This is a genomic window from Prolixibacter denitrificans, from assembly GCF_003014495.1.
GTDB classification, from domain to species: Bacteria; Bacteroidota; Bacteroidia; order Bacteroidales; family Prolixibacteraceae; genus Prolixibacter; species Prolixibacter denitrificans.
On sequence record NZ_PYGC01000001.1, the window covers coordinates 613,147 to 670,817 of the forward strand.

The window sequence follows — 57,671 nt, forward strand, 5'->3', positions numbered from 1 at the left end:
ATGAAGTTCTTCCATGTGCCCCGGAGCAAAGATTTTCGCATGCCCTATCGTTTCTACGATCCCCGTAAAGAGGAAATGGCAGAAAGGGAAGCTCGTATCAAGGCAGAATTAGGCATTAAGGAAGAAGGGGGTAAAGAGAAAGTTACACCGGAGAATTACAAAACGTCGATAAAGGGTTCATTCCGGCAAGGTCTTAGCCGAGGCCGGTTTGCCGAACAACAGCGACGGAAATCCAATATCCGGGTGATCGTTATTCTAGTCCTTCTGGCCTTATTGGCCTTTTATATGTTGAAATAACAAACTGATTATTTAGTGTCAGACATTATCCAGCTCTTACCCGACTCGGTTGCCAATCAAATTGCGGCCGGAGAGGTTATCCAGCGTCCTGCATCGGTTGTTAAGGAATTGGTAGAAAATGCAATTGATGCCGGAGCCAATCAAATAAAAATAAATCTGAAAGATGCCGGTCGTACCCTTATTCAGGTAACCGACAATGGGAAAGGTATGTCTCCGAGTGATGCCCGGCTTGCCTTCGAGCGTCATGCTACATCCAAAATAAAAGCGGCGGCCGACCTGTTTTCCATCCGGACGATGGGATTCCGCGGAGAAGCGCTGGCGTCGATTGCCGCTGTTGCTGATGTGGAGTTGCGTACCAAACAGGAAGGCGATGAGCTGGGAACGCGGTTGCACATTGTCGGGTCGGAGGTCAAATCGCAGGAACCGGACAATTGTCCCCAAGGTTCCAATTTCTCTATCAAAAACCTTTTCTTCAACGTGCCGGCCCGCCGGAAGTTTTTGAAGGCCAACAGCACGGAGTTAAAGCATATCATTACAGAGATACAGCGGGTAGCTTTGGCCAATCCGGAACTGAGTTTCTCGCTTATTCATAACGACTCGGTTATTTACGATTTACCTTCCGAAAATCAGCGCAAGCGAATTGTCAATATTTTCGGCAAAAATATCAATCAAAGTCTGGTTCCTGTTCAAACGGACACCACCATTATCCGGGTTTCCGGTTATATTGGGCAGCCCCGGTTTGCCCGGAAAACCATGGGTGAACAGTTCTTTTTCGTGAACGGACGATTTATGCGTCATCCCTATTTTCACAAAGCGGTGATGCAGGCGTATGAGAAAATTCTTCCGCCTGAAACGATTCCGGCCTATTTTCTCTATTTCGAAGTAGAACCAGGCACCATCGATATCAATATTCACCCGACCAAAACGGAAGTGAAATTTGAAGATGAACGCTCGGCCTGGCATATCATTCACGCCTGTATTCGGGAGGCTTTAGGAAAATTCAATGTGATGCCGTCCATCGAATTCGACCAGGCAGGTGCCATCGATATTCCCGTTGCACCGCAACCCGGCGCCGTCGTACCGGAACCGGAAATTCAGGTAAATCCCGCATATAATCCGTTCGAGGAAGAAAAGAAAACGCCGGTCAACCCGTTTCAGCAAAGTCCCAACTGGACCAAGGACCCAAATCTGAAAAGTTGGGATAAACTGTACCAGGGATTTGAACGCTCCAACGATTTCCCGGAAACGGATGAAGAAATATTTTCCGATGAAACGGACGAGGTCATTCAACAACCGTCACAGCAGAACCTGCATGACGAGGCGGAAAACGGGATGCGTAACCACAACTTCCTCCAGGTAAAAAACAAATACATCATTTCGCCTGTTAAGTCGGGACTGATGGTTATTGACCAGCGAAGAGCCCACGAACGGGTATTGTTTGAGCATTTCATGGCCGTTTTGGAGAAAAACCTGGGAACCAGTCAGCGTCAGCTTTTCCCGCCAAGGTTAGAACTTCACGCTGCCGATGCCGAGGTGCTCGACAGTATTCTGGATGAATTGAAAACACTGGGATTTGAAATTCGCAAAGCGGATGAGCAGGCTTTCTTCGTAGAAGGAGTTCCCAGTATGCTCAGTCACCTGGATGCAAGGGAGCTGGTTGAAAAATTGCTGGAAGATGTAAAGAACCGGCCAGTTGATGTGAAAGAAGAGATTAAAACAAATCTGGCACAATCGTTGGCACGCGCTTCAGCCATCAATTACGGCTCGGTATTGAAATACGAGGAAATCGGAGAGTTGTTTGACAGCCTGTTTGCCTGCAAAACGCCGAATTATTCCCCAACGGGAAAGAAGATCATTACCATCATTTCGCTTGAAGAATTTGAAAAATTGTTAAAATAGAATAACAGTTTGCCGCGAAGGAATGGTTATTTTTAATTTTAACATTTCAAAGCATAATTTATGACACAATTCAGACCGCCTTCATATAACGCAATTCCCCCGGTAGTGAAAAACCTCATCATGCTGAACGTGTTGATGTTGGTTGCCACCTGGGCATTGAAAAGCTTTGGTATTGATCTGACCCAGAAACTGGCTCTTTATTACCCGGCTTCAACGCATTTCAGGCCCTACCAGTTTGTAACGCATATGTTTATGCATGGTGGCTTTATGCACCTGTTCTTTAATATGTTCGCCTTATACATGTTCGGTCGGGTGCTGGAAATGGTTTGGGGACCCAAGCGTTTTCTTATTTTTTATTTCATCACCGGACTGGGCGCTGCTGCATTCTATACGCTGGTTAACTACATCGAAATTTCATCGCTGAGGGATTCTGTCGCAGCGTTTATCAATACGCCTTCGCCCGAACTTCTTGCCACATTTGTGAAAGAACATCTGAAACATGCGAGTCCCTGGGTATACGATCTGATCAACAATTGGATGGATAAACCCAATAATCCGGCGTATATTCAGCAAGGAACCGAACTGGTACAGCGCGTACTCGAAATGAAAATGAATATACCGGTGGTGGGTGCTTCGGGAGCCATTTTCGGGGTTTTGCTGGCCTTCGGAATGTTGTTCCCCAACACGCAGCTAATGTTACTATTTCCGCCGATTCCGATTAAAGCCAAGTATTTTGTGATTGGTTATGGCGTAATTGAGTTATTTTTAGGTGTACGGAATCCGGGAAGCGATGTGGCACATTTTGCACACTTGGGTGGTATGATTTTTGGTTTTATCCTGATTAAGTTCTGGAACCGGAACTCCAACAGTTTTTATTGATTTGAGATGGGAATTTTAGAGGAAATAAAATTATCGTTTAAGAATGGCTCATATCTGACGCGGTTGATTTACCTGAACATTGGTGTTTGGGTCATCATTCGGCTAATTTATGTGATCCTTTTTCTTTCCGGAGCACAAGATACGCCGGTGTTGAGTTGGCTTTCACTGCCATCTTCATTCGACGTCTTTTTGACCCGTCCGTGGACGATTATTACCTATATGTTCCTCCATTTCCAGTTTTTTCATATTCTGTTTAATATTCTCTGGCTCTACTGGTTCGGACGTATTTTTCTTGAGTACCACGATCAGCGAAAACTGCTTAGCCTCTATTTGATTGGTGGTGTTGCCGGCGGTTTGGTATATATGCTCGCTTACAATTTCCTTCCCCCTTTCCAGGGAAAACCGTCTGAATTACTGGGCGCATCGGCAGCCGTTATTGCTATCGTGATAGCCATCTCGGTGTATGTGCCCAATCATGTTATTCACTTGATGTTTATCGGGCCGGTAAAAATCAAATGGATTGCTGTCGTTTCCATCATCATGTACATTATCGGATTGGGCGGTAACAACGCCGGCGGCGATTTTGCCCACCTCGGCGGAGCACTGTGGGGCTGGCTTTATATGTCGCAACTGGTGAAAGGCCGTAATGTTTCCCGCGGATTCGAGCGGGTTTTGGATCGTTTCTTCACCTGGTTCAAACCACGAAAAAAGCTGCGGGTAGAACATCGCGGCGAAGCCGTCAATATCGACTACGATTACAACCACAAGAAGAAAGAGCAACAGGAGTACATCAACCAAATACTGGAAAAGATTGGCAAATCGGGATACGACAGTCTGACCAAAGAAGAAAAGGAAACACTGTTCCGAATGGGAAATAAAAAATAACCAAAAGCTACCTTGAAGAGCTTTATCCTCAAAATAGCATTCTTTGTCAACATCTTTTTTGCCCTGGCATTAGGCATATCTTATCTATCGGTGCATATACCACCTGACAGATTCTGGTATCCAGCTTTCCTGGGAATGGCTTATCCGTACCTGCTCCTTGCCAACATCATTTTCATTTTTTTCTGGCTTTGGTTCAAACCACGCCGCATCTGGCTTTCCCTTCTTGTCTTCATTCTCGGAATCAACCATTTCAACGATTATTACCAGCTTCTTCCTACAAAGGATTTTAAAGGGAACGGTTATAAGATACTCAGCTACAATGTTCATCACTTCACTTACGACCTGAATAAAAAGAAGAGTAACTCACCTGAATTGCTGGAGTTTTTAAAAAAAGAAGCACCGGATATTATTTGTTTACAGGAAACCCGCCTGCTGAAAAAAGGGAAATTAAGTCCTTCCTCTATCCGCGATCTTATTCCGTCCATTCATTATTACCAGTTGGCGCATACCACCACGTATGCCGGACCGCTGACCTTTTCACGCTACCCGATTGCCAACCTGGGAGAAATCCGTTTCAAGAAATCGTATAATATGGTGCTTTTCTCGGATATTGTCCTACCGGGAAATGACACGGTACGAGTGTATAATTGCCACTTGCAATCCAACCGTATTCTTCCGAATGAATATGGAGTCGTAGATTCGTTGACCACGGGGAACGATCCAAAACTGCAAGAAACACGGCTGGTGTTAGCAAAACTAAAGAGAGCATTTGTTATCCGGGCTAACCAGGCACGGATTTTATCAGCTCACATTGCAAAATCTCCTTACCCGGTTATTGTTTGCGGGGATTTTAACGATACGCCTGTGTCTTACGCTTACCGAAAAGTGAGAGGCGACTTAAAAGATGCTTTTGTCGAGTCGGGATTTGGAACCGGGAATTCATATAACGGTCAACTACCTTCGTTCCGGATTGATTACATTCTTCACAGCAGCCTGTTTGAAGCGCATAACTTTAAACGCATAAAAGTCGGATATTCCGATCACTATCCCGTAACTACCACTTTGACGATCCGGGATAATAATTCTGAATCAGAATAGCTTTTTTCGCTTGACCAGGTACGACCACAAAACATCGTGAAAGTCTTCGCGAATATCCGCCTCAACTAAATCGATATTAAATTGTCCGCACCTTAGTTTTAGCTCGGTGAAAGTTTTCTCCTGCTCTTCCTGGTACATTTTCCGGTACTCAGCCGGATTCATGTGAATACGCTCACCCGTTTCAATGTCAATAAAGCGATGAGGACGATTGCTATACCCCAACTCTTTCTCCAGCTGGTGATCGGTCACATGAAAAAGAATGACCTCGTGCTTGTTGTAGCGCAAATGCTGCAACGCCTGAAAAAGCTCATCGGGTGCAGAACCCGAAATCATATCACTGAAAATAACGACCAGCGAACGTTTGGGCATGCTCTCAGCCAACCGGTGCAACACATCGGCCGCCTGTGTTCCACGATTTATTTCCGGGGAACCGGTATGGATTAACTCCGCCAGCTTACCGTAAATCATATCGGAATGGACGGATGATAAACGGGCTTCGCTGTGAAAGTGCAAATCTTCGTCGAACATCGACAAGCCCACTGCGTCGCGCTGTCTTCGCATGAGGTAAGTCAGGGCCGCCGCACTGTACACCGAAAAAGCCAACTTGCTTTTCAGTACTTCTCTTCCTCTTCTCCGGTAGGGAAACAACATCGACGAACTGGTATCGACCACCAACTGGCAACGCAGGTTCGTCTCTTCTTCGTATTGCTTAACGAATAAACGCTCCGTCCGCGCATATAACTTCCAATCGATGTGTTTGGTCGATTCGCCCGTATTGTATAACCGGTGCTCGGCAAACTCTACCGAGAAACCATGAAACGGACTCCGGTGCAAACCGGTAATGAATCCCTCCACAACTTCGCGGGCAATCAGTTCCAGATTATCGAACTGCTGAAAGGCTTCTATGTCGAACAGATTTTTCAACGGAAGTGCAATAAAAAAAGGCATAAGAGAAAATCTTATGCCTTGTAAGTATACTCAATATTTTCTTACAAGAGAGCATCTAATTTCGAAGAAAGAATCGTTTTCGGTACTGCTCCAACCTGTTTGTCTGCAACATCACCACCTTTAAAGAAAAGGATGGTAGGAATATTGCGAATGCCAAATTTAGCCGCCGTTCCAGGATTGCTATCCACATCCATTTTGGTAACTACCACTTTCCCTTCATAATCATGGGCCAGCTCTTCCACCAGTGGACCAACCATACGGCACGGGCCACACCATTCAGCCCAGAAATCGACTAATACAGGTTTGTCTGATTGCAATACAATCTCCTCGAAATTAGCATCAGTAACTTCAATTGCCATGTCAATATTTTTTATAGTTATTAGAATTTTCTTTGGAAAGCCCAAAGTTACAAATTAATTAATTGTAAACGCAATATCCGGATTATTTTGAAAATACTCCACCAACTCATCAGTCAGTTCGATGCGTTTGTTCCGGGAAAACATCTGAACCCGAAGATTGTTCTTGGCATCAAAAACGGCAAACTTCAACAGAGTGCTGCCGTTATTTCCATTCAAACGCTCACCCAAATCCTTAAGGAATTCATTGGTTACCGTTTCGACGGGAATTTCGAGCATGACACTTTTTACCTGACCACGCAATTCACTCAGCAAATCAATTTTATTTACCTTGAATTCCCAGTCGTTGCTATCGCGCCACCTTGGCTGAACCTTCCCTTTCACCAACAGGAACAATCCCTGCCGGCAGTATTTCCCGAAATTGACGTAATCGTTGCCGAAGAAATATATCTTATGCGACTCGCTGTAATCCGTCAGCGTTAGTGTTGAGAACGGCTTTCCGTTTTTCGAAATACCTTCATGCGCTTCGGTCACCATTCCGGCAAACGTTATATCGCGGTTGCGGAAAGCGTCGATGTTCTCTTTTAACTGGGCCAGGTTGACACCTTTCGTACAGAAACTTTCGATCTCCAGTTTATAATCGTCGAGCGGATGGGCCGAGAGATAAATTCCGATTAAGTTTTTCTCCTTGTCAAGCAAAACAATCCGCGGCCATTCAGGAACATTCGGAATGTCCGGCTTTTTGACCTCAACAGCGTTTGCGCCGCCGAATAACGAAGCCATCGCGTTCTGTTTTTCACTTTGCATGCGCCCACCATAGCGAACAAGCGACTCGATAAATGAAACGCCCTCGTTGTTTTCGGCAAAAAACTGGGCCCGCTTCATGTCACCGAAACTATCAAAAGCACCGGCCATCGCCAACGACTCAATGTTCTTCTTATTGACCGTTTGCAAGTTAACACGTTCCACGAAATCGAAAAGATCTTTGAACTCTCCGTTTTCTTCGCGTTCGCGGATAATTTCATCCACGGCAGCATTTCCTACGCCTTTTATAGCAGCCATTCCGAAACGCAGGTCACCTTTCTTATTCACGAAGAATTTGGCCCGTGACTCGTTCACATCGGGTCCGAGAACCGGCAGCCCCATGTGGTTCGACTCGTCCATGAAAATGGAAATCTTGTCGGAATTGGAAAGGTTCCGACTCAACACTGCGGCCATAAACTCAGCCGGGTAATGTGCTTTGAGATAACCCGTTTGGTAAGCAATATAAGCGTAGCAAACCGAGTGCGATTTATTAAAAGCGTAAGACGCAAAAGCTTCCCAGTCCTTCCAGATTTTATCAATCAACTTTTCCGGCTTCTGCCCTACTTCTTTGCATCCCTCAACAAACTTTTCGTTGCTCAAACAGCCATCATGGAACTTCACCTTCAGTTTCGCCATCAGGTCGAACTTCTTCTTACCCATGGCTTTCCGCAAGGTATCGGATTCTCCCCGGGTAAACTGTCCCAACGCTCGCGATTGCAACATCACCTGCTCCTGGAAGACCGTAATTCCGTACGTGTCGTTCAGGAAGGGTTCCATCATCGGATGATCGTATACAATTTCTTCATAACCGTGTTTCCGGTTAACGAAATTGGGAATGTATTCCATTGGTCCCGGACGGTACAGGGCATTCATTGCCACCAGGTCTTCAAACCGGTTGGGCTTCAGTTTGCGCAACCATTTTTTCATTCCCGGCGACTCGAACTGGAAGATAGCTGTTGTATCACCCCGACCGAACAATTCAAAAGTTTCCTGGTCATCCGGCGGCAGCGCGTCGATATCGATATCAATTCCTCGCGAAAGCTTGATGTTGTCGAGACACTCTTTTATAATCGACAATGTTTTCAGCCCGAGGAAGTCCATCTTCAGCAAACCGATATCTTCCACGAACCGTCCGTCATACTGGGTGGTCAGCAACTCCTCTTCCTTGGTGGGCATTACCGGAAGGTGTTCATCCAACGGATTTTTCCCGATAAGGACACCACAGGCGTGTACCCCCGTTTGCCGGACCGAACCTTCCAGCGTTTCAGCCAACCGGAGTGTTTTGGCAACCAACAAGTTTTCTGATTGCTTTTCCATCTCCAGCTGCGGATTTTCCTTGTAGGCCTTCTGCAATGTCATTTTCGGCGCTTCAGGCACCATCTTCGCTAACCGATCGGCTTCGGGCAACGGTAACTTCAACACTCGGGCCACATCCCGCAAGGCCAGCTTGGCAGCCATGGTTCCGAATGTACAGATGTGCGCCACCTTATCGTGACCATATTTATCTGTTACCCAATCCAAAACGAGCTGACGTCCGTCATCATCGAAGTCGATATCGATATCGGGCATCGATACACGGTCAGGATTCAGGAAACGCTCGAACAGCAAATCGTACTTAATCGGGTCGACATTGGTAATTCCGGTGCAGTAAGCAACGGCAGAACCCGCTGCCGAACCACGTCCCGGGCCAACAATCACGCCCATTTCGCGGGCAGCGTTGATGAAGTCCTGAACAATCAGGAAGTATCCGGGGAAACCCATGGTTTTAATGGTCTCCAGCTCGAAGTCGATACGTTCCTTATTATCGCCGGAGAACGCTTCGCCATAACGCCATTCGGCTCCTTTGTAAACGAGGTGCTTGAGATAATCGGCTTCGAACTTCACTCGTATTACTTTGTCGTAGCCTCCCATCCGGTCATACGCTTCGCCAAATTCTTCTTTCAGTTCATCTTCACTGAACTTGTTCCTGAACTCTTCGAGCGTACCGAATGATTCAGGTATGGGGAATTCCGGCATAATCGGACTGGAGTCAAGCTCGAAAAATTCAACCTTATCGACAATTTCCTGCGTGTTAGCTAAGGCTTCCGGAACATCGGAAAACAATTCGTTCATCTCAGCAGTGGTCTTAAACCACTCTTGTCGGGTGTAACGCATCCGGTTCGGATCATCAATGTCTTTTCCGGTATTCAGGCAAATCAACAAGTCGTGTGCTTCGGCATCTTCCTCGTTCGTAAAGTGCACATCATTGGCAGCGATGATTTTTACATTGTACTTTTTCGCCAACCCCACCAGCACTTCATTCACCATTACCTGCTTGTCGTACACATCCATTTTCATCCTTGGATCGTCGGTACGATGCCGCTGAAGCTCCAGGTAATAGTCATCGCCGAATACACTTTTGTACCACTCGATGGCTTTTTCGGCTCCGGGAATATCACCACGCATAACCAGCTGTGGTATCTCTCCACCCAAACAAGCCGAAGAAACAATAATCCCTTCGTGGTACTTTTCCAGCATCGTCTTGTCGATACGTGGCTTATAGTACATTCCCCGTGTATTAGCTATCGATACCAGCTTCAGCAGGTTTCGGTAGCCTTTCTCATTCTTGGCTAACAAGATCAGGTGGTTTCCCGAGCGGTCCACCTTATCCGATTTGTCATCCAGGCTTCGGGCTGCTACATAGGTCTCACAACCTAAAATCGGCTTCATCCCATTTGCTTTACACGTGGCATGAAATTCTTTCATTCCGAACATCGAACCATGGTCAGTCAGCGCGACTGCCTTCATACCATCGTTCTTTGCTTTTGTAACTAAATCGGGAACACTCGCAGCTCCATCCAATATGGAATACTGACTGTGGACGTGCAAATGGGTAAATGGGATCATACGGTAATTTTTATTATTCCTCTGCTCAATACGTTCTCCTTCCGGAAGAGGTTTCCGGCTTCTTGTTTTTTCACGACTAAAGATAGAAAATTGCTACCCGCCGATGAATTTTACTTTTCAACACCTTGTCAAAAACATGGTTTAACCGGGCCGCAAAATTATATCAACAATTCTACTTTGGAAAAAGCAACGCATAAAAAAAGGGAGAACCCACCGGCCTCCCTTCATATATCCTGTTAAACAATTATTAGTTAATCGTAATTTCCCTGTCGGTGGTCGAAATGGTTTGAATACTCGTATAGGCCGATGTTTCAAATTTCAGGGCAATGACTTCGAACTTCAGTGTACCTGGTACATAGTTCGATACATAAGACGTCGGGATACTTAACTCAACGGTATCCTTTCCTGTTCCTCCGGCAAAAGGTGCAATATTATACACCTGCGTATCACCGCTAAAAACCTTCACCTGGTAACCATCGGCATTGGCCACTTTATCCCACTTCAGATGCACACTGCTTGCGTCTGCCTGGTATTCGGCTGCGGTAATATGCGGAGGATAGAGGAACTCACTTGTCAAATCATTGGTTTCCGTGGCCGTCATCCCATCGCTGAAATTAACCGAAAAAGTGTAAGTTCCCGGGACCGGAACGGTTGAAGTCATTTCCGAATCAGGAGTTTGCAGGTAGTAAGAATAACCACTGCCATCATAACTGTCAAGCGGAACCGTCTGCCCATCGGGTGTCTGTACCTCAACACTGGCTGCCGATGCCAGGGTTATCGCAGAATAGACAATCCCGTGGACGGTATCGTTATTGTATACTTTTGTCTGTGAGAATACATCTACTGTAGTTGTATAATCCGGCTTGGACTTTTTATTACACGATGCTAATCCCATCAGTATCAATCCAACACTTAATAACACATGCAATCTTTTCATAAATATGTATTTGATTTTACTATTGTACTATTGAATAAGATGATGTTCGGGAGAAAACGTTGCAATAAAATTACGTTTTTTATCAGAAATTCTCTCAAAACAGTCGTCGAACCTCGATTGATATTTGTTCTCTCCTAATCATTTGAAAACCACAGAACGGGTATTTCAGAATTAAAATATTGTTGTAACTTTGCCGAGCATTTAAAATTTTCAAATACTAATTGTAATTTCTTATGCCAGTAAAGATTCGTTTAGCAAGGCATGGTCGTAAGAGACATGCTTACTACCACATTGTGGTAGCAAATAGCAGGGCGCCACGGGATGGTCGATACATCGAAAGGATTGGTTCTTACAATCCGAACACAAATCCTGCTACAGTAGAGCTTGATTTTGACAAAGCTCTTGACTGGCTACAAAAAGGCGCCCAACCAACCGATACTGCTCGTGCGATTCTTTCGTACCGCGGTGTGCTGATGAAGAAACACCTGTTGGATGGTGTGAAAAAGGGTGCTTTCGACGAAGCAGAAGCTGAAAAACGTTTTGAAGCATGGATGAAGGAAAAAGAAGCCAAAATCCAGGCTAAAGTTGATCGGTTAGCTGCTGAATCTGACGAAGCATACAAAACAAGGCTGGAAGCCGAAGCTAAAGTTAGCGAAGCCCGCGCTGCAGAGATTGCCAAGCGCAACGCAGAAATGGCTGCCGAAGCTGAAGCCGCCAACGCTGAAGAAGCTGCAGAGGAAGCATCGGAAGAAGCAGAAGCTGCTCCGGAAGAGCCTGCTGCTGATGACAGCGCCGAAGAGAAAACCGAAGAATAAGGTTTTCATTTCTTTGCTCCGACTTCGACGTTGGGAAAAAGAAATACAAAGCGATGGTCTTTTAGGCCGTCGCTTTTTTTATGTAACTTATCCGAACATCTAACGACTTTTAATAAATGATGAGAGCTATCGTTAAAGAAGATTGCACATCCATTGGTTATTTGCAGAAAACACACGGATTGGATGGTAGCTTTACTATGCATTTCGAAGAACAATTCGACCTGACACTGGAAGAAGCGAAATATCTTTTCCTGGAAATCGATGGAGGATTGGTTCCTTTCTTTATCAGTGAAGACGGCTTTCGCTATCGAGGTAACGACAGCGCCATCATCCATTTCGACGAAATTACTTCGCAGGAACAGGCACGTGAATTTACCGGATGTGCTGTTTTTGTATTTACCGATGAAATTATTGAACCCGAAGAGGAAGCCTCCCCTTCGATGCTGATGGGTTACGAAGTAATCGATCAGAAGCATGGCTTGTTGGGAAAAGTTGTACACGTCGACGATTATTCCGGAAACCTGGTTATTACGGTTATTTTCCGTGAAAACGAAGTATTAATTCCGCTCTCTGATGATGTGCTGACCGAAATGGATGAAGCCAACCGTCAGCTCAAATTGATTTGCCCGGAAGGTTTGATTGAGCTTTACCTGGAATAATTTTTTCGAAAGAAGTGCAACTTTAGGCCAACTTACGCGTCAATACTTATATAACCAAAAAAGAAAGATCCAATGACAGCAAAGATTTTTTCGCTTATGGTTGTTCTGGCTTTCGCCTGGAACATAAGCGCCAAAGCCCAGGAAACTGATAAACGCACACTCCCGCCATTTACAGAAATTTCCCTAAGAGTGAGCGGCGATGTTCATCTCATGCAGGGTGATAACCAGTCGGTGGAAATAAAAGCCAAGGCTTCCACCATCAATAAACTCATTACCGAAGTAAAAGATCGCAAACTGGTGATTCGATTCAGTACCACTGACTCGTGGTTCAAAAGCTGGAATCCCGGTAAAATAGATATTTACATTACGATTCCCCAAATCGATGCACTCTCGGTTTCCGGTTCTGGTTCAATTCTATCGGATGATGAAATTACTTCACGAATACTCGATTTGGCAGTAAGTGGAAGCGGCGACATCAAGCTAACTGATTTAAGCGCTGAAAAAGTATCTGCCGCCGTTTCCGGTTCAGGAGACATTTACCTGGAAGGCAGCGATACATCTGATTCATTCGAAGCAGCTATCTCCGGATCGGGCGATATCAAAGCGTCCGAACTGAAGGCAAAGAATGTGGATGTGAAAATTTCCGGCTCGGGCGATTGCGACGTTTATGCCGTTGACCAACTCAAGGTGAGAGTGATTGGTTCCGGAACTGTCCGTTACGATGGAAATCCGCAGATTGATTCAAATGTCAGCGGTTCCGGTGGATTCAAGAAAGGACGTTAATCAGCGAAAAGGATATAAAAAAAGAGCGGGAAGAAATCTTTCCGCTCTTTTTTTGTGCTCAATATTTTTATTTCCGCAGTATCTGAACTTCACCACTAACTCCCAGGCGAATAACACTGGATGGAGAAGTTGGCATTCGTTCTTCCTGCCGGTATTGTACAACGTAATCAACGCCTTCAACAATTTCCGGACTCACTTCATCAAAGAATGCCGGCGACGGCTCGCCACTGATATTTGCCGAGGTTGAGACAAGCGGCTTGTGGAAGCGCTGAATCAGTTGCTGTGTAAATGGCTCCTCTGTTATTCGGATGCCAATGCTTCCATCTTCGGCAATCAGATTCGTCGCCAGATTTTTGGCTCCCGGATACACAATCGTCAACGGCTTGTCCGCGACGTCAATCAAATCCCAGGCAACTTCCGGCACTTCCTCAATGTATGAATTTAGCAGATTGGGATTTTCCATCAGCACCAACATGCTTCTGGAGCTTTCCCGTTTTTTTAATTCACTAACCCGGGCAACCGAGTCAGCGTTTGTCGCGTCGCAACCAATGCCCCAAATAGTATCGGTGGGGTAAAGAATAATACCACCTTTCTTCAATACCTCCAAGGCCTGTCGGATATCTTCCCGAAAATCAGATTCCATGAAAATGTTTAATTCAATATTCTACATTAAACCGATACACCGTACTCACGAAGTGCATCGTTGAGCGAAGTTTTTAAATCAGTAGAAGGCTTGCGCTTTCCAATGATCAACGCACAGGGAACGCCATATTCCCCGGCAGGGAATTTTTTCATCCGGGTACCCGGAATAACCACTGAATTGGCCGGAATATGTCCTTTGTATTCCACTTCCTCGTCACCGGTTACGTCGTATATTTTAGTCGATTTGGTGAGCACTACATTGGCTCCAAGCACAGCTCCTTCTCCCACATGAACGCCTTCCACTACAATACAACGCGAACCAACGAAGCAATTGTCCTCGATGATAACAGGAGTAGCACCTACCGGCTCCAACACGCCGCCGATGCCTACACCTCCGGAAAGATGGACATTCGAACCAATCTGCGCGCAACTACCTACCGTAGCCCAGGTATCCACCATCGTGTTCTCGCCTACCCACGCGCCAATATTCACGTAGGACGGCATCAGAATCGCTCCCTTCGACAGGAATGAACCATAACGGGCTACCGCATGAGGAACCACGCGAACGCCGAGTTCCTTGTAATTTTTCTTGGTGGCAATTTTATCGTGAAACTCCAGCGAGCCCACTTCGATGGTTTCCATCCCCTGAATCGGGAAATAGAGAATCACCGCTTTTTTCACCCACTGGTTGACAACCCACTCGTCACCATTTTTCTCGGCAACCCGCACCTTGCCCTTATCGAGCATCTCAATTACCTCACGGATGCAGCTTTGCGTATCTTCTTTCTGCAGCAAAGAGCGATCTTCCCACGCTGCTTCAATCGTTTCGATGTATTTATCCCACATAATATTCGTTTTAAATCACAAAAATACATATTCCGGTTCCGTAAAAAAACCAACCTCCCGGCCGATTTGATTTCAGCAACTTTCAAATCGTAACCAACGTTTTGTATCTTGCCTGCATCTATTGGTTAATGTCCAATTTGAAATAACATGTTCCCATTGCAGTAAAAAGCAGGATTGGGAAGCTATCAGGAAGCAATTATGCACAAGGCAAGATTTATATATCATACTGAAAATCCATACATCCGAACGTTGCAACGACTTGTTTTGTTCTTTGCATTATTACTCATTTCGGTATCACAAGCCAAAGCACAAGTCTACTTTCCGGAAGACATGAAACAGGTGTCCGGAAAACTGGTTGATTCTGAATCTGGAGACATTGTTCCTTATGCCCATATTATCAATCAGCGCGTACATGGAGGAACGATTTCCGATAAGAACGGTATTTTCTCCCTTCAGGCCGATCCGTCCGATACCCTTACGGTGAACGCCATGGGTTTTAAAACCATGAAAATCATCGTGGCCGATTATCTCAAGAAAAACAAACAGTTGGTCGTTTATAAAATGAATCCCATCAGGTACCTGGTCGGCGAAGTGGAAGTAACCGGTAAAAACCAGAAGCTGGACTTGTACGGTGTTCCCCAGGGAAACAAATCGAAAGTGCCAATAGAGTTGCGTAGCGATGATTTTAACAAGAAACCCCATTGGACTTCCGCGATTTTTTCGCCATTATCCTTCCTTCACTACAAGCTGAATAAACGTGAAAAGAATAAGCGAAAAGCCATGGCGGCCATTATTACCGAGCAGCAGTGGGATAAATTCAAGCTGGTTTACAACCGCGACATCGTGCACAACATTACAGGTCTCGAGGGCGATACGCTTGACGATTTCATGGTTTACTGCAATGTTAACATGAACTTGTATTACAGTGCCACCAGCCTGGAAGTGGACCAACGTGTCCGGGAATTATTCAAGCAATTCAAGGCCGAAAAAATGTCCAACGATTCCATTAGCAATTAATTTGAAAGAGTAGCGGTAAAGTCGTTTTGAGAACCGGAATGGATTCCTATTTTTATTGTAAAATCCGTTCAGCTATGATTCTTCCAACTTTTGAGGACATAAAAGAAGCGCACGAGCGCATTCAGCCATACATTCACCGCACGCCAGTTCTCACTAGCGAGAGTGTTAATCGCTTGCTGGGCGCAGAACTGTTTTTCAAATGTGAAAACTTCCAGAAAGTAGGTGCCTTCAAATTTCGCGGTGCCTGCAATGCTGTTTTTTCCCTTACGGAAGAAGAAGCATCAAAGGGCGTTGGAACGCATTCATCAGGGAACCACGCGGCAGCGGTAGCTTTGGCTTCCCGCCTGCGCGGAATCAAAGCGCGGATTGTTATGCCGGTCACTGCTCCCGACATCAAGAAAAAAGCGGTGGCGGGTTACGGAGCGGAAATTACTTACTGCGCTCCCACCCTTGAAGCACGGGAAACAACACTCCAGAAGCTCATTGACGAACATCGCATTACTGAAATTCATCCGTACAATAACTTCCGGGTGATTTCAGGACAGGGAACAGCTGCCAAAGAGTTAATTGAAGATGTAGAGGAGTTGGATATCATTATGACGCCGGTGGGTGGTGGCGGATTGTTATCCGGAACTGCACTTTCCGCGAAAGCTTTATTGCCCGGTTGCCGTGTTGTTGCAGCTGAGCCGGCCGGTGCCGACGATGCTTACCGCTCATTTCGTGCGGGACACATCATTCCCTCGACCAATCCGAACACCATTGCTGATGGACTTCTGACGTCACTGGGCGAGATGAATTTCGCTATTATTCAGCAATCCGTCGACGACATTGTCACGGTCTCGGAAGAAGCCATCGTGGAAGCCATGCGCATGATTTGGGAACGGATGAAGATTATTATCGAACCCTCTTCTGCCGTTCCGGTGGCCGCATTGCTGGAAAAGAAAATTCAGCCAAACGGACAAAAGATTGGTATCATCCTTTCGGGAGGAAATGTCGATCTAAGTAAACTCCCTTTCTAATAATAAATCTTCAGGTTACGGGGTTGCTCCTTGTTGAAATGCAGACCGGCACGTTTGGTAAAGCAATCGAGGTATTTGGCTCCACAGCCGAAAATATCGCCAAACTCGATGATGATGGAGATTTCATGGGCTCCACCACCAAAACCCGCTAAATCGGATGTTTGGATGTCGTAGCTATAGCCAAATCGGAATGAGCCGGTCACCAGTGCTGCACTTAACACAATGGCATCGTTATCGAGATAGTGTGTTCCCAGATTTTCATTCTTAAAAACCGGAATTCCCCGCCACCAGGCACCGAACTCCAATGAACGACTATACCAATAAGCACCAAAATCAAGCTGATTAAAGTTGTGCTGACGCTCGTAGCGATAGCAAAATGCCGCCCGCCTGGGTTCTTCAATACGGCTGACTCGCTCCCTCCAGACATTCATCCCTCCAAATACCACCATCTTCATCGGCGTCCTGGCTTGATCATCCAGGAAGGAATAGCTGGGTTGCATCATATGCTCCACCGTTGTTCCTATCCAGTACTTTCTGGAATAAAGGAAAAGTGAAGTATTAAAGTCGAGGTAATTTGCCTTGGTCGCAGCTAAATAAGCATCGCCACTCGACTGTCCTCCATTTACCAATCCATCAGGAAAAATCAGTTTATTCCTGTTCAAACTCATCTGTCCTAACGTGAATTGGAGTCCCGGAATGAACTGTAGATTCTCTCCTAACTGAATCCGATATGAATATTGTAAGCCAAGGTAGGTCGTATTATAATCAGCAGAACCGGCCTGATCGGTTACCATAATAGCTCCAAAGCCACTCCGGTACTTATTTACATACATGTCGGCTGAAACGGCATACGAGTGGTATGCCTGTTTGATACCCGGCCATTGGTTACGATAATTGCTGACTAAACGCACTCCACCTGTCGAGCCCGCCAGTGACGGACTCATAAAAGTAGGCGCTGCATAGAATTGGGAAAAGTGCGGATCCTGTGCATAAGACTTTGTTCCAAGCAGAAACACCTGCAGTAGCAATATGAATACAATGCGTTTTATCATCCCTGGCATACCATATACTACTGCAATAACGTAACATCCCCCGCTTTAATTATTTGCGATCCATCTTTAAATGTACATTTTATACGCCAGATGTAAACTCCGGGAGAAGCAAGCTCTCCGTTGTAGTATCCATCCCAGCCAATATCGATATCATTAGACAGGAACATCAGGTTACCCCAGCGATTAAAAATCTGCATCTGGTACTGTTCTATATCTCCCTTTGCAACAACAGGATAGAACACATGATTATATCGATCACCCGGAGTGTATTTTCCTCCGTTGGGACCATCTTTGCTTGGCATAAAGGCATTGGGTACCGAAACCTTTGCGTCACTATAAGTCTCAACTCCCTGTGATACCGTAAATGTGTCGACACAACCGAATTTAGAAGTAGCAATCAAGGTAACCGGGAATACTCCCTCTTTCTGATATTCATGCTCTGGTTCGTACACCGTCGATGTATCACCATCACCAAAATCCCATAAATAGTTGTCGGCATTCTCCGAGAAGTTGGAAAAACTTACTTTCTCTCCCGGGATTTTCACCCTGCTTGGATACAAGTTAAAATAGGCTCTTACTGCAGGATAAACAACAATCTGCTTCTCTGATTCGGCAACATCGCCAACCTGATTAAATACCTGAAGGTGCACATTATAAGTACCTTCAGCAAAGAATGTATGATCGGGAGTTTTTTGCGTCGAGTAGTTTCCATCTCCGAAGTCCCAGACATACCGGAAGCCATTTTCCGATTGGTTTCTGAATTGCACCCTTAACGGCGGACAACCAGCTGTATCAGGTTCAAATACTGCTGATGGTGGTCCAGCCAAAACAGTTACGCGCTGAACAACTTTTTGCGAACAGAAATCACTGCTGGCGGTAAGCGTAATATCATAGTTTCCTGGCTCTTCAAAATCGTGAGATGTTACATCACCTTCAACTTCTTCGGTCATATCCCCAAAGTTCCAGACATAATCCCAGGGGCCGCCCGGCGTTTCGTTTGTTATTTGAACGGTTTTATCCGGGAAGGTCTGCACCTGCGGATCGACAGAGAAAGCTGTTTGCGGAGTGGGGTGTACAAGTATCGATTTACTAATGGTATCTGTACAACCATTCACCGAAGTTGCCACCAACTGCACCATGAATACGGAATCTTTCGATGTCGTATTCACGAAAGTATGCCTTGGCTGGAATTCACTTGAAAAACTAGCATCTGCGAAATCCCAGTAATACGTTGCACCACCCGTCGACAAATTAGAGAAACTAACAGTTAACGGACTACAACCTTCATTCTTGTCCGGCTGAAAGTCGGCTGCAACCATTGGATGTACCTCTATGTCGGCGGTATATGAAGATTTACAACCAATCTCATTTTCCACCTGAAGTGTCAACGGATACGATACGGTTGTCTGTCCGCTATTAAGATAGTCGTGTGTGAAGTTTTCTTCATCATCTGTCGAAGTTGTACCATCACCGAATTTCCAGAGGTAATTTTCAGCACCAACTGACTGATCGGTTATTTCCAACGTATAAGGGGCGCAACCTCCCAATGAATTGACGCTAAAACTTGCTACTGGTGTCGGATATACCCGGATATCCATCCTGGCGGTATCAGAACAGCCATACCTCGACATAGAAATCAGCATCACATGGAAGATGGTATCTTTCTGCGAACTATTAACAAACGTGTGACTCGGATTGGTCGAACGATATACGCCCGAACCATCTCCGAAGTACCATTCGTAAGAGTAAGCGCCTTCCGACAAGTTCTTAAAATCTAGTGTCAATGGCGAACAACCGACAGTATCGGCAGAGAAAGCTGCCTTCACAAATGGATTTACCTGAACGCTTTCATACGCATCATCCGAACAACCAAAGTTATTGGAAGCTTTTACCCAGATGTGGTAGCTCTGAACCATCGGATTCGCATTCACATAGGTGTGGTTAACCAATGTATCTGAAGTAGTGGAGGTTGTTCCATCACCAAAGTCCCATGCGTAACTGTCTGCTCCGGTGGTATGGTTCGAGAACATGGCATCAAACGGCGTACAACCTTCAACATCAATCGCCGAAATATCAGCGTTAGGTGTTGGATGCACCGTAATGTCTTTCATGGTCGAATCAACACATCCGTATGGTGAATAAGCCAGAAGTTTTACATTGTAAATCGTATCTGCAAAAGACGAATTATCAAACAGGTGATACGGGCTGGTAAAGTTTTCTACTGCGGAACCATCGTCAAAATCCCATTGATAAGCAGTAGCACCACTGGACTCATTGTTAAACCGGATTCCCAAAGGTGCACAACCAATCGAGTCACTGCTAAAAGCTGCGTTGAGCTCGGGCAACACCTCGATGCGCGTTGTCATCGAGTCCACACATCCGGTGGCACTTTCAACAAGCACCCGCAAAGAGTAACTTACCGCCTGACTGGTTGTATTGTGATAGGTATGATTTACGATGGCGCCCTCTGCTATGTTTTCCTCTGTGCCATCACCGTACTTAACAGTGTAAGTAACGCCACCAACCGATTGGTTTTCCAATTGAATATCCAACGGTCCGCAACCTGTCGTCTTGTCAACAGTGAAATCGGCGTGCGGCGAAGCAAGAACCGTAACATCCTGGTAAGTAGAATCCTCACATCCGTAGAATGATTTGGCCACCAGTTTTACCGTATAGATGGTATCATTGGTCGTCGACATATTCACAAATGTATGTGATGGATTATATGCCGTTGAAGTTGGTGTGCCATCACCATAATCCCAAACGAACTGTTGTGCACCGGTTGTCAGGTTCTGAAGCGTTGTAAACAGTGGTGAACATCCAATTGTATCGAGTACCATTGCAGTCTTCACTTCCGGAAGAACAGTAATTTTTCGAATAACCGAGTCGCGGCAACCATTCAGTGTTTCCACTACAAGTTTCAGGTCGTAATAAACCGGCGTAACACCTGTATTCTCATAGGTATGCGATACCGACTGTCCAGCCGCCGTGTATTCATCGGTACCGTCACCATAAACCCAGTGGAATGTATACCCCAAATACGAATTATTAGTCACATTTACAGTAAACGGAGCACATCCTTCAGCTGAGGAGACCGCGATATCCGCAATTGGTGCCGGTGATACAGTAATGGTTTGCGAAGTCGTATCCGAACAGCCATAATTATTATAAGCCACTAATTGAACTGTATTGATCGAATCATTCGGCGTATTGTTTTCAAACACTCTGACCGGATTCTCTGTAAAATCAGTAGTCCCATCATCAAATTTCCACTCGTAGCTGAATGCTCCCTGAGAAGTGTTCTGGAAACGAACCGGAAGCGGTGAACATCCTTGCGTATCACTAACGAAATCAGCTGTAACCGTAGGGTAGAGATGAATATTTTTAACGATGGAATCAGTACATCCGAAAGGATTATCTCCCTGAATAACCATTTTATAGAACTGCTCAGCCGAATGCGAAGCGGTATAGGTATGAGTGGCGTAGCCTCCACTATTAATAGTCTCAGTAACTCCGTCACCATATTTCACGGTATATGCCTGACCGGACAATGACAGGTTATCTACACGCACAGTCAATGGTGCACAGCCCACGGTATCACTCACACTTACTTTAATTTCCGGAGCAGGATGAACCGTTACAGCCTGTTGCAACGTGTCCGCGCAACCATTCACCGACGTAGCAATCTGTCTTACATTGAAAACCTGATCGATCAGATTGCTGGTATTCACAAATACATGCTGCGGATTGGCAGAAGTAGCATTACTCCCGTCGCCAAAGTCCCAATCGAGATACGATTCAGCCAAAGCAGTATTGGTAAACTGAACGCGCAACGGTGAACATCCGGCAGTAGGATTCATATTAAAGCCGGCCGTCACTTGTGGATAAACGACAAACACATGCTCACTGGTCGATTCGCAACCGTATGGCGAAGTGGCTGTCACCTTCATCCGGCGACTTATTGTCTGTAAGCTAGTATTTTTATATTCATGTGTAATATTCTTAGGAGCAGTCGTTACCTGTTTTGGAGTACCGTCTCCCCAATCATAAGTCATAGTGGTTCCCGGAGTTGAATTATCGGTAATCTCGACATTAAAAGGAGCACATCCGTTCGTTGCCGAATAAGTCAGATCGATATTCGGAGTTCCGTAAACAGTGATATTTTCCGTAAGACTATCTTTACAACCGTCTGAGGTGTAGGCCACCATCTTGACAGTGTAAACCGTATCCCTGTCAGTCAGATTGTAGAAGGTATGACTTGGATCCATCTGTGAAGATGGTGAACTGCCATCACCAAAATCCCACAAATAATAATATGCTCCTACAGAATTATTCTCAAACTGAACATTCAACGGGGCACAACCATCTGTCGCTGATGTAAAAGCAGCTTGCACTCCAGGCGTTGCCAGTACATTGTCATTCGCGGTACTCGTACAGCCATTTGCGCTGGTAGCAGTCAATGTTACCTGGTAACTTTGTGGATATGGTGTTGCGTTTACGTAAGTATGTGACAACGTTGCTGGACTAACGTATGTCGTATCCTTCGCACTGTCTCCAAAATCCCAGGTGTATGTCGTCGCGCCTGTCGAATTATTCTCAAATATGGCATCGAATGGAGAACAACCCGAAACAATCGGTATATTGAAACTGGCTTGTGGATTTGCGTAAACAGTAACTGTATGTGACACCGAATCCGTTTTTCCGTAAGGCGTAGTTCCTATTAACCACACAGTATATGTTTGGTCGGTTGTTCCGTTATTTTCAAACGTATGCTTCGGATTGGTCAGATGCACATCGGGTGTGCCGTCTCCAAACTTCCATGTATAGGAAGTTGCAAATGTTGAACTATTTCTAAACTGAACCACGACCGGACTACAACCAACCGTATCTGGGTCAAATACAATTTGAGGCAGATTGTCTGTTGCGAGTACTTGGGTGACAGCATCTGTACAACCAGAAGCAGATGTGGCCGTCAGGGTTATACTATAACTTGTTGTGGCTGTCGGTGAAACAAACTTATGAGTTTCAGTTCCCCAGCTTCCAAGACTAACGGTGTTCCCATCCCCGTAATCCAGAACATAACTTACTGCTCCATTAGACAAATTGGTAAATTCCACCGTAGTAGTATCTGCGGTAACATTTGTTACCCACATAGAGAAGTTGGCCTGCGGACTTCCCCATACATGTACATTCCTGGTAATTGAATCAACACAGCCATAATAGGATTTGGAGATTAATTTCACCGTATTGTCAGCATCAACACCTGGTGCGGTTTCATAACGATGCGATGGATCCGCTGTGTAGTTTATCCCGGAACCATCTCCGAAATCCCATTCGAACTGCTGCGCATTTGTTGACAAGTTTCGGAACTGTACGTCAAGAATGGAACATCCGGTTGTATCCGGTGCAAAATCTGCAGTCACTTTGGGAAGTACCCTAATCGATACTGTAAGAGAATCACTACAGCCCAGCGAATTAACGGCCTTCAATTTCAAATTGTAAGTGACTGGTGTCGTTGTATTGTTCGTATATAAATGAGTTATATTACCCAGACTGTTAGTTGTTTGCGTTGCACCATCACCAAAATCCCAATAATAAGTGGTTGCTCCTGTCGAAACGTTTGTGCCTTCGAAGGTAAACGGAGAGCATCCCGTATAATTTGGGGCATTCAAATCGGCAACCGGTGCAGGCGCTACCAGAAATGCCTGATGTGCCGTGTCCGAACAACCATACAACGAAGTAGCTGCTAACGAAACATTGTATATTGTATCGCTAAGACCATAGTTATTAAATATCCTAACGGGATCTTTCACATATTCTTTTGAGCCTCCGTCACCGAAATCCCATTCATACGAGAATGCACCAGTTGATGTGTTGGTAAAGTCCACCACAAACGGAGCGCACCCAGCTGTATCCGCAGTAAACGAAGCAGTAACATTCGGATACACAACAATACTCTTCACCACAGAATCCTGGCAACCAAATGAGTTGGTTGATTTCACCACCAGGTTATAGGTCTGAGGAGATGTTCCCGTGTTGAGATATTGGTGCGTCAAATCGGTGGCTGTCGTCAATGTCTCTGTCGTTCCATCTCCGTAGTCTACTTCATACGAAACACCATCCGGAGAAGTATTGTGCAATGTGGTATTCAATGGTGTACAGCCAGTTGTATCGCTAATATTAAAATACACTTTGTCAACCGGATAAACATGCATGGTAGCGTAAGCAGTATCGAGACAACCACCCGATGAACGGGCAACCTGCATGACGGTAAACTGACTTTCTGCATTTCCCGTTGCATTGTATATATGCTGTGGATTGAAATTGGTGTCATCAACTGTTCCATCTCCAAAGTCCCAGTGCATGGTATATGCGCCTGTTGCTGTATTGACGAAGTCAGCGACCAATGGAGAACAACCAACGGTATCGACAGAAAAACCTGCGGTCACGCCAGGCAATACCTGAATCGGGTAACTCACTGAATCACGGCATCCTTCTGCTGACTCAACTACAAGTTTCAGGTTATATACTACCGGAGTTAAATTCGGATTCGTATACGTGACACTGTAGTTGGCTGCATAACCCGTTGTATCTTTTCTGCCATCACCATAGTCCCAATAGAAATAGTCACCATTCAGTGAATTGTTCTGAATATTAACAACTAACGGATCGCATCCATAGTTGTCTGACAATGTGATATCCGCTTTCACCTCCGGCTTCACGAGCATCTGATGAGTTGTCGAGTCCTTACAACCGTAGAAGGAAGAGCTGTTCAATTTAACAGTATAAACTGCGTCTGTTCCTGTTGAATTGGTATAGGTATGGGATGCCAGGTATTTATTGCTTGGATTCACCCTTCCATCACCGAAGTCCCAGGTATAGGTATAGGCTCCCGGATCGGCCACCATAATTACATTGGCCGGAGAACATGCCGTATCAGGCATTATGCTAAAATCGAAATGCTGAGTTGGATAAACCGTTACTTCCCTCATCAAACTGTTGATACAACCATAAGTATTGGTCGCAGTTAATCGTACCCGGAAATACCGGATGTAGGTGGAATCATTAATAAAATCATGTGTTGTATTGAAATCTGAACTCGACTGCCCATCATCAAAATCCCATAAATACTTGATGGCTCCGGTAGTTTTATTCGTAAAGGTTGCCGGAACCGGACTACATCCCGGAAGGTAATCCATATCAAAGCTGGTCACCGGAATCGGGTGTACCAAAATGTTCTGAAAAGCTGTATCCGAACAACTACTACTGTTCGTTGCGATCAACCGAACTCTAAAAGACGCATTAGTATCTGTTCCGTTTGAAAAAGTATGGGGTGGATCCGTGTCCAAACTACTCATACCATCGTCAAAAGTCCACAGATACTGATCGGCATGTTGAGACTGGTTTGTAAAATCAACGGCCAGCGGGTTACAACCCACTGTATCGGAAGCAGAGAAAGCTGCAACTGCCCGCTGATACACGGTTACCGTATTGTCAACGGTATCGATACAACCAAATGAAGATTCTCCGGTAAGCCGAACCACAAATGTCGTGTCATTTCCGGTAGGACTGGTAAAAGTATGGGACGGACTTTGCTGACTGCTGTTGGCAGAGCCATCACCGAAATCCCAATTCCACCAGGTTGCTCCCGGATTTGCATTTACGAATCCGAAGGTTGATGGGTTACACCCTTCAAAGTGGACAGGCGAACCAACAAGGAAATCAGGTTTCACTGTAATTTCCTGCTGTGTTGAAGTTTCACAAGTACCGTTCTGAATAGTCAGGGTAATAACAAAATTCATCAATCCCGACGAGGTGTTATGGTAGGTATGTGAAACTGGATCAGCTGTGTATACTGTATCACGCTTACCATCTCCATAGTCCCATATATAAGTCGAACCGCCAACCGTACCTCCATCTGACATTTGCAAAGTATAAGGTGAACAACCGGATGTGTCAGGAACTGAAATAAACGGATCGGGATAAGCTACGAAATCGATGGTTACGTCATCAGAAGAAGAACAACCGTTTCCATTATCGTCCGTCCATCGGAAAACATAACTTCCCTGCTGATCGACATCAACCAGTGTATTATTTCGATCGGAAAACTCGAACGTTGCGGTTCCGGGACCTGAAACCTGGGTCCAGAATCCATTACCCAGTGCCGCACTTCCCGAAAGGTTGTATTGTAATCCACACACAGAATCATCAGGCCCTGCATTCGGTGTCGGAATCTGAATGAAATTGACCACAACCGTATCGACTGCCTCACAAGTCTGATTGACAACTGTCCACCCAAACTCATAAGTTCCGTATGACGAAACCGTTACTCCACTTGCCGGAGCCGATGTATTCGAAAAGGTTGATGTTCCGGGACCAGATAACTGCACCCAATGAGCAGGATATATCGGTGATTGATTTGCATGCAGATCTGCTACCAATCCGCAGGTATCCTGATCGGCTCCGGCATTGGATGTGGGCATCTCTAAAATCTTTACCACCGTTGATGCATTGTCACTACAGCCGGCATCGTCCGAAACAGAATAATCGAGATGATAAATTCCCGGCGTTCCTGCTACAAAATTCGGATTTTGCACATTGGGATTATCCAGGTAGCTGGCATCGGTTCCTGTCCACGAATGACTCACATAATTTCCTGACCCCCCGGTTATGGTTGGCACCATTTCTAAGGGCTCACCAGTACATCCAACCACTGTATCCGGGAGTGTAACATTTAAGTCGGCTACATTTAGATTAAAATCAACTGTATCCGCACACACCTTTGTACTAACAATATAACGCACATTGAACGGAACGGAACCACTAGGATCGCTCCCCAAAAAATGCACAATTGAATCTTTATAAGGTTTCTTATCTGTTAGGTAATCGAGACCATTATTCGTACTAGTCCAAGAACTACTTAAGTTTTTGATTTTTGAATTTGGGTGACCGTTCAATTCGATGGTTGAACCCAGACACAGATCAATCGGATCGCCAAGCGTGCTATGTGCACCGAGATTGGGATAAACAATAATATCGAGATAAGCAGTGTCTCTACAACCATATTGGGATACTGTAATTAGACTAACAGTTACTGTGTCGTTTTCACCTGTTTGATTATCAAACTCAACGATTGGATTCGTTTTTTTGATGTAAGTTCCGTCTTCCTCAAAATCCCAATATCTGTCGTGTGTATTCACTGACCCACTTCCTCCGCCAACGGCCCAGAATTTAATCTTCTGCGGAGCACAGATCGCGCTATCCGATGCGGCAATTCCAATTTTTTGTGTATCGTGAACCAGAACCTGCTTACTTTGCGTTGAGATACATCCGTTATTATTCACACCATTTAACGTGATGGTAAAAGTCTCGTCGCCGTTACCGACTGTATAAATATTGCTAACAGTTTCGTTGGTCGTTGTATTGTAGGTCGTACCGTCTCCGAAATCCCACTCATAGTTGTCAGTATTGGTCGAATTATTGGTCATGTAAACCACTAAAGGTTCACAACCTTCGGTATCCGACAACGAGAAGTTTAGATTGGGTGATTGTTTTACTGTGATATAAGTAGTATCAACTCCCTCGCAACCTCCATTATTTACTTCGGTGTAAATAATTTGGTTGGTTCCGATATTGGCTTTAGAAGGATCAAAAAGTCCGGTACTGCTGACTCCCGGTCCCGACCAGGTACCAGCTCCTGTCACATTTCGGCCTGTTACAACCAGATTGAATGGAGCATCGGCACTACAAACCGGACTAACCGGCGTAATTTTGGGCCAGGGCTTATCGATAATAACAATTCGGGCAAAACCTGAAACCGGGTCATTATCGGGATATGGATTACAGAAGTTCCAATTGTCAAGGCGAATCTCAAACACCTTTCCAACATCCGTTGAATCAGTTACCGGCACATGAACCTGCCAGCTTTGATTTTTCGGAGCGTAAGGACCATCAGCGATATAACCATAATGTGTGGTGTCGCCCTCAACAGAGTAGTTCCCCGGATGTTTAATCACTCCATCTGGTCTAATAAGTTCAATGCCTGGAATACGGTTTGAAGGATTATTATCTGTACCATAGGTAAACTTAGTGATTCGATCCTGGTAATTAGGCTTATCAACAGGAGGTTTAGTACAATTCCAAATACTCTGGTCCTGAAAAGTTATGGTTGTATCCTGGCCGACACAAACCTGAACTTCATAGGGATAAATATTGATACTCCCCCCGTTGGAATCATCCTTGTCCCAAACCGTCACCTGTTGCGTTGCTGAAGTGTTATTGCATTCGACACCATCAACCAGCAATACAGTAGTAGTGGTATATACACAGCTTCCATTAGGTGTCGATGGATAAACATGGGAATCAACCGCAGTTATTATAGACTTTTTGGGGTTGCTAGGATCACTGTTAATTGTTGCTGCGACGGTGTTTACTGTCCCATCTCCATAGTCAAATTTTACTGTCAGTGTATTACTTATCTGGCTTGCGGGCTTTAATACATTGTACACTGCTTTTGCCTCATAGGCATTTACAGGAGCACAAAACCCATCAACTTGAATTCCTGCGAACTTTCCTGATACCAAATCACAAACCTGAGCGTTTGCGCTGTTTCTTCCGAAAAGTAGCAACGATATAAGCAGTAAAAAAAAGGTGTACTTGCCCTTGTGAGATTTAATTTGTCTCGCTCCCATTAATTTTGCCCCGACTTTAATTACTCCTTTTGAACTAATTGCTCCTACTGCTTCCTGATGAAATAATGGCTTTACCTTCCGCAAACCTTACCGGACAAAGTGGTCACCCGGTATCTTTCAGCGGCATGCGACCGGTAAAGCAACATCACTTCGCGTGCTCCATTTTTCTTCTTTCTCAATGTCAGATTCAGAAGATTACTTGTAGGAGTGAATTTCGCTCCTATCCTCATTATCCTGGTTGCCTGGTGGAAAAATAAGGGCTCTATGCCTTAGTCATCCCCTGAATAAAAATTTTCTTTAATTCGGGGAATCCGGTTTTTCATATCAGTTGTTTAAATAATTAACATGAACACGACACGTTTCAAGTCAGAAGAAATGTTTGAAATGCTTACCTGTTATTAACCTCCTCTGTGCCGGAACAATAGATGGCTGATTATTGAAAAACCGCTCCAACCTTTGCAGTTATTTATACTTTAAGAACGCAAAAGGTAACCCTTTTAGTCTATAATTTTTACATTTTTTCCTTTCAGAGAGCCATTAAAGTGTAAACATTTCAACCACAGAATCAGGTAATTATCCATTATTTAATTCAAATCACATATTTAACATATTCTCACCCATTTAACAAACACTTGCAAACTTTTATGCTTTTTTAACAGCCAGCCTCATTGTACAAACTCATTTCTAGAAGGTTAAGCGAACTCACACTTGCTTTTTGGCACGATTTTGGCAATTTTTATATGTACAAAAGACAGGAGGCAATTATGAAACAATTGATGTTTTTAATACTGGTCGTTATTGCAGCATCATGTGCCGCTCCCAAAGACAGTACAAAGAGTGTGGTGCTGAAAGCCGAAAATGACTCGACACAAAAGGACACCACTGAAGTCGTCGCTTTGGATCCCGGATTCGAAAGCTGGTATGCCATGCACGACAACAAAGCCAACTACAGAAGTAAACAATACTACCACAATTGGAATGTTCGTTATGTAAGGGAATGGAATCTGAAAGCATCGACTTATCCTCATGCCCAACTGTTCAACGGACAGATTAATTACGATTTCTCGGAAGATTATCCGCTTGAAGTAGAGCACAAATTATTCATGTACTTTCAGTTTGTAGAACACAAGTTGGGAATTCCAATTTTGACCGGTGGGTCCCGACCGCAGCCGGTTTTCTAGATATTTCTGAAAAGTAACAGCCGGCTTCCGTCCAGCTCATCTTCTTTAACCAGTTTACCCGGTATTTTCGGAGCAGGAACACCGCTACGGAATAACCGGTTACCAACGAATATGCGTGCTTCGTCCCACTGATTTCGCTCCATAAAACTGTCCAGTAATTCTCGGCCTCCTTCTACAATCAACGATTGTATATCTCTCTGGTACAATTCATCCAGCATTTGTTGCACGGCATCCCGCGAGGGATCCAGCTTCACAAATTCGAGGTTCTTTTCATCGTTCTCAGGGCTTTCTGTGAATATCAGCGTGGGTATCGATCGATCAAACAGAGCTAAATCATTACTCAGGCGCCTGGTACGATCGAGAACAATACGCAGTGGATGACAGCCATGCCACTCTCTAACGGTTAACGATGGATTGTCTTTTTCAGCTGTGTTGGTGCCTACCATAATCGCCGCCTCGTCGGTCCGCATTTTATGCACCGCAGTTTTCGACAATTGGTTGGTAATCCAGGTTGATTGTCCGTAATGTTCCGGCGACCGGTCAATGTCGATAAATCCGTCCAGCGTTTGCGCCCATTTCAAAATGATGTAGGGTCGTTTCTTTTCATGAAATGTGAAAAACCTCCGGTTCTGTTCCTGACATTCTTCCTTCATAACGCCCAGCACAACACGACAACCGGCAGACTTTAATTTTTCGATTCCTTTCCCGGCTACCTGTGCAAATGGATCGACTGTGCCAATAACCACGCGGGGAATTTTTTTCGATACGATTAAATCCGAACATGGTGGCGTTTTGCCATGATGAGCACAGGGCTCCAGTGTCACGTAAAGTGTCGAATCTTTTAACAACTCTTTTTTCTTCACCGAATTAATGGCGTTCACTTCTGCATGAGGTCCTCCATATTTTTGATGAAATCCTTCACCTATAATTTTGTCTTCGTGAACAATTACACAACCAACCATCGGATTCGGTGCTACATTGCTCATGCCTAAACGAGCCAGTTCGATAGCCCGTTCCATATATTTCTTATCGTAACTGAATGACTGATTCATTTCCGGCTTTCTTTATCTTTGCACGATGAAACGACTTATTGATGACATCCGGGAAAAACTTTCCAGCCGTTATGAACCGGCCGAGAGTGAAAGTATTTCTTTTCTGATTTTTGAGCATGTTCTCGGATATAGTCGTCTTCAGGTTCACCTGAAAAAAGATGAAACCATTCCGGATGCTAAGGTAACGGAAATTGAAGAAATTCTGAACCGCCTTGTTGATGGAGAGCCCATCCAATACATTTTAGGAAAAGCTGATTTCTACAGTCTGACTTTTTTTGTGAATCCCCAGGTACTGATTCCGCGACAGGAAACCGAAGAATTGGTCGATTGGATTATCAAAGACAACAAGCTTCCGACACCGAAAATTCTGGACATTGGAACCGGAAGTGGTTGTATTCCCGTCAGTTTAGCAAAAAACATCACTGGTGCCCAAGTGTTTGCTTATGATATTTCTGCGGAAGCTTTAAAGGTTGCGAACCAAAATGCGATGAGCAATCACGTTGATGTTCGCACGCAAAAGGTCGACATACTTCAGTGGAAAGCGGCTTCGGTTGACAAAACTTTTGACATCATCGTGAGCAATCCTCCTTATGTAAAAGACGAGGAAAAATCATTGATGCTGGATCATGTTGTGAGTCACGAGCCTCATCTGGCACTTTTCGTTTCCAACGATGACTCGCTAATTTTTTACCGACGCATTGCCGAATTTGCACAACAACATCTTTCTCCGGAAGGGAAGCTTTATTTTGAAATCAATGAAGCATTAGGAAAGCAAACCGCTTCCCTTTTAAGAGAAAAAGGATTTCCGAACCTGACATTAAGAAAAGACATCAACGGGAAGGACCGGATGATTTGCGCCACCCGGTAATCAATGCCCATCAATCCCGGCCAACATCAGAAATGCGTGGTTGAGAATTCGGAAAATTTCGGTGCAATACTCATGTACCGCTTTTGGACTTCCCGGCAAGGTAAAAACCAGCGTCCTTCCCATTACACCAGCGACACCTCGGCTCAACAATGCATTAGGTTTTTCAGCTCCGTATTTTATACGTATCATCTCCATAATACCCGGAAGCTCTTTATCCAACATCTCTGCAACCACGTCTGGTGTAATATCGCGTGGACCGATTCCTGTGCCACCGGTCGTAAAAACCATATCGACGCAGGTTTCCCTTGCTTCTTGTAAACGATATTGCAACACCGGAGCTTCATCGGGAATGACGATGGTTTCCACTTCCACCTTTCGCTTTTCGTCTGTAAAAAAATCTGTCAGTAATTTTGCCAGTAGCGGACCGCTTTTGTCCTCATACTCTCCTTTCGAAGCCCGATCGCTGAGGGTGATAACCAACGCCTTGAAAATACGTGGTTGATATGTCAGCACGTCACCTACCTGTACGTGCCCGCTTTTCAATACACGGGCGAAAATACCTTCCTTCGGCATCACGCAATTACCGACTTCGCGGAAGATGGAACAATTATCGCCATGGCATTTTTTCCCAATCTGAGTTACTTCCAATTCCACGTGCTCTCCCACCAACCGATCGAATGGGCGCATCTCGTACAGCAAGGCTCCTTCCGTGGTAATATTTTCCGCAAACTCGCCAAAAGTAATCTTCCTTCCGGCTTCTTCCGAAAACTTATCGATGCTCTCCGTTCCGAGCAGACTTACCTGGCGGTGCCAGCTTCCGGCATGAGCATCGCCCTGTACACCATGAAAATCCAACTTAATCCGGTCGACCGGAAGTTTAATAGTTCCCTTCTTCTCGGAAATATTGACTGATTTTACGACAATCTGTTCCATTTCTTTACTCTTTTGTCTTTTCGTTCAACCGGATATCCTGCATGACCATTTTTTTGTCAACTGCTTTACACATATCATAAACCGTGAGTAACGCAACCTGAACAGCTGTCAAAGCTTCCATTTCCACACCTGTCTGTCCGCTGCAAACGACTTCGCCGACGGCTTCCAAGCCTCCTTCGGTAAGTGTACAAGTCACTTTCACTTTGCTGAGTTGCAATGGATGACAAAGCGGAATGAGTTCGTGCGTTCGTTTGGCCGCCTGAATACCGGCAATTTCGGCAACAGTAATCACGTCTCCCTTCTTCATCTGGTTCTCTTTTATCAACCGGACCGTTTCGGGCTGTAGCAAAATTTTACCCGAAGCGACTGCTCTTCTTTTCTGAATCGGCTTTCCAGAAACATCAACCATTCGGGCACGTCCCTGCTCATCGGTATGTGACAATTTTCTGTTTATCATGTCCTTTTTTTCTCTGATTAAGTTAAGCTGTTATTTGACTCTCCCTCCATCTATCCTATACTTATCCCATACTCATCCTATACTCAAGTCCTACCTAACCTCCAATTTTGTAAAATGCACCTGTCTGGTTTTTGCTGCCGGATTTGGGTTTGTTTTCCACTGCCAGCTGCAAAGCTTCGTCAAACCCATATTGCCGAACATTAAATCCTTTCGGATTGAACAGGCAAGGTTTCACGCAGCCGTTGGCCATCAGCCGGATGCGGTTACACGAACGACAGTTTCCGCCTTCTCCGTTTTTTACCTTCGAAAAACTTCCGGTTTCCAAATCCATCTGATGAATGTATTGCACTTTCAGTCCTTTCGTTTTGGCAAATTCAGTGACCAATTGTGCATCCTCTTCATCTTCAGAATGACGAATCACACAGTTGATTTTCACCGGTGTGAGTCCGTGTTTTAATGCCGCATCAATGCCTCGAAAAACTGCATCAATATCTCCGCCTCGTGTGATGTAACTGTATTTTTCCGGATCGGTAGTATCAAGACTGATGTTCACCCGGCTTAATCCGGCTTCCTTCAACTTCGGAGCAAATTTTTCCAGCAGAATTCCATTGGTCGTCATCGCCACCTCTTCAATGCCGTCAATCTGTGCCAGCATATGCACCAGGCCAACAATTCCCTTGCGAACCAAAGGCTCACCACCTGTCAGACGCACTTTCGTAATTCCCTGTGCTGCTCCTCGTCTCACAAATTCAGCGATTTCCTCAAAAGAGAGAATATCCTCATGTCGCATTGACTCCACACCCTCCTCGGGCATGCAATAGCGGCATCGCAGATTGCACCGGTCGGTAACCGAAATCCGCAGGTACGTTATTTCGCGGTTATAACGGTCGAACATAAACGCTTTCTCCTTTACTTATTTCGCTTATTCCTACCGGGATTTCCATCAACGCATTGGCACCGGTAAGCGCATGTATGTGTGCTGAACCGTGATACGGAAGCAGTTCCACTTCCCCGAAAGGGGAAATAATCACGGGCAAAAATTCGTAGCGATTATTCTTCTTTCTCTTGAAATCAACAGCCAACCGAGCTTTGATTCGGAAAGGTGTAAAAGAAGTTCCCATCAGATTATAGAGTAACTCTTTTCCAATCACCTCTAACTGGACATACGAAGAAACCGGATTTCCGGGCAAACCGAGAACATGCTTTTTTCCCTTCCGGGCGAAAAGCGTATGCTTGCCGGGCTTAGCAGCCATCACGGTAGTTAAAATGGTAAAGCCAAGTTCTTTCAACACTTGCGGAACAAAATCGTAATCGCCAACCGAAACTCCTCCGGAAAGAAGAATTACATCGTTTTCCAGCAAAGCATTTTGGATGGCCAATTGGGTTGCCTCAGGTGTATCCTCAACGATTCCGGAGTATTCAACCGGAAAATTCATCGAACGAAGCTGAGCGACCATTTGAGGTCCGTTACTATTCCGGATTTGCCCGGCAGATGGCTTTTCTGTTGGCTCAACCAATTCGCTTCCAGTCGTCATCACGGCTACCTTCGGCCTGCGGCAAACATCGACCGTTGTTTTCCCAACACCAGCCAAAACAGCGATATGTTCCGGACGAATCAATGTGCCGGCACTCAATACCTTGTCACCTTTTTGGACATCTTCGCCCAGAAGGCAAATATTGCTGGAACCGCTGGTTTTAGTGTAACGAATGTGGTCGTTGTCCAAAATCTCCACATACTCCTTCATGATCACCACATCTGCACTTTCGGGTACGGGCGCACCAGTCATGATTTTGACACACTCTCCCTGGCCGATAGTAAAAGTCTGAAAACTACCGGCAGGAATTTCGCCCAACACTTTCAATGATCCCGAAAGGTCTTCTTTACGACAAGCGTAACCATCCATGGCTGACTTATTGAATGGCGGCATGTTTACATCCGAAAAAACATCTTCAGCCAGAACACGCCCGGTAGCTTCCGGCATCCCTACACTTTCAATGCCAAGCACTTCGGCATTATTCCGCACAATTTGCAGTGCTTCATCAATCGATATCATCTTTTCTGCCATCTGTTGTTATTCCAGTTAAACGGTAAACGGACTCTGGAAGGTTCATTTTCCGTGATTAGTTGATAGTTGAAAGACCAATCTGTTTTTTTTTCACGACTCCCATCGCAAACCAACGCTGCAGCTCCGGGACGAATATATCCTCCCAGACCGCCTGATTCAATGATGACCGGCTGATCTGCATTGAATTTTTCAGTTAACCATTTCACCAAAACCGGAAGACTCTCCTCCCGAGCCTGCACATAATACACCTTCGCTGCACCAGCGTCCAGGTAACGCGAACTGTCTTTTCCTGATAAGGCATCGGTTTCTTCCGCAATCATTAGTTTGTCCTCAGAAGTCAGTACGTTCAGAGAATCTGTCAGCACATGAAAATGCGATGAAATTTTGACAACATAAACGGGAGTCTTCAGCGAAAGCTCTTTAACCAAAGCACAACCGGCTGAGGTTTTACCGACATTCCTTCCACAACCGGCAATTAGCAAAGCATTATTCATTGTAGTCAACTCCTTCATCGTTGGAACCTTCTGTAAAAAAATTTGCCTGACCTCCCACATGGAAATCAGGCAAATATCGCATAGCACCTTTCAAAGGGCTATGCGCTATCTCCTTTCCAAGTCGGGAATCTCTGATTCCGTCGGGAGGCCAAACCGTTTCCGGATTGACCCGCGTCCTGTTCTCCATGGCTTTCGCTTTAGGAGAACAGGCTCGGAGTTCAAAATCAAACCAATTATATGTTTTACGTCACCGGGACGTGCTCACTGTTCAGTTAACATCCACCAGCAGCCCGCTTTTTCTTCGGACGCTTGGGAACCGGTGCCGGAGCCGGTGCAGATACTTGTGTTTTGGCAGGAGCAATCGCTCCACCACCTAATACACCGCCGGCAGCCTTCCGGAAATCGTATTTGGCAATTTCATCATCCGGACTGGTTGAAGCCGGCTTTTCCGGATTCATGATGGTCTCAGCCCAGTAATTCATGCCGCCCTGCATCACGTAGTTGCTTTTGTACCCTTTTTGACGCAACAGCATCCACGCTTCGGTAGCTTTGCTGTTACCGTTGGAGTACAGCACATTCATTTTCGCCATCTGATCGAAATACCCTGCCCAATCGTCGGCCAGGATATTGTCAATCGGGATATTGATAGCGCCGGGAATGTGATAGGCATCAAACTCATCCTTGCTGCGTACATCAATCAGGACCATGCTTGGGTCTTTTTGAATCAGCATGTCAGCTACCGCATCGGTAGTGATGAGATGAGAATTGGTTCGCACCTCGCTCAGTATTTTATCAGGGCTGGATTTTACAGCCTTGGTTTTCGATTCGGGAACGGCAGCAATGAACAATCCTAACGGAATGAACACCATCGCCAGTTTTAATCTCATGTTCATTTTCATCTGTTTTTCAGTTTTTCACTCAAATCCTCAGATCAATACTCATCGCGCGGGAATTTCCGCTCCGACCATTCTCCCAGCCAGAACATTCCAAACGCAGCAATGATCAGGATAGCGGCAAATACGCCACGTGACATTCCGAGTGCATCGTACACAAACGGTGCTCCCATGAATTCGGCTTTGTAGATTCCTTCGAAAACCGGATAAGCTTCCGTGAAAAGGAATACACCAATGAAGAGTCCGCCAATGAAGGCCAGAGCATCCAACTTACCAATAGACAAAGCGCAGAAAGCCGTTCCCGGGCAGAAACCGCCCAAAATGAATCCGGCACCCATTACTGCTCCACCCAAAATGGCCGACCACAAGTAAGTAGGATTGATGTAGATTACACTCAAATCGAGCCAGCCAAGAAGAGCGAAGATGAGTGTACCAACCATCGCCGTGATGGCTGCCGTGAAGAATACTTTCAATACAGTAGTGTCGTAGCCGTAAAACATGCCGGCCAGTTTCCGTGATGAAGAAAAACCACTGTTTTCGAGTACAAAGCCAAAACCGATGCCGATGACAAATGCTAACACCAGGTTGGTATTGGCTGATATAATTTCATATACCGTTAATGGTCCCATAGTTTCGTGTTTTAAATCCAGAGTTTACGTACAAAATAGGCCAGCGCGAAAGCTGTTCCGAAAATAAATATCATGGTAATAAAGCCACCGAGACTTAATACCGCCATGCCGCTCAATGCAGCGCCACTCGTACATCCACGACCAAGCTGCGAGCCCAGACCGAAGAATATTCCGCCCAATACGGCAAAGATGATACGCTTACGGCTGGTAATTTTCGGACTATGTTCCACTTTGAACTTCAGTCGTCCCGCCATCGCTCCGGAAACAAAACCTCCGACGACAAGGCCCAGCATTTCAAATACCAGCCACGATTTCATCGGATTGCCCGAGTGAGACGCAAAATATTCCTTATAGAACGGAGTGTTTTCGACATGTGACGGAGCAACCGCTTCCATTCCGGTTACGAGCACACTTTTTACCGCGCCGCTGGCACCAAGTCCACGCCCGGCTGTATAGATAGCAGCCAGCAGAACCAAACCAAGCATCACGCCTCCGAAGTATGGATTCCAATACTTTTTACTTTTATCCAGATTCATCATTTTTTGGTTTAAGATATTCTCTGATTAGTTAATTCATTACCCAATGGCTCATCTGTCCGGCATGCGCCAGAATAAAACGAAGGATGAGGCCACCAATCAATACCAGCACCGGAGCTGCCCGGTAGGGAACTTTCTTGTCGCGCATTTCGAGTACTTCAAGAATGGCAGGAATCACTAATCCCATACCAACTACCAGTACCCAGAACGAAGCGGTGAAATCACCTCCCATAAAGAGATCGGCGGCATTGATTTTGGTTTGTGTACCAGCATTGAAGCCCATGAACATGTGAATGATCAAAAACAGCTCAATCGCAATCAGTCCCAAATCAATTTTGGCAAACATGTGCCTTTCTGTTTTCACTTTCGAAAGCAAGACAATAGAAGCTGCTCCCGTCGACAATCCGGAAATAAGGAACAACGGCCCCAGGATGGAGGTATTCCACAATGGGCGGGCATTGAAAGCGGAGAACAGAATACCGGTATAAACTCCCAGTATTAACGCGAGAGTCATCATAGCCCAGGCCATTTCTTTTTTGTATTTCCTGAACCAGCTTTCCAACTGTTTTACCCAGTCGAATTTCCAGTCCCAGTTGGGGAAAAATTCCCGGATATTCAGTGCTGCCCAGATAATCGACAGCGGAGTGATGGCCATCAGTGTCCAGGCTCCCCAGCTCATGGGTGATTCCAGTTTGATGGTTGTATACAATCTCCAGAAATAGAGCTTGTGTTTCAGGTCGAGGAACAGAAATAACAGTCCTAACGCCAGAATAAACGGAACCAAAATGGGCGCTTTTCTGACAGCAGTCGGATATTGCTCCTCTTTATTCCAGACAGTGAACAGACCGGCGAAGAATAAAATGCCGGCAGCCAAACCACCCAGAAAAAGGTAACTGGGAATTTGCCATTCCCAAACACCAAGATGCGGGTCGATTAGCGGATTCATCCGTCCACTGACAATGAGATCTTCGTTCATTGTTATATGATTTTTTAGGTTTAGACTAAGATGTACAGCTGCGGATCGGTTCCCGCTTCTGGAATCAGTGTTTTGTACTTACGGACACGAAGGAGTGTCGACATTTCAGAATTCGGATCATCGAGATCACCGAAATAGAGACACTTCGTAGGACAAACCGCTACGCAAGCGGGATCTTCACCGTCTTTTACGCGGTGATCGCAGAAAGTACATTTGTCGACATACCCTTTCGGGTGAATATAACGGGCATCGTAAGGACACGAAATGATGCAGGCACTACACCCGATACATTTCTCTTCGGCTACCTTCACAATACCACCTTCGGCATAATGACTCGCCCCGGTCGGACAACTTCGTACACATGGCGCATTATCGCAGTGGTTACAGCGCTCCGAACGCAATTCGGTATGCAACTCCGGATAAATACCATGGTTGATTTCACGTACCCAGTCACGGGCATAACCGATGGGTACATTATTTTCAGTCTGACAAGCTACTACGCAGTCGCTACATCCCACGCATTTTTTGCTGTCAACAGCCATTGCATATCTCATAATCAGGCCTCCTCTCCTTTCGTAAATCTAAAGGTTACAAAGTTTCCACGCATTCCGGTTCCACCCATAATCGGGTCAACCATTACGTTGGTAATCAATTCAGCATCGCTGGCACCGCGGCCAAAAGCTCTGGACAATTTCTTATTGGCATGTCCAAAACCGTGAACGATGTAAACCGAATCCCAGCGAATGCGTTCAGTCACCCTGACTTTCACAGGAAAACTGGAAACTACGCTGTCCTGATTTTGCAGATACACTTCCTGACCATTCTTCAGACCCCATTCGCCGGCCACTTTCGGATTTACCCATACGGCATTTTCCGACATCAGGTCAGTTAGGTTCGGATTATTCGCTGTACGCGTGAAGGTGTGCATCGGAGCCCGGCCGTAAATCAGGCGGTAATAGCCCTGAGGCGGCTCGGGATGTGCTGTGTAAGTCGGCATCGGATCGAAACCTCCTTCAGCCAATGAAGTTGAATACAGTTCGATTTTTCCGGTATTGGTAAAGAATTCTACTGCTTCTCCATCCTTGAAATAGATATCGTCGTAAGCACGCTTCCATTTTTTCACGCCAACTTGTTGCATTTCGGCAAGAGAAGTGCCCATCTGTTTCAATTCATGGTCCAGTTCTTCCTCGATGGTATCAAAGGGGAAATACTGTTCCAATCCCATGTAGCGGCTGAGATTCTTAGCCATCCACCAGGCACTGCGACTTTCGTATTTCGGTTGAGCGGCCGGCATACGCAAAGCAATGGTCGGCTCGCGGTGCTGCGAATCACGAATGGAATCATAACGCTCGAGGTAGGTACATTCCGGAAGTACGACGTCTGCCCAGCCGGTAATTTCCATCGGCATGGTATCAACTACCACCATCAAATCGAGGTTTTGAATGGCTGCCAGTGTTTTTCTACGATCAGGCAACGTTTCAATCAGGTTGGTTCCATTGACAATCCATCCTTTTATGGAGCGGCTCATAGCCGAAGTTGGGATGGTCGCATCACACATTCCGTTAGCTAAAGCCAGGTCAGCCAGCTGATATTTCCCATCCATCGCATCACGCCAGGTAAACTCCGGTTTCGGGAACGGAGGAAGTTTCGCATGCGGAACACTTTTCTTATCGGGCATGTAGAAACCACCGCGGCGCCCCCACGAACCAAGTAATGCATTCAGAATCGCAACAGCACGCAAACGTTGCGTATCGTCACCATACCAGGTCACATGCCTACCGGGATGAACGATCGTAGCCGGAGCTGCTTTCGCCATTTCGCGAGCCGTTTTCCGGATAACGTCAGGCTTAATGGTGGTAATTCCATACGCCCATTCCGGAGTCATATTCTGAACATGCGCCTTCAGTTGGTCGAAACCATAGGCATACTGCTCAATATATTTTTTGTCGTAAAGATCTTCGTTTATAATTACATGAATCCACGCCAACAGCAAAGCAATGTCAGTCGCCGGCTTAATAGGCAACCAATATTTAGACTTACTGGCAGCCGTTGAGAAACGAGGATCTACCGTAATTATGGTAGCGCCTTTGTCGATGGCATCCGACATTTCCTGCACATGGCCGTTGTGCATATTTTCACCGATATGTGAACCAATCAGCACCATGCAACGGGTATCGCGGATGTCGGTATTCTCGGGTGAGTTGATTCCCTGGCCGTAAGTTGCGATGAATGCCACTTCCCGCGGCCCGCGACATTGTGCGTACGAAGGTGCAGCAACATTTGCCGAGCCAAAACCTTTCATCAGGTTGGTGAAATACTTACCTCCTGAACCGTGGGTAAACAGTGCTGTGGCTTCGGGGCCATGCTCCTCTTTAATTTTGGCCATCTTATCGGCGATGTACTGGAACGCTTCGTCCCATGAGGCACGACGGAAAGTTTGCTTACCCCGCTCTTCAGTTCGGATAAGTGGATACTTCAACCGATCCTCGTCGTAATACATGCCGACGCCTCCGGTTCCACGCGGACAGAATCGCCCGTTACTGTTTGGGTCCAGATCGTTACCGGTAATTTTCTTTATCTGACCGTCCTCATCTTTATGAACCCAACCCGCGCATTTCCAAAAACAAACTTCGCAATACGTGGGAGTACGTTTTAAATCAGAGGGCAGCTTATAATCGCTATTCTGCTTTTCGGAGTCGGCAGCCGATGCGGCAGCTTTAACTACCTGATTACCGACAAACAATCCAGCAGAACTTAACGCGGAGATTTTGATAAAATCCCTTCTGCTCTTAACCATTAATTTAGACTTTTAAACATTTATATACGAAAATATACATTTATTAACATGATAACACATGAAAAAATCACCTCTATTCAAAAATCTACTTAATCAACTGATTTACTGATGCATATTTTTCAGCAGGATAGCGAAGTTATATTTGGTTTTAATCTAAATAGGCAGTTTTCTCATTGATTATGAAGTAGTTTTAATCCGGAGAAACAAATCCGCCACCAACACATTCATAACCATCTATAATACTGGGCATTAAGTACGATTTCAAACCGCTTTTGGGTAGGAAAAACAACCCGGAAATAACGAGATTCTGAAAATTATTTTTATTTAGATAGGATAAATATAATAGACTACCGAAAGCTATCTTTTCAAATCGCCGGGAGTATTGAAATTATCGAACAGACGTGGATTTTGAGTCATTAAATCGTCGAAAGAAACGAGGTGTATTTCAGCCTGTTTTATGATACCTCGAAGCTGAAAATTCCCATTTTTGATGCTCTTTTCAAAAACCTTATACAGGTCGCGATGATAAAGGGCTACGAGAGGTTCCAGTTTTCCCTCATGAACCGGTACAGCACCTTTCCCTCTCCGTTGATCCAGCAAAAGGGTTAAGACCTCTTCGTTGACCAACGGAACATCGCAACTCAAAATCAGATTCCAATCATGGGACGAAGCTTTCAGAGAAGAATACAAACCAGCCACCGGACCACAATCTGTAAATTTGTCTTCCACAACCGGGTAGCCCAGCTTCTTGTATTCCTCATGATTCGCACTGATAATGATATCGGGAGTAAACTTTTCCAACAAATCAATCGCATATTGAACCAGCGGCTTGTCATCGAACAGAACAAAACCTTTGTCCTGCCCCATTCGCGTGCTTTTCCCTCCGGAGAGGACAATTCCGCCCAAATCCAATGCTTTTACCTGATTCATTTGGCTAAAGTAGAGAGAATTATTGTAGCGTCAAAAGCTCATTTCTTCTGCCGACCGCTTATTTTGACAGCTTCATTTTTCATTACCTTTAATCTCTGAAAAAAGCAGTTTATGAACCCAATCCTGAATTACAAGGACGCGTTGAATAAAGCAGCCGCTCTCTGCAGTAAATCAGAAAAATGCAGCGGCGATATCCGGAAGAAGTTGCTCGACTGGGGGCTTTCTCCCGAGGATGCCAACAAAGCCATCGCCTGGCTTCAAGAAGAAAAGTTTCTGGATGATGAGCGGTTTGCCGGCTTTTTTGCCCGCGACAAATTTCGGTTCAATGGATGGGGACGGATTAAAATCCGTTACACTCTGCGGCAGAAGGACGTAGCTTCCTCCATCATTGACAAGGCAGTAGCAGCTATCGATGAAAATGATTACCGTCGCTTCCTGAAAGAATTAATCCAGGCGAAAGCCGGAAAAACAAAAGCAGAATCGACTTACGAAAAGAAAGCTAAATTGGTTCGGTATGCTCAGGGAAGAGGTTTCGAACCGGAACTCATTTTCAATGCAGTCGATGACGTGCTGGCAGGGGAAGAGTGAGGCGTTGAACCGAAGCTTCTGTCAAGATGTTTATTTTTCTACCTTTGCGCGACGAAATAAAAACTTAAAATATGATACAAAAGGAGCAGATCAGAGATCTTGCTGAGCGCCGGGATGCGCTGAGGAGGTATCTTTGACGTGGATCAGAAATTGATCCAAATTGAAGAAGAAGAATTAAAGACGCAGGACCCGGGCTTTTGGGACAATCCTAAAGAGGCTGAACAGCAAATGAAAGTCATCCGTGGATTGAAACAATGGACCGATGCTTTCCAGGAAGTGAACCAGTCAATTGAAGATTTACTGGTACTCTTCGAGTTTCAGGAAGCCGGAGAAGCCTCTGAAGAAGAAGTGGATGAACAGTTTGCGACTTCACTGGAACTGGTCGAAAACCTCGAGACGAAAAACATGCTGCGGCGTGAAGAGGACAAGCTGGGTGCTGTGTTGAAAATTAATGCAGGTGCCGGTGGAACAGAGGCCAACGACTGGGCCGAAATGCTGATGCGAATGTACATCCGCTGGGCCGAACAGCACGGTTATAAGGTTCGTGAATCGAGCCTGGTGCCCGGTGAAGATGCTGGTATCAAGAACGTAACGCTGGAAATTGAAGGTGACTATGCGTACGGTTACCTGAAAAGTGAAAATGGCGTGCACCGGTTGGTACGGATTTCCCCCTTCAACGCACAAGGGAAAAGACAGACTTCATTCACATCGGTATTCGTTTCACCGTTGGTTGACGATACCATCGAGATTGAAGTCAATCCGGGTGACATTACCTGGGAAACTTTCCGTTCGGGTGGAGCCGGTGGTCAGAACGTAAACAAGGTGGAAACCGGAGTTCGCTTGCGACATGGTCCGAGTGGAATTGTTATCGATAACACCGAGTCGCGTTCGCAATTGCAGAATAAAGAAAATGCCATGCGCTTGCTGAAATCTCAGTTGTATGAGATTGAGATTCGGAAACGCCGCGAGGAAGAAATGAAGCTGGAAGCATCCAAGAAGAAAATTGAATGGGGTTCGCAAATCCGTTCGTACGTGATGCAACCCTACAAAATGGTAAAAGACACACGTACTAACTTCGAAACCTCCAATGTTCAAGGAGTAATGGACGGCGACCTGGATGGCTTTATCAAAGCTTACCTGATGGAATTTTCATCCGAAGAAGCCTGAGAACTTCAAACAATACAATGAAAGCCCGGAGACATTCAGCCCGAATGATTCGGGCTTTTGTTGTTTTGAAGAATGCCAACCAACTCGTTGGGCGAGTCGGCCAGCCAACCGGGATTCAGTTCCGTCAAACGCTGCCGTGTATTCATCCCCCAGGTAACTGCAACCACTGGTACCGCCACCTGATGACATGCTTCAATGTCACGCACTTCATCGCCCACGTAAACAACATCGTCAGCCGATAGCGATTCGCTTTTTAACAACCGCTCCAGTGCTTTACTCTTCCCAAAAAGGGGAATATTGCATTCCATCCGGTCGAAATATTCGAGCCCGTTTCGTTTCAGGAATTCGGTAACCACCTCGAATTTGTTACTCGTTAACACCAGCAGCCGCTTGTCACGACTTAAGGCATCCAACATTTCTTTAATCCCTTCGAAGGGCTTTACCGATGTCATCTTGCTTCGGAACATTCGCTTCATGTCACGCATGAAAAAGGGAAGCCGGTACCACGAAATCCCCGACTCACGCAGAAGCTCTTTCGTACTTTTATTCCGGTTTTTCCGCCAGTCATCCGTCTTCGGGTAGCGGTATTTCTCCGCCAGTTCATTGGCACAATCGGCCATCACCGGCGCCGAATCGGCCAGTGTTCCGTCAAAATCGAATATGATAACATCCGCGTCCATGCGTCCTCAGTATTTGTTGGTGTTTGCCGTGAATACACGGTCTGTAAGATACTTTTTTGTTTTTCTTAAACTGAATGCCCGGCAAACTGTTCATGAGTGATAACAATAATTTAATTCGCTGAACTATGATGACCATTTACCACAATCCGCGTTGTGCCAAATCGCGTGCCGGACTTAAGTACCTCGAAGAAAACAACATCGAACACGAGGTACGTCTCTATTTGAATGACAATCTTTCGGTTGAAGAACTTTCCGCCCTATTGGAACAAACCGGCCTGAAAGCTGAAGACCTGGTTCGTAAACAGGAAGATTATTACAAAAAAGAGTTGAAAGGAAAAGAGTTTTCAACCGAAGAGTGGCTCCAGATTTTGGCTGACAACCCGAAGTTGTTGCAACGCCCCATTGTACAGAAAGGGCAAAAAGCTGTATTAGCCCAACCGCCGGAAAAAATTGATGAACTAAAATAGGGCCAGCTCCTGGTAAGTTTTTATCGAGAGAACAACTGAAATTTCACATGGAAGAGTAAGTCGGTGATAACATATTATAATATTCACATATTATCATTTTTATAATTATACTCTATCACACTTCCCCGAAAGGCTATTATTTTCAGATATAAATATCCTTTATTGAAAATCTTTCGTTGAACCATCCATAAAAATAAAAGGTGGCAGAATGGCTTCTGTCACCTTTTAATCAAACAACTAATATTACCCTAAATGTCAGTTTAAATAACTGACAACCAAAACCATTTAACTTTGCAATTGATCAAAATAAACCCCAAAAACAAACTAAAAAATACGCAAAGTTATTAGTTGATACGGAGCTCAATCAAGATAGTTACATTGTCATAAATAATTTTCTCTTCAGTAACGTCTCGCTCTTCCAAATCCAAAGTCATGATTATTATCAAATTCAGTAAAAAAGCGTAGATTTTTTAGAAACAACTAGTATAAAACCTTTAACTTTGGCCACGATTTTTCTAAACAGTTACATTGTTATGGCAGAGAAAGATATAAACCTGTTTAAAGATTTTCCACCTGTATCAACCGAAGAATGGGTTGAGAAAATCAATACCGACCTGAAGGGGAAGGATTATGAGAGAGCCCTTGTTTGGCGCACCAACGAAGGGTTTAATGTTCAACCGTTTTACCGTCAGGAAAACCTGGAGAACAAAGGATATCTCAACGCGCTTCCCGGCAGTTATCCTTACGTGCGTGGAAACAGAAAGCAAAATAACGACTGGTTCATTCGACAGGATATTCAGGTAACCGACCTGGCTGCAGCCAACGCTAAGGCATTGACGATTCTGAATAAAGGTGTGAATTCGCTCGGATTTGTTATTGCCGGTGGCCAGACCATCTCTGATTCCGATCTGGATGTTTTACTGAAAGATATTTGTCTGGAAGCAGCTGAAATCAACTTTGTTGTTTCAGGAAATGTGGCACAGCTCGCTGAAGCTTTTATCGCTCATTCGAAAAAAAGAGGTTATGACCCGAAAACGGTCAATGCTTCTATCAACTATGACCCGCTTAGTGAACTCGTACTGAAAGGCAAAATGCCGGCATCGGACACTGATACTTTCACTACCGTGAAGAAAGCGGTGGACGCGGCTGCTGAAATGCCCAATCTGCAAGTCATTGCAATCGACGGAAAGAACTTCAACAACGCAGGTTCTTCCTGCGTTCAGGAACTGGCTTTCTCACTGGCTATGGGTGCTGAATACCTGAGCCAGCTGACTGAGCTGGGAATGAATGCCGGAGTGGCAGCACCGAAAATCCGTTTCAATCTCGGTATCGGCGGAAACTACTTCATGGAGCTGGCCAAACTGCGTGCAGGTCGCTTGCTTTGGTCGCAAATCGTTTCGGCGTACCAACCGGAATGCAACTGTGACGAAAACTGCGATTGCGAAGGAGAATGCAAAGATGGCATTTGCCGTTGCGCCGGTAAGATGAAGGTTCACTCCGAAACTTCTGTTTGGAACAAAACGGTATATGACGCATACGTTAATATGTTGCGGACACAGACCGAAGCCATGTCGGCTGCGCTGGGCGGAACCGATTCAATGACCGTTCTTCCGTTCAATTCGTTCTTCGAAGAAACCAGCGAGTTTTCTGAACGAATTGCCCGCAACCAACAGATTCTGTTAAAAGAAGAATCACACCTCGATAAGATTGTTGACCCGGGTGCTGGTTCCTATTATATTGAGTCACTCACCGATTCCATTGCTGAAGAAGCCTGGAAACTCTTCCTGGAAGTTCAGGATAAAGGTGGCTTCCTGGCTGCCTTCCGTGCCGGCTTCGTGCAGGAACGTGTCAACGAGATGGCTGACAAACGCCGCAAAGCAGTCGCTATTCGGAAAGAAAGCCTGTTGGGTGTTAACCAATTCCCGAACTTCAGCGAGCAAGCGAAGATTGAATTCAACGCTCACTTCTTCGAACCTGTTTGCCAAAAGGCTGACGGCGCCGAAGCTGAGCCAATTTGCCTGTTCCGTGGTGCCGACGAGTTTGAAAAACTGCGTTACGCAACCGATGTTTTCGCCAAAGCGAAAAAACGTCCAAAAGCATTTATGCTCACCATCGGTAACCTGGCGATGCGCAAAGCCCGCGCACAGTTCTCATCCAATTTCTTTGCCATTGCTGGTTACGAAGTTGTCGACAACAACGGCTTTGCCAGTGTAGAGGCTGGTGTGAACGCCGCTAAAGAAGCCAACGCCGACATTATCGTGCTTTGCTCATCGGATGATGAATACATCGAATTCGGACCTCAGGCTTACGAGTTGATTAAAGATGATGCGATTTTCGTAATTGCCGGAGCACCGGCTTGCGCCGATGACCTCAAAGTCAAAGGCATCGAAAATTTCGTTCATGTGAAAACCAACTTACTGGAAGCACTGAAGGATTACAATAAAAAACTGGGAATTAATTAAGGGATGAGTAACAGATGATTTCCGGTTTCCCGGAAGGCAACGATGATTCATCACTAAAAAATACTCAAGCAATGAAACCGAATTTTAAAGACATCAATATAAAAGGTTCTAAAGCCACCTGCACGGACAGTGAAAAAGAGTGGGCCGAAAAGAACCACATTTCAAAAGATTGGGTAACACCGGAGCAGATTCCGGTGAAACCGGTGTACACCAAGGCCGATTTGGAAGGCATGGAACACCTGAATTACGCCGCTGGTCTGCCGCCATTTTTACGGGGCCCCTACTCGGCCATGTACGCCATGCGCCCCTGGACCATCCGCCAGTATGCCGGATTCTCCACTGCAGAAGAATCAAACGCGTTCTATCGCCGCAACCTCGCTGCCGGACAAAAAGGTTTGTCGGTAGCATTCGACCTGGCCACACACCGTGGCTATGACTCCGACCATCCTCGCGTAGTAGGTGACGTTGGTAAAGCCGGTGTTGCCATCGACTCGATTCTGGATATGAAAATCCTGTTCGATGAAATTCCGCTCGACAAAATGTCTGTTTCGATGACCATGAACGGAGCTGTACTCCCGATTATGGCCTTCTACATTGTGACCGGTCTGGAACAGGGGGCAACGCTCGAGCAACTTTCAGGAACCATCCAGAACGATATTCTGAAAGAATTCATGGTGCGGAATACCTACATCTATCCGCCGGAGTTCTCGATGAAAATCATCGCCGACATTTTCGAGTTCACCTCGAAGAACATGCCGAAGTTCAACTCCATCTCCATTTCGGGATACCATATGCAGGAAGCCGGTGCTACCGCCGACATCGAAATGGCGTACACACTGGCTGACGGATTGGATTATATCCGTACCGGAATGAAAGCAGGTCTGGACGTGGATGCATTCGCTCCTCGCCTCTCGTTCTTCTGGGCTATCGGAATGAACCACTTCATGGAAATTGCCAAGATGCGTGCAGCCCGTATGCTCTGGGCCAAAATCGTGAAGAAATTCGGTCCGAAGAACCCGAAATCGATGGCACTGCGTACCCACTCACAAACTTCAGGTTGGTCGTTGACCGAGCAGGATCCGTTTAACAATGTTGGCCGCACAGCAATCGAGGCTATGGCTGCTGCACTGGGACACACCCAGTCGCTGCACACCAACGCACTCGATGAAGCAATCGCGCTGCCAACCGATTTTTCTGCACGTATTGCTCGTAACACGCAGCTTTATATTCAGCAGGAAACCGAAATTTGTCGTTCACTCGATCCTTGGGCAGGTTCTTACTACGTGGAATCGTTGACCAAAGAATTGGCCGACAAAGCGTGGAAGCTGATTGAAGAGGTAGAAGAGCTTGGCGGTATGGCGAAAGCCATCGAAACCGGCGTTCCGAAAATGCGTATAGAAGAGGCTGCTGCCCGTGCACAGGGACGCATTGACTCGGGAAGTCAGACCATTGTTGGTGTGAACCGTTACAAACTCGACAAGCAGGATCCGATTGACATTCTGGAAATTGACAATACCGCTGTGCGGAAATCGCAACTTGCCCGTTTGGAAAAACTGCGTGCCGAACGAAACGAAGCTGAGGTGAAAGCTTCGCTGGAAGCTATTACCCGTTGCGCGGAAACCGGAAAAGGGAACTTGCTGGAACTCGCCATCGATGCAGCGAAAAAGCGTGCAACTTTGGGAGAAATTTCCTATGCTTGTGAAAAAGTTGTCGGACGTTACAAAGCAGTAATCAGAACCATTTCAGGAGTGTATTCATCAGAAGCGAAAAACGATAAAGAGTTCGGTGAGGCTCGCAGTCTCGTCGAAAAATTTGCAGAGAAAGAAGGACGTCAGCCGCGTATCATGATTGCCAAAATGGGACAGGACGGGCACGACCGCGGTGCAAAAGTGGTAGCTACCGGTTATGCCGACCTCGGCTTCGACGTGGATATGGGACCGCTGTTCCAGACTCCGGAAGAAGCTGCCAAGCAAGCCGTCGAAAACGACGTGCATGTGCTGGGAGTATCTTCGCTGGCTGCCGGGCATAAAACACTGGTGCCTGCCGTCATCGAGGAACTGAAGAAACTGGGCCGCGAAGACATCATGGTGATTGCCGGTGGTGTGATTCCTTCACAGGACTACCAGTACCTTTACGATGCTGGTGTCGTGGCCATCTTTGGCCCCGGAACTTCTGTTACCACTGCCGGTAAAAAAATCATGGAAATCCTGCTGGCTGCACAGGAATAGAATTCATTCATTTACGATAATTGAGGACCCTGGCTACGGCCGGGGTTTTCTTTTTTCACGAAAAGTGTATTTTATTTTACGATAAGAAATTGTAATTTAGTTATCTAAACCAAACCATACGATTTTTCGGCAAACAACTGCTTCCCCAACCAGACTAAAGTATCACCACCCATCTTCCTCAACTGTTTGAAGTGATTCTCATTTCTTTTTTATCCCGATAAAAGAGAGAAGAATCGTGTATTCCTATTTGCAGATAAATGGTCTTTACAATTCGGCTGACTGTTTATCTACGCTATGTTTCAGACCCAACCTTGTTCCTCAACAAAAAATTAACCTTTAAAAAGTCTGTTTCCATGAAAAAGTATCTTTTGTCCTTCATCAGCTACCTGCTGTTGATTGGCTTGTTTATTCCTTCCTGTACACAGGACAGCTCAATAACGGATAGCCCGGAGAAGTCGAAGGAAGGAGAGATGATGACCGCACAGTTGAACGAAGATCTGGAAGTTTGGGAGGTGGATCTGCTTACGTTGGCCAAAACGGAAAAGCTCGCTCACGATCTGTACAGCGAATTAAGTACGTTGTTTCCCGACAATCCGGTTTTTGAACATACTGCGGCGAGCGAACTGGTACACTGGACACGTATCAGCGATCTGATTGCAACCTACGACAACCTCGATGACCCAACCCGCGATGGTGATGGCGTTGCCTATGGCCCCGGTGTCTTCGATGATGAAAATGATGACTTCACAACGGTTTATAGTAGTATGCTTGACTTTGCAGGCGACGATGTGACCAAGGCATTCAAGGTCGGGTATCTCATCGAGTGTCTCGAAATCCTGAATGTCTCCAAGGCCATAACTTCTGCTACTGACGCGGCTATTTCCGAGGCATTGGCTGTTTACAGCTGTCTGGAGAATGCCGAGCCACATCACCTGAAAGCGTACAACTGGAACCTCCTGAAAATAGGAGTCGAATATAATTGGGAGCTGATAGCTGACGATTTTGGAGACTTCTTTTCAGAAGAAGATTTAACAATTCTGGATCCCGTTGTAACGGAAATCCTGGAAGATCAAACCGCTCCCGGAAATGGTGGAGGTGGAATCTGTCCTGGATGTGGCTTAGGACCTTATACCAACGATTGTCCATGCGGACTCGGTCCTTGTGGAACGGGTGGAACCGCCACGACAACACTGTCTGAAGTCGAGCTGAATGACTTAATCTATCTGGTAAAACTGGAAAAAATGGCCTATGAAGTTTATTCAACGTTAGGCCAAACTTATTCAACAATGCCCATTCTGGGGAATATTTCTGAAGCAGAATACCGACACTGGAAAGTTCTTCAGAACCTGTTTGTCAAGTATAGTGAAACTGACCCGACAAAAGACGGAGACATTGAGCTTGATATCGGCTTATATAATGATGACGATATGACTGATGCTTACGATGAAGCTATCGGTTATGGTGGAGTTTCCCTGCTTCAGGCAATGGAAACCGGAGCCATTATCGAGCAACTCGAACTTGACTCGCTCAATAATGCACTAGGAAGAACAACTCTTCCCGATTTGACAACCATATACACCAACTTTATCAACGCCGACGGAGCTCATCTGGATGCCTTCAACAAGCATACAGATTAAGTATTACATTTAAGGTTCACTTTAATTTCCATGGCGAACGGGGCTGTGCATCGAGCATGGCCTCGTTTCTTTTTTAGCAATTTCATAAGATCCAAAACAAACAACTATTTCAGATATGTACATTTTTCAATATTTTTGAATTTATTCTATGCATTCATAAGGAAAAACTAAACAGTTTTTCAAATTACTTGTTAGTAACAACAAAAAGGAGATATACTATGGAATTTTATCTAGCGAAAACATTAAATGATACCTCATTCGAAACTGCTTTGGACAAAGTTACATCGGCCTTGAAGGACCAGGGTTTTGGTGTTATTACCGAAATTGATGTGAAAGATACGCTGAAAAAGAAGATTGATGTGGACTTCAGAAAATACAAAATTCTGGGAGCCTGCAATCCAGCTTTAGCGCATCAGGCACTTGAGAGTAACGACAAAATTGGAATTATGCTTCCGTGCAACGTCGTTGTGCAGGAAACTCCGGAAGGAAAAATTGAAGTCTCGACGGTGAATCCAATGGAAGCGATGAAACCTGTTGCAACACCGGAACTGGAGAAATTCGCCGGTGATGTGACACAACATCTCCAATCAGTACTGGACGTATTGTAATCTATCGATAACTTTAGTCTTTCCTAATGATAAAGGCCGCAAATTGCGGCCTTTATCTATTTTTAGGTTATTGAATTCCTATTGGATCGGGATTACCATCCGGATCTCCGGTAACAGCTCCATCAGCAACCGGGTGACCGTTGGTCATCAACAAAATACCGGCCATGTGGGGTGCCGCCATCGAGGTTCCACTCATCGTGGTGTAACCTCCACCTTTGTATGTTGAAAATACATTAACACCCGGCTCACAATAATCGACATGCGTACCATAGTTGGAGAAATAAGCCCACGCATCCTGGTCATCACATGCTGAAATTGTAAACAGGTTGACACCTTCGGCTCGTGCCGGTGAGTGATATTCTGCATCGTCCGATTCGTTTCCAGCTGCTAAAGCAACGTAAACTCCACTGGCCCCCAATGCCTCAACCGCTAAATCGATTGGTTCGTAAATCGAACCTCCCAAACTCAAATTAGCTGCATCACCAGGCGAAGCATTGCTGGTCACATAGTCGATTCCGGCAATAATCTGAGAATAAGCTCCCGAGCCTCTCCTGTCAAGCACTTTAACGGGAACAACTGTCGCACCGGCTGCTACACCAACAACACCAATATCGTTGTTCAACGCAGCAATAATTCCCGCACAGTGACTTCCGTGCCCGTTGTCGTCATCAGCGGTAGTCGTACGAGTAACAAAAGTCTGGGCTCTACTTACGTCAACCAGCAAGTCCGGGTGATCATAATCGATTCCGGTATCGATTACCCAGGCTGTTTTCCCGGTACCGTCACCAGTCCCAACTCGGGCAATCCCATAAGGTACCGTTTGAGCAGGAGGAGTGGGATCGACAACCGGTGGTTTTCCGCGTAGAATAAACATTCGATCCGGGTAGATCTTTTCAATATTCGGATTATTCCTCAATTGACTTAACTCACTCTCACTTAAATCAGCAGCAAAACCTTTTACAGCTGTGCCATAAACCTGCAGAAATGGTCTTTGATTCAAATCTCTTTCCGGAAGAAAGGCTTTGGCCGTTTCTTTAACGGCAGCCTGGCGACCTTCGTACGTTAAAGAGGCAGTTTTTAAGTTAACAACTCCGGACTTAAGGACAACAATATATTGTCCCGGAATGACCTGCCCGCTGGAGATTGTTTCATCGATTTGAAGCGAGGGGGAGCTTTCATTTTTCTCACAACTAACCCACAACAATATCAGCATGGCTAATACGATTAATTTCATCATTTTCATAAATAGAGGTTTTAAATGTTAATTAATCCAGCAGAGTCATTACTTATAAAGATACTCAAAATAAAATAAAAGCAGGCAGCGTTTTCGGCTTAACGCTACCTGCTTCGGGGCTAGTATTAGGTCAGTTCAAGCTAAGTCTGCTTCCGTTACAGAAGTGATAAGAATCTTTATATATCATCTACGGCCGCGGCGACCTCCGCCTCTCGAACCAATTGAACCCGTCGATCCTGAACCAGAATCATCTGTACTCAACTCCTCATCATCTCCTTTTCCTTCCGGACGATTACCGTGAGATTCTTCCTCCGCAGTATAAGAGAACGGAGATGAAGAACGATCGACGTTCGGCATCTGCCAAACCATAAACTCTTCGTTACCATGAATGAGTTCAAGTGCCTGTACATAGTCATCAGCCTGGTTGGTAAAACCGACCATTTTTTTCTTATAAGGAACGTCAATTGTATACCGATAAGTGCCTAACAGAACATCCAGTTCGGCTGCGTTGCCCTTCAGAATCTTATGAATGGTATAGGTTCCCAAATCCTTATACGTCCATGGGTCGGTCGAATCGTCAATAGTACGAATGGTAACGAACGTTTTCCAGAATTTTTGCCGGGTATACATGAACGCGGACAAGTCGATATACTTCTTCACAACAGTTTCCTGATTCTTGTTCGTTTTGTTCAATGTTCTGACGGTTTTCGTTATAACCGGATAGAAACATTCATCACCTGGAATACCCATAAACTCATTCAAATAGCATATTTCGTCGATTGTCAGAAATCCGGTTTTATCAGAGCCAGCACCAACACAAGCGGCACATACATTAGCAACGAACAGTTGCTTTTCTTCCAGTGTCATGAATTCAACTCCTTTTTCACTCTGACTCCAGTCGCTGATGTTATCCAGCCGGCCTTTCATTTTGAAGTTGTCCACCAGAAAACTCAGCCTGCCTTGGAATCCGTTGGTAAGTAGTTCTTTATAAATGGCTAAATTTTCAAGGGGAGAATCGATGGGCTTGTCTTCAATTTCCTGAGCAAGAGCGGCATCAGTTCGAACCATGAACAAACGCCCGCAATAGTCCCGAATTACCTCGGATACTGTTCCGTCGCCGAAGTTCTTAATCACTTCTTCCAACCTACGATCAAGCACTTCGGGACCCGAACGAATCAGGTTGAGACGTCCCATTTCAATTTCCTGGACATTTTCTCCCACAACTTCATAAACTTCACCTTCGGAATCGTAAAGTAAAGGCACGTCATCCCATTCCGGGAAACCGCCGCCTTCAGGAACAATTACATCACCTTCGGGAGTTGTAATACTGGCGGTGAGAAAAGGAATCGTTACGTCGATAATTCCTTCTTTAACTACATCCTGGTACTCGACCGAGTATTCCAGCGGGTATAACTGGGGTATTCCTTTCAAATTACGCTGGATAACCCACAAGTCACCATACAGATCGCTAGGATCAACAGTAATCTTTTTGCCTTTTTTCAGAACCAACCCAGTCTCATCTTGTGGTTCGTCAAGAAATGATTGTTGGCACCCTGCAAACAAAAAGCAGATTGCAAGAGACAACAATAGCATCGATTTCATTCGTTTTAGGTTTTTCATAGCAAGATTTTTAAGAAATTAATGTCTGCGGAGGATTTAGGTGGGGGGTGTTTCAAACCGCAGACACAACTGCTAGTTTGTTTATATTAAATTTAGAGATTATCACCCGTTGAAGACAATCGCCTTAATGTGCATTTTATATTGCCTAAATGTGTAGCTATTTATGCACGTCTATTTACATGGACTCAACATATAAGGATTTGATTTAAACAATTGTTGAGTTCTATTGCCTTTCTGTTTAAATCGCTGTAAATTAGATTATGAATATTCGCTTATGAAAACGCAGATTTTGCTCATAGGATATCATCAACGAATTTTAGCCGATGCCCTGAGTGCCGTATTTAATAATATTAAAGATTTTGCGCTGGCGGGTGTCGTTCCGATTGGTGATGAACTATTGGACAAAATCAGAGTGTATGAAGCTGATATTCTCGTTCTTGAGTTTAACTCTCTGTCGTTTTTGAACTTGGATTACATCAAAAAGATACGCCTGTTAAACCACAACTTAAAAATCCTCATTTTATCAGACCTTGTTTCACGAGGTCTGCTGGAGAAGTGGCTTCCCGAGATTGATGGTTATATGTTGAAATCATGCTCTGCTGAAGAATTCATTTTCGCCATCCGTAAAGTTTCTGCATCAGAAAAATATCTTTGCTCGAAGGTGGCCACTTCTCTTTTTAAACAAGAACAACAATCCAGTGATGAAATCATACTCACCGAACGCGAGCGCGAAATTCTCGTATTAATGTTGATGATGGAGAACAATCATCAAATTGCGGAAAAGCTAAACATTAGTGAATCGACCGTAAGAACACATCGCAAAAATATTCGTCATAAATTCGGAACGTCCAACCAGATTCAAATTTTAACGTATGCTTGCCGGGAACGTTTGCTCCCCGATAGTAAACATCCAATTTGTACCAACTGTCGCATTCATTGTGCGCCTGCACTTGCCTGATTTTCTACAGAAAAGCTGTCCTCATTTAGTGAGTCTTATACTTCCCCCGAGGACTTCCTCAAAACAAAATTGATAATTCACGTTAGGGTAAATCCGGTTTTACGCGGTATTCATGTAAACAGAAACAGGAGTTCCGGAGAAATTTATTTACCAGCTGGCATAATCAACTGATTCAGCGTAAATTTATTATAGCATGTAGATTTATCACTGCTACTCCTGATTCCAAACCTCATATTAAACGAAATGATATGCGAATAAAAAGAAGTGTTGCTGTTAGTGAAAACGGATTTGTTTTCGACAGCTCAACCGGTGATTCTTTCAACCTAAATGGCATAGGGCGGGAAATTGTGGAGCTGATGAAAAATGGTTTAGAGCAATCGGATATCACCCAGAAAATTATTGAACGATACGAAGTTGAACCAGCCATTTTTGAGCAAAACCTGATGGATTTTCAATCTATGCTCAGACAATTCAATCTGTTGGAAGAATAACCTCTGCAATGTCAATCCCCTGAAACGTCTTCTATGTCTAAGAAAAAAATAACAATCGCCATTACCGGATTGAACAATACCGATAATCCGGGACCTGGAGTGCCATTCATCCGCGCCATCAGAGAATCGGACCGGTTTGATGCCACAGTCATTGGACTGGCCTACGAAAACCTGGAGCCGGGCATCTATATGAATGGTATTACCGACAAAACCTACCTGATCCCCTACCCATCATCCGGTTCGGAACAATTGCTGGCACGCATTGAGCAGATACACCGGAAGAATCCGATTGATGTCCTGATTCCGAATTTCGATGCCGAACTTTTCACTTTTATCAAGAATGAAAGTTGGTTGCGGGAAAGAGGTATCAAAACCTTTCTTCCGGAAATGGAAAGCTTCATGGAGCGCTCGAAAGACAATCTGAGTTCGTTTGGGAAAAAGTATGACTTCAAAGTACCGAAAAGCTTACCGTTAACCGGGGCACACCAGGTTGACCAACTTTTCGAGGAACTGGACTTTCCGGTATTCGTGAAAGGTAAATTTTACGATGCCTACAAAGCCTGGGACAAACACGAAGTGAATACGCTGTTCCATAAAATAAGTGCCAAATGGGGTCTTCCGGTTATGGTGCAGGAATTCGTGGAAGGCACCGAGGTTAACGTCATTGCGCTGGGCGATGGCAAAGGAAACACGATTGGAGCTGTGCCCATGCGAAAGACCTACATTACCGACAAAGGAAAAGCGTGGGGCGGTATTACTATCGACGATGAGAAAATGCTTTCACTCACCTACGATATCATCAGGAAAACCAAATGGCGGGGTGGAATGGAACTGGAGATGATTCGGACCCGAGACAACGAATACTACATCATCGAAATCAATCCGAGGCTTCCTGCCTGGCTCTATCTCGCGGTAGCTGCAGGGCAAAATCTTCCGGAAGCAATGGTTCGACTGGCATTAGATGAAAAATTAGAACCGTTTCATGCGTTCAAATCCGGCAAAATGTTCATTCGCTACTCATACGATTTGATTGGAGACATCTCTCTTTTCGAAAGCATTACCGTAAAAGGCGAATTATAAAATTGAATAACTTCTGAAAAACAATAAAGCTATGGCAAAGTTAGCCTACGAAAGACCTATCATCAACCGGATTAGTGCCGGTATTCCTGATAAATTTGGCATGCAAAGTCGCATTCGTCCCATCCC

The 57,671-nt window shown here is 45.2% G+C and carries 47 protein-coding genes and 1 riboswitch (2 of these 48 only partly in view); of the genes, 23 read left to right on the forward strand and 24 right to left on the reverse strand.

All coding sequences use genetic code 11. The features are described 5' to 3' along the window. The 5 genes in view from CLV93_RS02705 to CLV93_RS02725 are tightly spaced (at most 60 nt apart) and all read left to right on the forward strand, a layout consistent with a single transcriptional unit that may run on beyond the window. On the forward strand, positions 1-297 hold the 3' portion of the coding sequence (locus CLV93_RS02705) for a hypothetical protein (RefSeq protein ID WP_146141930.1). Its footprint begins 6 nt before the window's first position; the window shows 297 of its 303 coding nt (coding positions 7-303); the start codon falls outside the window, past its left edge; the stop codon is at positions 295-297. A gap of 15 nt (positions 298-312) precedes the next feature. Further along, complete coding sequence (gene mutL / locus CLV93_RS02710) at positions 313-2,196, forward strand: DNA mismatch repair endonuclease MutL (RefSeq protein ID WP_106540615.1); 1,884 nt, start codon at positions 313-315, stop codon at positions 2,194-2,196. 60 nt (positions 2,197-2,256) lie between these two features. Further along, on the forward strand, positions 2,257-3,075 hold the full coding sequence (locus CLV93_RS02715; RefSeq protein ID WP_106540616.1) for a rhomboid family intramembrane serine protease: 819 nt from the start codon (positions 2,257-2,259) through the stop codon (positions 3,073-3,075). A 6-nt stretch (positions 3,076-3,081) separates the two neighbouring features. After that, positions 3,082-3,960 carry a rhomboid family intramembrane serine protease gene (locus tag CLV93_RS02720; protein ID WP_106540617.1) on the forward strand — a complete coding sequence of 293 codons (879 nt, stop codon included), beginning with the start codon at positions 3,082-3,084 and terminating at the stop codon, positions 3,958-3,960. Between the two features lie 12 nt (positions 3,961-3,972). After that, entirely contained in the window at positions 3,973-5,058 is a 1,086-nt protein-coding gene (locus CLV93_RS02725; RefSeq protein ID WP_106540618.1) for an endonuclease/exonuclease/phosphatase family protein, read from the forward strand. Here the strand turns inward: CLV93_RS02725 and CLV93_RS02730 are convergent. The 4 genes from CLV93_RS02730 to CLV93_RS02745 all read right to left on the reverse strand — a co-directional run bounded on the left by CLV93_RS02730 (position 5,050) and on the right by CLV93_RS02745 (position 10,989). Beyond that, positions 5,050-6,006 (reverse strand): DUF58 domain-containing protein, encoded by a 957-nt coding sequence (locus tag CLV93_RS02730; protein WP_106540619.1) that lies wholly within the window; start codon positions 6,004-6,006, stop codon positions 5,050-5,052. The genes CLV93_RS02725 and CLV93_RS02730 overlap by 9 nt on opposite strands. A gap of 41 nt (positions 6,007-6,047) precedes the next feature. Then, positions 6,048-6,365, reverse strand: a complete 318-nt coding sequence (trxA, locus tag CLV93_RS02735; RefSeq protein ID WP_025863097.1) for a thioredoxin — start codon at positions 6,363-6,365, stop codon at positions 6,048-6,050. A 54-nt stretch (positions 6,366-6,419) separates the two neighbouring features. Then, complete coding sequence (gene dnaE / locus CLV93_RS02740) at positions 6,420-10,052, reverse strand: DNA polymerase III subunit alpha (RefSeq protein WP_106540620.1); 3,633 nt, start codon at positions 10,050-10,052, stop codon at positions 6,420-6,422. 247 nt (positions 10,053-10,299) lie between these two features. Next, positions 10,300-10,989, reverse strand: coding sequence for a hypothetical protein (locus CLV93_RS02745; protein WP_106540621.1), 690 nt, complete (start codon positions 10,987-10,989; stop codon positions 10,300-10,302). Between the two features lie 233 nt (positions 10,990-11,222). Here CLV93_RS02745 and CLV93_RS02750 point away from each other — a divergent pair, with 233 nt between their 5' ends. The 3 genes from CLV93_RS02750 (at position 11,223) to CLV93_RS02760 (ending at position 13,246) form a co-directional block, all read left to right on the forward strand. Next, entirely contained in the window at positions 11,223-11,804 is a 582-nt protein-coding gene (locus CLV93_RS02750; RefSeq protein ID WP_106540622.1) for a 30S ribosomal protein S16, read from the forward strand. Positions 11,805-11,920: 116 nt separating this feature from the next. Further along, entirely contained in the window at positions 11,921-12,463 is a 543-nt protein-coding gene (rimM, locus tag CLV93_RS02755; protein WP_106540623.1) for a ribosome maturation factor RimM, read from the forward strand. Positions 12,464-12,535: 72 nt separating this feature from the next. Then, positions 12,536-13,246: a head GIN domain-containing protein gene (locus CLV93_RS02760; RefSeq protein ID WP_106540624.1), complete on the forward strand. Its 711-nt coding sequence runs from the start codon at positions 12,536-12,538 to the stop codon at positions 13,244-13,246. Between the two features lie 67 nt (positions 13,247-13,313). Here CLV93_RS02760 and CLV93_RS02765 read toward each other — a convergent pair whose 3' ends face one another. Both CLV93_RS02765 and CLV93_RS02770 read right to left on the reverse strand, forming a co-directional pair. Continuing rightward, positions 13,314-13,889: an L-threonylcarbamoyladenylate synthase gene (locus CLV93_RS02765; RefSeq protein ID WP_106540625.1), complete on the reverse strand. Its 576-nt coding sequence runs from the start codon at positions 13,887-13,889 to the stop codon at positions 13,314-13,316. Positions 13,890-13,915: 26 nt separating this feature from the next. After that, positions 13,916-14,734: a 2,3,4,5-tetrahydropyridine-2,6-dicarboxylate N-succinyltransferase gene (locus CLV93_RS02770; RefSeq protein ID WP_106540626.1), complete on the reverse strand. Its 819-nt coding sequence runs from the start codon at positions 14,732-14,734 to the stop codon at positions 13,916-13,918. A gap of 198 nt (positions 14,735-14,932) precedes the next feature. Here CLV93_RS02770 and CLV93_RS02775 point away from each other — a divergent pair, with 198 nt between their 5' ends. Together CLV93_RS02775 and CLV93_RS02780 are read left to right on the forward strand one after the other, a co-directional pair. Continuing rightward, positions 14,933-15,751, forward strand: a complete 819-nt coding sequence (locus tag CLV93_RS02775; protein WP_106540627.1) for a carboxypeptidase-like regulatory domain-containing protein — start codon at positions 14,933-14,935, stop codon at positions 15,749-15,751. A 74-nt stretch (positions 15,752-15,825) separates the two neighbouring features. Continuing rightward, entirely contained in the window at positions 15,826-16,770 is a 945-nt protein-coding gene (locus CLV93_RS02780) for a pyridoxal-phosphate dependent enzyme (protein ID WP_106540628.1), read from the forward strand. Here the strand turns inward: CLV93_RS02780 and CLV93_RS02785 are convergent. Next, the gene (locus tag CLV93_RS02785) at positions 16,767-17,822 is read right to left on the reverse strand and encodes a PorP/SprF family type IX secretion system membrane protein (RefSeq protein WP_170108848.1); all 1,056 of its coding nucleotides are present in this window, start codon (positions 17,820-17,822) and stop codon (positions 16,767-16,769) included. The genes CLV93_RS02780 and CLV93_RS02785 overlap by 4 nt on opposite strands. A 17-nt stretch (positions 17,823-17,839) precedes the next feature. Continuing rightward, on the reverse strand, positions 17,840-28,330 hold the full coding sequence (locus CLV93_RS02790; protein WP_146141931.1) for a PKD domain-containing protein: 10,491 nt from the start codon (positions 28,328-28,330) through the stop codon (positions 17,840-17,842). 947 nt (positions 28,331-29,277) lie between these two features. Here CLV93_RS02790 and CLV93_RS02795 point away from each other — a divergent pair. Further along, complete coding sequence (locus CLV93_RS02795; protein WP_106540631.1) at positions 29,278-29,694, forward strand: DUF6146 family protein; 417 nt, start codon at positions 29,278-29,280, stop codon at positions 29,692-29,694. Here CLV93_RS02795 and ribD read toward each other — a convergent pair. Next, complete coding sequence (gene ribD, locus CLV93_RS02800; protein ID WP_211297723.1) at positions 29,691-30,746, reverse strand: bifunctional diaminohydroxyphosphoribosylaminopyrimidine deaminase/5-amino-6-(5-phosphoribosylamino)uracil reductase RibD; 1,056 nt, start codon at positions 30,744-30,746, stop codon at positions 29,691-29,693. The two genes, CLV93_RS02795 and ribD, sit on opposite strands and share 4 nt — an antisense overlap. Before the next feature lie 25 nt (positions 30,747-30,771). Between ribD and prmC the strand changes: the two genes are divergently transcribed. Next, a complete protein-coding gene (prmC, locus tag CLV93_RS02805; protein ID WP_106540632.1) occupies positions 30,772-31,614 on the forward strand; it encodes a peptide chain release factor N(5)-glutamine methyltransferase in 843 nt (280 codons plus the stop codon). On the opposite strand, the gene CLV93_RS02810 is transcribed toward prmC, so the two are convergent. The 12 genes from CLV93_RS02810 to mobA all read right to left on the reverse strand — a co-directional run bounded on the left by CLV93_RS02810 (position 31,615) and on the right by mobA (position 42,325). After that, on the reverse strand, positions 31,615-32,547 hold the full coding sequence (locus CLV93_RS02810; RefSeq protein WP_106540633.1) for an MOSC domain-containing protein: 933 nt from the start codon (positions 32,545-32,547) through the stop codon (positions 31,615-31,617). A gap of 4 nt (positions 32,548-32,551) precedes the next feature. Then, positions 32,552-33,004 (reverse strand): cyclic pyranopterin monophosphate synthase MoaC, encoded by a 453-nt coding sequence (moaC, locus tag CLV93_RS02815; RefSeq protein ID WP_106540634.1) that lies wholly within the window; start codon positions 33,002-33,004, stop codon positions 32,552-32,554. Positions 33,005-33,098: 94 nt separating this feature from the next. After that, entirely contained in the window at positions 33,099-33,899 is an 801-nt protein-coding gene (locus CLV93_RS02820) for a GTP 3',8-cyclase MoaA (protein ID WP_106540635.1), read from the reverse strand. Further along, positions 33,883-35,070 carry a molybdopterin molybdotransferase MoeA gene (locus tag CLV93_RS02825; protein ID WP_106540636.1) on the reverse strand — a complete coding sequence of 396 codons (1,188 nt, stop codon included), beginning with the start codon at positions 35,068-35,070 and terminating at the stop codon, positions 33,883-33,885. The genes CLV93_RS02820 and CLV93_RS02825 overlap by 17 nt, the downstream gene beginning before the upstream one ends. Beyond that, positions 35,055-35,582 carry a hypothetical protein gene (locus CLV93_RS02830; protein ID WP_106540637.1) on the reverse strand — a complete coding sequence of 176 codons (528 nt, stop codon included), beginning with the start codon at positions 35,580-35,582 and terminating at the stop codon, positions 35,055-35,057. Before CLV93_RS02830 ends, CLV93_RS02825 begins: the two co-directional genes overlap by 16 nt. Before the next feature lie 75 nt (positions 35,583-35,657). Continuing rightward, positions 35,658-35,793: riboswitch (molybdenum cofactor riboswitch) on the reverse strand. 43 nt (positions 35,794-35,836) lie between these two features. Next, positions 35,837-36,457: a rhodanese-like domain-containing protein gene (locus CLV93_RS02835; RefSeq protein WP_170108849.1), complete on the reverse strand. Its 621-nt coding sequence runs from the start codon at positions 36,455-36,457 to the stop codon at positions 35,837-35,839. A 38-nt stretch (positions 36,458-36,495) separates the two neighbouring features. Continuing rightward, positions 36,496-37,086: a YeeE/YedE thiosulfate transporter family protein gene (locus tag CLV93_RS02840; RefSeq protein ID WP_106540639.1), complete on the reverse strand. Its 591-nt coding sequence runs from the start codon at positions 37,084-37,086 to the stop codon at positions 36,496-36,498. Between the two features lie 11 nt (positions 37,087-37,097). After that, positions 37,098-37,625, reverse strand: coding sequence for a YeeE/YedE thiosulfate transporter family protein (locus CLV93_RS02845; protein WP_246187183.1), 528 nt, complete (start codon positions 37,623-37,625; stop codon positions 37,098-37,100). A 28-nt stretch (positions 37,626-37,653) separates the two neighbouring features. Continuing rightward, positions 37,654-38,598 (reverse strand): NrfD/PsrC family molybdoenzyme membrane anchor subunit, encoded by a 945-nt coding sequence (gene nrfD / locus CLV93_RS02850; protein ID WP_106540641.1) that lies wholly within the window; start codon positions 38,596-38,598, stop codon positions 37,654-37,656. A 20-nt stretch (positions 38,599-38,618) separates the two neighbouring features. Beyond that, the gene (locus CLV93_RS02855) at positions 38,619-39,152 is read right to left on the reverse strand and encodes a 4Fe-4S dicluster domain-containing protein (RefSeq protein ID WP_051538500.1); all 534 of its coding nucleotides are present in this window, start codon (positions 39,150-39,152) and stop codon (positions 38,619-38,621) included. Positions 39,153-39,154: 2 nt separating this feature from the next. Continuing rightward, on the reverse strand, positions 39,155-41,395 hold the full coding sequence (locus CLV93_RS02860; RefSeq protein ID WP_106540642.1) for a molybdopterin-containing oxidoreductase family protein: 2,241 nt from the start codon (positions 41,393-41,395) through the stop codon (positions 39,155-39,157). Positions 41,396-41,752: 357 nt separating this feature from the next. Then, positions 41,753-42,325, reverse strand: a complete 573-nt coding sequence (mobA, locus tag CLV93_RS02865; protein ID WP_106540643.1) for a molybdenum cofactor guanylyltransferase — start codon at positions 42,323-42,325, stop codon at positions 41,753-41,755. Positions 42,326-42,436: 111 nt separating this feature from the next. On the opposite strand from mobA, the gene CLV93_RS02870 reads away from it, so the two are divergent. Together CLV93_RS02870 and prfB are read left to right on the forward strand one after the other, a co-directional pair. Then, a complete protein-coding gene (locus tag CLV93_RS02870) occupies positions 42,437-42,913 on the forward strand; it encodes a regulatory protein RecX (protein WP_106540644.1) in 477 nt (158 codons plus the stop codon). A gap of 71 nt (positions 42,914-42,984) precedes the next feature. Beyond that, positions 42,985-44,080, forward strand: a protein-coding gene (gene prfB, locus CLV93_RS02875) for a peptide chain release factor 2 (RefSeq protein ID WP_146141932.1) whose coding sequence is annotated in 2 segments (ribosomal slippage) — positions 42,985-43,047 and positions 43,049-44,080 — 1,095 coding nt in all. Because the reading frame shifts where the segments join, the coding sequence is not laid out codon by codon here. Positions 44,081-44,115: 35 nt separating this feature from the next. Here the strand turns inward: prfB and CLV93_RS02880 are convergent. Then, the gene (locus tag CLV93_RS02880) at positions 44,116-44,760 is read right to left on the reverse strand and encodes an HAD-IA family hydrolase (protein WP_106540646.1); all 645 of its coding nucleotides are present in this window, start codon (positions 44,758-44,760) and stop codon (positions 44,116-44,118) included. 125 nt (positions 44,761-44,885) lie between these two features. Between CLV93_RS02880 and arsC the strand changes: the two genes are divergently transcribed. The 5 genes from arsC (at position 44,886) to CLV93_RS02905 (ending at position 52,162) form a co-directional block, all read left to right on the forward strand. Next, positions 44,886-45,227 (forward strand): arsenate reductase (glutaredoxin), encoded by a 342-nt coding sequence (gene arsC / locus CLV93_RS02885; protein WP_106540647.1) that lies wholly within the window; start codon positions 44,886-44,888, stop codon positions 45,225-45,227. A gap of 533 nt (positions 45,228-45,760) precedes the next feature. After that, positions 45,761-47,689, forward strand: a complete 1,929-nt coding sequence (locus CLV93_RS02890) for a methylmalonyl-CoA mutase family protein (RefSeq protein WP_106540818.1) — start codon at positions 45,761-45,763, stop codon at positions 47,687-47,689. A 71-nt stretch (positions 47,690-47,760) separates the two neighbouring features. Then, entirely contained in the window at positions 47,761-49,917 is a 2,157-nt protein-coding gene (gene scpA / locus CLV93_RS02895) for a methylmalonyl-CoA mutase (protein ID WP_106540819.1), read from the forward strand. A gap of 353 nt (positions 49,918-50,270) precedes the next feature. After that, entirely contained in the window at positions 50,271-51,554 is a 1,284-nt protein-coding gene (locus tag CLV93_RS02900; protein ID WP_170108850.1) for a DUF2202 domain-containing protein, read from the forward strand. 218 nt (positions 51,555-51,772) lie between these two features. Then, positions 51,773-52,162 (forward strand): DUF302 domain-containing protein, encoded by a 390-nt coding sequence (locus CLV93_RS02905; protein ID WP_106540649.1) that lies wholly within the window; start codon positions 51,773-51,775, stop codon positions 52,160-52,162. A 67-nt stretch (positions 52,163-52,229) separates the two neighbouring features. On the opposite strand, the gene CLV93_RS02910 is transcribed toward CLV93_RS02905, so the two are convergent. After that, positions 52,230-53,399: a S8 family peptidase gene (locus CLV93_RS02910; RefSeq protein WP_211297724.1), complete on the reverse strand. Its 1,170-nt coding sequence runs from the start codon at positions 53,397-53,399 to the stop codon at positions 52,230-52,232. Positions 53,400-53,579: 180 nt separating this feature from the next. Further along, on the reverse strand, positions 53,580-55,016 hold the full coding sequence (locus CLV93_RS02915) for a hypothetical protein (RefSeq protein ID WP_146141933.1): 1,437 nt from the start codon (positions 55,014-55,016) through the stop codon (positions 53,580-53,582). Between the two features lie 274 nt (positions 55,017-55,290). Here CLV93_RS02915 and CLV93_RS02920 point away from each other — a divergent pair, with 274 nt between their 5' ends. The 4 genes from CLV93_RS02920 to CLV93_RS02935 form a co-directional block, all read left to right on the forward strand. Next, the gene (locus tag CLV93_RS02920; protein ID WP_106540652.1) at positions 55,291-55,974 is read left to right on the forward strand and encodes a response regulator transcription factor; all 684 of its coding nucleotides are present in this window, start codon (positions 55,291-55,293) and stop codon (positions 55,972-55,974) included. A 248-nt stretch (positions 55,975-56,222) separates the two neighbouring features. Further along, a complete protein-coding gene (locus CLV93_RS02925; protein ID WP_106540653.1) occupies positions 56,223-56,465 on the forward strand; it encodes a PqqD family protein in 243 nt (80 codons plus the stop codon). Between the two features lie 33 nt (positions 56,466-56,498). Then, a complete protein-coding gene (locus CLV93_RS02930; RefSeq protein WP_106540654.1) occupies positions 56,499-57,545 on the forward strand; it encodes an ATP-grasp domain-containing protein in 1,047 nt (348 codons plus the stop codon). A 31-nt stretch (positions 57,546-57,576) separates the two neighbouring features. Further along, on the forward strand, positions 57,577-57,671 hold the 5' end (the start) of the coding sequence (locus CLV93_RS02935) for a type III PLP-dependent enzyme domain-containing protein (protein WP_106540655.1). It continues 1,252 nt past the right edge of the window; 95 of the gene's 1,347 nt are visible here — the first part of the coding sequence; it begins with the start codon at positions 57,577-57,579; its stop codon lies beyond the right edge, outside the window.

What these genes read in the sequence shown, in the direction of transcription:
- CLV93_RS02765 (WP_106540625.1), bottom strand. Translation starts at nt 13,889, where the DNA reads ATGGAATCTGATTTTCGGGAAGATATCCGACAGGCCTTGGAGGTATTG.
- CLV93_RS02930 (WP_106540654.1), top strand. Translation starts at nt 56,499, where the DNA reads ATGTCTAAGAAAAAAATAACAATCGCCATTACCGGATTGAACAATACC.
- CLV93_RS02840 (WP_106540639.1), bottom strand. Translation starts at nt 37,086, where the DNA reads ATGGGACCATTAACGGTATATGAAATTATATCAGCCAATACCAACCTG.
- CLV93_RS02920 (WP_106540652.1), top strand. Translation starts at nt 55,291, where the DNA reads ATGAAAACGCAGATTTTGCTCATAGGATATCATCAACGAATTTTAGCC.
- CLV93_RS02870 (WP_106540644.1), top strand. Translation starts at nt 42,437, where the DNA reads ATGAACCCAATCCTGAATTACAAGGACGCGTTGAATAAAGCAGCCGCT.
- CLV93_RS02770 (WP_106540626.1), bottom strand. Translation starts at nt 14,734, where the DNA reads ATGTGGGATAAATACATCGAAACGATTGAAGCAGCGTGGGAAGATCGC.
- CLV93_RS02830 (WP_106540637.1), bottom strand. Translation starts at nt 35,582, where the DNA reads ATGAAGGAGTTGACTACAATGAATAATGCTTTGCTAATTGCCGGTTGT.
- CLV93_RS02825 (WP_106540636.1), bottom strand. Translation starts at nt 35,070, where the DNA reads ATGGCAGAAAAGATGATATCGATTGATGAAGCACTGCAAATTGTGCGG.
- mobA (WP_106540643.1), bottom strand. Translation starts at nt 42,325, where the DNA reads ATGAATCAGGTAAAAGCATTGGATTTGGGCGGAATTGTCCTCTCCGGA.
- CLV93_RS02760 (WP_106540624.1), top strand. Translation starts at nt 12,536, where the DNA reads ATGACAGCAAAGATTTTTTCGCTTATGGTTGTTCTGGCTTTCGCCTGG.
- CLV93_RS02845 (WP_246187183.1), bottom strand. Translation starts at nt 37,625, where the DNA reads ATGATGAATCTGGATAAAAGTAAAAAGTATTGGAATCCATACTTCGGA.
- CLV93_RS02915 (WP_146141933.1), bottom strand. Translation starts at nt 55,016, where the DNA reads ATGAAAAACCTAAAACGAATGAAATCGATGCTATTGTTGTCTCTTGCA.
- nrfD (WP_106540641.1), bottom strand. Translation starts at nt 38,598, where the DNA reads ATGAACGAAGATCTCATTGTCAGTGGACGGATGAATCCGCTAATCGAC.
- CLV93_RS02780 (WP_106540628.1), top strand. Translation starts at nt 15,826, where the DNA reads ATGATTCTTCCAACTTTTGAGGACATAAAAGAAGCGCACGAGCGCATT.
- rimM (WP_106540623.1), top strand. Translation starts at nt 11,921, where the DNA reads ATGATGAGAGCTATCGTTAAAGAAGATTGCACATCCATTGGTTATTTG.
- CLV93_RS02745 (WP_106540621.1), bottom strand. Translation starts at nt 10,989, where the DNA reads ATGAAAAGATTGCATGTGTTATTAAGTGTTGGATTGATACTGATGGGA.
- CLV93_RS02855 (WP_051538500.1), bottom strand. Translation starts at nt 39,152, where the DNA reads ATGAGATATGCAATGGCTGTTGACAGCAAAAAATGCGTGGGATGTAGC.
- CLV93_RS02860 (WP_106540642.1), bottom strand. Translation starts at nt 41,395, where the DNA reads ATGGTTAAGAGCAGAAGGGATTTTATCAAAATCTCCGCGTTAAGTTCT.
- trxA (WP_025863097.1), bottom strand. Translation starts at nt 6,365, where the DNA reads ATGGCAATTGAAGTTACTGATGCTAATTTCGAGGAGATTGTATTGCAA.
- CLV93_RS02795 (WP_106540631.1), top strand. Translation starts at nt 29,278, where the DNA reads ATGAAACAATTGATGTTTTTAATACTGGTCGTTATTGCAGCATCATGT.
- CLV93_RS02820 (WP_106540635.1), bottom strand. Translation starts at nt 33,899, where the DNA reads ATGTTCGACCGTTATAACCGCGAAATAACGTACCTGCGGATTTCGGTT.
- CLV93_RS02900 (WP_170108850.1), top strand. Translation starts at nt 50,271, where the DNA reads ATGAAAAAGTATCTTTTGTCCTTCATCAGCTACCTGCTGTTGATTGGC.
- CLV93_RS02835 (WP_170108849.1), bottom strand. Translation starts at nt 36,457, where the DNA reads ATGAACATGAGATTAAAACTGGCGATGGTGTTCATTCCGTTAGGATTG.
- scpA (WP_106540819.1), top strand. Translation starts at nt 47,761, where the DNA reads ATGAAACCGAATTTTAAAGACATCAATATAAAAGGTTCTAAAGCCACC.
- CLV93_RS02910 (WP_211297724.1), bottom strand. Translation starts at nt 53,399, where the DNA reads ATGATGAAATTAATCGTATTAGCCATGCTGATATTGTTGTGGGTTAGT.
- CLV93_RS02810 (WP_106540633.1), bottom strand. Translation starts at nt 32,547, where the DNA reads ATGGAACAGATTGTCGTAAAATCAGTCAATATTTCCGAGAAGAAGGGA.
- CLV93_RS02880 (WP_106540646.1), bottom strand. Translation starts at nt 44,760, where the DNA reads ATGGACGCGGATGTTATCATATTCGATTTTGACGGAACACTGGCCGAT.
- CLV93_RS02925 (WP_106540653.1), top strand. Translation starts at nt 56,223, where the DNA reads ATGCGAATAAAAAGAAGTGTTGCTGTTAGTGAAAACGGATTTGTTTTC.
- CLV93_RS02730 (WP_106540619.1), bottom strand. Translation starts at nt 6,006, where the DNA reads ATGCCTTTTTTTATTGCACTTCCGTTGAAAAATCTGTTCGACATAGAA.
- CLV93_RS02890 (WP_106540818.1), top strand. Translation starts at nt 45,761, where the DNA reads ATGGCAGAGAAAGATATAAACCTGTTTAAAGATTTTCCACCTGTATCA.
- CLV93_RS02905 (WP_106540649.1), top strand. Translation starts at nt 51,773, where the DNA reads ATGGAATTTTATCTAGCGAAAACATTAAATGATACCTCATTCGAAACT.
- CLV93_RS02785 (WP_170108848.1), bottom strand. Translation starts at nt 17,822, where the DNA reads ATGATAAAACGCATTGTATTCATATTGCTACTGCAGGTGTTTCTGCTT.
- prmC (WP_106540632.1), top strand. Translation starts at nt 30,772, where the DNA reads ATGAAACGACTTATTGATGACATCCGGGAAAAACTTTCCAGCCGTTAT.
- CLV93_RS02715 (WP_106540616.1), top strand. Translation starts at nt 2,257, where the DNA reads ATGACACAATTCAGACCGCCTTCATATAACGCAATTCCCCCGGTAGTG.
- CLV93_RS02720 (WP_106540617.1), top strand. Translation starts at nt 3,082, where the DNA reads ATGGGAATTTTAGAGGAAATAAAATTATCGTTTAAGAATGGCTCATAT.
- arsC (WP_106540647.1), top strand. Translation starts at nt 44,886, where the DNA reads ATGATGACCATTTACCACAATCCGCGTTGTGCCAAATCGCGTGCCGGA.
- ribD (WP_211297723.1), bottom strand. Translation starts at nt 30,746, where the DNA reads ATGAATCAGTCATTCAGTTACGATAAGAAATATATGGAACGGGCTATC.
- CLV93_RS02775 (WP_106540627.1), top strand. Translation starts at nt 14,933, where the DNA reads ATGCACAAGGCAAGATTTATATATCATACTGAAAATCCATACATCCGA.
- dnaE (WP_106540620.1), bottom strand. Translation starts at nt 10,052, where the DNA reads ATGATCCCATTTACCCATTTGCACGTCCACAGTCAGTATTCCATATTG.
- CLV93_RS02750 (WP_106540622.1), top strand. Translation starts at nt 11,223, where the DNA reads ATGCCAGTAAAGATTCGTTTAGCAAGGCATGGTCGTAAGAGACATGCT.
- moaC (WP_106540634.1), bottom strand. Translation starts at nt 33,004, where the DNA reads ATGATAAACAGAAAATTGTCACATACCGATGAGCAGGGACGTGCCCGA.